Here is a 54931-nt window from a genome sequence, read left to right on the forward strand (position 1 = left end):
CAAGCTGAAGCAATTCTTCACGAGCTGCTGGCTGGCTATCGCATCGCCGGCACCGAGTGGTTCGACTTACATCCAGACGATGCAGCCGGTTTGCTACGGGGGCTCCATCGCCGGACAGCTCAAATGGGCCGACCGGAAGGCGATGCAGGAGACCCTGACTGACAAGTACGGCATCAGGGAAATCGACTGATGTTTCACCGCCTCCTGTGCTGGCTTGGCTGGCACGAGGACGAGACCGTCGCTTGGTACGATGGTCCATACACCAAGGTCTACGCCACCGGCTGCAAACACTGCGGCGGCATAAACCCGCGCTAAAGGAGAACGATTGAGAACACTGCTGATCGACGGGGATATCCTCGTCGTATCGACCGGAGCTGCCCTGGAGGTCGAGACCGACTGGGGCGACGACGAGTGGACCCTGACATGCGACGTCGCAGAGGTTAAGGCCACCGTCCTGTCCACCATCCGCCGCCTGGAAAGGGACCTCGACGCCGACGCTTCGGTGATCACCCTGTCCAAGGGCACGACCTTTCGGCACGACCTCTATGCTGGCTACAAGAAGGGCCGGCAGCGCAAGCCGGTCGGGACCAACGAGGTCAAGCGTTGGCTGATCGAGGAACACGGCGCGAAGTACAAGCCGGGGATCGAGGCGGACGACGTCATGGGCATCCTGGCGACCAACCCTCGGATCATCACGGGCGAGAAGATCATCGTCTCCCAGGACAAGGACATGATGACGATCCCCGGCCTGATCTACCGCAACGGCGAGATCATCACGGTTACGCCCGAAGAGGCCGAGATCAACTTCCTCACCCAGGCCCTGACCGGCGACACCACGGACGGCTACCCCGGCTGCCCCGGAATGGGTCCTGTGACAGCCGCCACGGCGCTCCAGAACGTGACCGGCTGGGAGAGCTACGAACACACCATCGAGCGTGGCAAGCGCAAGGGTGAGATCGAGACCCGCTGGAAGGAAATCCCGGTGCCGACCCTTTGGGACGCCGTGGTCCACCAGTACCTCCGCGCCGGCCTCACCGAGGAAGACGCCCTGCTGCAGGCCCGGCTGGCCCGCATCCTCCACAACGACGACTACGACCACGCAAAGAAGGAGCCCATTCTTTGGACACCGCGATGACGGACTGCGTCTGCAAAGGCCCAGGCTACGTCTGCACCAGACACTGCGTCCCCGAAAGCTCGGCCCCAGCGGTCAAGTCTGACGGGGGCGCTTCGTCGTACTACCTGATCCCCGAGGGGGCCAGAGAACTCATGGACCTCATCGAGCATAAGCGGATGGGGTTCAGCGTCGGGAACATCTTCAAGGCCTGCTATCGGCTCGGCTCAAAGGAAGGCACGACCCGCCGCTATGATCTGAAAAAGATCATCTACTTCGCCGAACGCGAGCTGGCCCTGCTCGGTGACTAAGGCCCCCACTAGCACTACGGAGGGGTTTATCGCTCCTCCGGCAGTCACGCGGGAGATGGTGAAGTACCTGAGACAGGTCTTCCCCGACAAGCTCCCCGACATCAAGATTTCCGACCGTGAGCTTGGGGCTTTGATCGGACAGCAGAAGGTCATCACGCACCTTGCTGCACTCCTCCAAAATCAGGAAGACGACCTCCTCGCAAATGTGCTCAAAGCCAAAGATTGAGAAGGCCGATCCGGTAGCTCCACCGCCACCGCCGGCCAACGACAAGCCTCTCGCGCCTGTCCTGAACGAAGCCTCCCGCCTCTCCAGCCAGGAAGGCGCGAACGCCAATGCCGCCCGCAGAGGCCGCAAGGCGTTGACCATTCCGCTCGCTCGGACTGGCAGCTCTGGTATCAACATTCCGCAGTAACCCTTGGCCGACGCACTGACGACTGTCACGGCGAAGGCTCTCTATGCGCAGCTCGCAACAGCCCGAGACCCTTATCTCAAAAGGGCTCGGCGCGCGGCTGAACTGACGGTCCCGTACCTGTTCCCCAAAGAGGGCACATCGGGATCGTCGGACTTTGTAGAGCCCAACCAAGGTCTAGGCGCCCGTGGCGTCAGGTTCCTCGCTTCCAAGCTGAGCCAGAGCCTGTTCCCCATCAACGCGCCTTTCTTCAAGTACGAAATCGACGACATCGCCCTGCAGGACCTGACCAAGGCCGACGACAAGCGTGGTGAGATCGAGAAGGCCCTCAGCGCCCGAGAACGTGCCGTCCTCTCTGAGATGAACGGTTCCATGTTCCGGCCCGTATCGTTCGAGGCCTGCCGCCAGCTCGTCATTGCTGGCAACTACCTGATCTTCATCCCGAAGAAGGGCAAGCCTCGCGGCTTCCGCCTCAGCTCCTACGTGGTCAACCGCGACCCGTCCGGCAATCTGCTCGACATGGTCATCAAAGAGGAAGTCGCTCGCGCGGCCCTCAACGAGGACATCAAGTCCAAGATCAACGCGGCGACCCAGGAAGGCCCCCGCGATGCCAAGGTCGACGTCTACACCAAGATCACCCTGAACGACGAGACGAGCCAGTACGACGTCACCCAAGAGATCGACGATGTCGAGATCGATGGCGAGTACGCTGGCTCCTACCCGGCTGATAAGCTGCCCTGGCTGCCCCTGCGCTTCACCTATGTGGAGGGCGAGGACTACGGGCGCGGCTTCGTGGACGAGTACATCGGCGACCTCAACTCCCTCGACGTTCTCACCGAAGCTCTCCGCGACGGCACCGTCCAGGGCGCAAAGGTGGTCTGGATCGTCAACCCCAACTCGACCATCTCCGTCCGCAAGCTTTCCGAGGCTGAGAACGGTGCATTCGTCCAGGGCGACATCAACTCCGTCATGCCCCTGCGGCTCGACAAGCAGGCCGACTTCGCAGTCGCCGAGCGGTTCATCGAGCAGCTTACCGAACGTCTCTCCTTCGCCTTCCTCCTCAACACCTCCGTCCAGCGGAAGGGTGAGCGGGTCACGGCAGAGGAAATCCGGTTCATGGCCGGCGAACTCGACCAGGGTCTCGGCGGCGTCTACTCGCTGCTGGCCGAAGAGTTCCAGTTGCCCGTCGCCAAGCTCTACGAAATCCGCATGGAGTTCGTGCGCAAGGTGCCTCCACTCCCCAAGGAGATCACCTCGACGACCATCGTCACGGGCCTCGACGCGCTCGGTCGCGGCAACGATCTGCAGAACCTCGACAGCTTCATCGCTGGTGCCGCCCAGATTGGTGGCCCTGAAGCGATTGGTCGCTACGTCAATCTCGGCGAGTACTTCAAGCGCCGTGGTGCTGCCCTCGGCATCGACATGGGTGGTCTCATTCGCACCGACGAACAGATCGCACAATCCGACCAACAGGCGCAGCAGATGGCGATGATCCAGCAGCTCGGCCCCCAGGCCATCGCCCAGATGGGTGGAATGGCCAAGGAAGGCATGAAGCAGCAACCCCCACAAGCCACGACAGGAGAACAGAATGGCTGACGAAACTGAAACCAAGACGGAGACCCTTGAGGTCCCCGCCGAGGTAGCCCCGAAGGCTGCCCCGAAGAAGGCCAAAGAGGCCAAGCTCCCGGCGAACCACGAGCTGCTACTGAGCGGCAACATTCTGGTGAGCCATTGACCGTCCAGACCATTCAGGTCCAGGCGACCCAGCCGTCTGCTGAGGAATCGGCGGCGGCTCTCGCGGCTGCGGCTGCGGCTGCCCCGACCAACGAGGCTGAAGCTCGCGCGAAGATCGAGGCCGACAAGGCTGCTGCTGAAGCGGCAAAGTCGACACCTGAGCGCCCGTCCTGGCTGAACGAGAAGTTCGCCACGCCGGAAGACATGGCCAAGGCCTACGAAGAGCTGGAGAAGAAGCTCGGTGCGCCGAAAGAAGAGCCCAAGCCCGAAGGCGAGAAGACCGCTGAGGAGCTGGCAAAGGAAGCGGCTGACAAAGCCAAAGCCGAAGAAGCTCCCAAGACGGCGGCTGAGGTTGTCTCTGATCTGAACTCCAAGTGGGAGGCTCAGGGCCAGAAGCTCACCGACGCCGACTACGAGGCTGCAGCCAAGGCCGGCTACGACAAGGCTACGGTCGACAGCTACATCGCTGGTCAGCAGGCTCTCGCCGAACTGGCAACGCAGCGGATCACCAACGCTGCCGGTGGCAAGGAAAGCATGGACCGCATGTTCGCATGGGCGTCCACCTCGATCCCCGCCGCCGAGATCGCGACCTTCAACAAGGCATTCGAAGGCGCAGACGTGAACGCTGCCGTGGTCGCCATGGAACAGCTCAAGACGAAGTATGAGGCCGCGAACGGGAGAGACCCGAAGCTGGTCGGCGGCAAGCCGGCTGGTGCTGCCACTGACGTCTTCACGAGCTGGGCTCAGGTGTCCCAGGCGATGTCCGACAAGCGCTACAACACGGACCATGCCTACCGTCTCTCGGTCGAGCAGAAGCTTGGTCGCTCGGACAACATCCGGTAACCAATGAACCGCTCGGCTTTCTATGCCGGCGTTCGTCAAGCATATGGAGCCCTGCAGCCCTCACAGGTTGCGGGGTTCGAACTCATTCTCGACGAAGCCGAGAGACGCAGGACACCCCTTGATCGTCTCGCATACATCCTCGCGACGCCCTACTGGGAAACCGGTCGGACGATGCAGCCGGTCAAAGAGGCGAACTGGATCAAGAACGCCGAGGCGTGGCGCAAAGCCAACCTCCGCTACTGGCCCTTCTACGGTCGCGGCTATGTCCAGCTCACCTGGGACTACAACTACAAGAAGGCCTCTGCCGTGTTCGGTGTGGACTTCCTGAAGAACCCTGACCTCGTCATGGACCCGAAATACGCCGTGCCGATCCTGTTCACCGGGATGGAGCAAGGCTGGTTCACGGGCAAGAAACTCACCGACTACATGGATGGCATTGACGAGGCTGACGTGGAAGACCTCCGCGAGTTCACCGCAGCGCGGCGCATCATCAACGGCACCGACAAGGCAGCCGTGATCGGCCAGATCGCTCTGAACTTCGAGAAGGCTCTTCGGGCGGCGGCCTACAAGTGACCATCACCAAGTCGAGCAGGCGCACCTCCAAGATGTTCCTGCTCGGCAACACCGGGCTGGCCTGGGGGCTCGCCTTCTACAGCCTCTACACCAACCAAGGGACCGCCGCCGTGGCATCTTCACTGGCGCTCATTGGCTCTCTCTACGGGGCCTATGTAGGTGTCGGCCACATGGACTATCGGCGCTTCCTGAACTTCTTCAACGGACAGGAGACCGGACCATCATACCCCGCATATACGGGTGGATCGCCGGACTGCTCGCCGTCCTCACCCTCGTCGGGGTGATCTACGGCAAGGGTCGCCTGGACAGCAAACATGCTGCCGAGATGGCCCTCCTCCAGGGAAACCTGAGGGTCGCCGAAATGAACCTCAAGAACGAGCAGGACGCGCGCCAGCAGGACGCCATCCTCGCCACCGAAGCGGCCAAACGACAGGTCGCCCTCACCACCAAAATCGACGAGCTGAACCAGTATGTGGACACGCTTCAAGATCGCGACAGCGTCTGCCTTAGTGGCACTGACACTGAGCGGTTGCGCGACCTCTGGAAATAGGATCGTCGCGCCTTCCTACCCGGAGCTGCCCGCTGACTTGCGGGTGTGCTTCAGCACTCAGGTTGCCCCGCCCTCTGCCGGCGTGATGACCAAGAAGCGCGTGATGAACCTCATCGCCGCTCTGAAGAAATCGGAGAGCGAGAAGACCGACTGCGGCAAGCGCCTCATCGCCTTCTACGACAGCCTCTCCCACTGATATGGGAAGGGGCGCGTCATCCTCGACACGCCCCCTCACCCTAGCTAAGAAGAACAACTACAAACATCAGGATCGTCGCCAAGTCTGCGATTACCTGAATGCCGTGCGTGATGGTTTCCACCACTTTCGACCTCCGTGCCTTGCCAGCCCGGAGAGCATCCACAAAATAGAAAGCGCAACATCAGCTCCTTGCTGGTGTTAGCGTAGGCGCGGGCCTGATGTAGGGCTACGGTTCCTACCTCCCGTCAAGCTCTGATGTTTCAGATGCCGACCTCAAGCCACCCAACAACTTTAGCACAACACAATATGCGGTGCAAATGGCCGCTTCCCGACGCCCTGTTCTGACAGATCACACCCCTCTTTAGGCGGTGATCAAGGAACCAAGGAAGTCTCACCAGAAGACAACTTGGAGACCCGCCAACCGCACCTGAGGGTGTGGAAGCCGGACAATCCCAATGAAGCTTCCAGTGCTGCTCCGAGGTCCGCGCAAACCTCAGAACAACCACGGGAATACACACATGGCCAATCCTGGCATCGTTTCTCCTCTCGGTCAGGCCAACGGCGTCGGCGACGTCTCCGCCAACTTCGTCAAGGTCGCGACCGGCGAAATCCTCACGGCATTCGCTCGCACGGTCGAGTTCGCCGACAAGCACATGGTCCGCAACATCTCGGAAGGCAAGTCCGCTTCCTTCCCGGTCACGGGCCGCACCTCGGGTGCCCGCTACCACACCCCTGGCGATCAGGTCCTCGGTACGGTCGCCAAGTTCAACGAGCGCGTCATCACCATCGACGATCTGCTCCTGACCGACTACTTCACCGCTAACATCTACGAGGCGATGAACCACTTCGACAGCCGCTCGGAAATGACCAAGCAGCTCGGCGAAGAGCTGGCTCAGGCCTACGACCGCAACGTCGCTCGCACCATCATCCTCGCCTCGCGCGGCACGAACGTTGTCGACGGCCTGCCGGGTGGTGGCAAGATCGTGAACGCCGCTCTGCTCACGGACTCGGACAAGATGGCTGCGGCCTTCTTCGACGCTGCCGCGACCCTGGACGGCAAGTACATTCCGGCTGAGCGCTGGGGTGCCCTGAAGCCGGTGCAGTACTACGCCCTGGCGCAGAACACCAAGGTGATCAACAAGGACTGGGACGGCAAGGGCTCCTACTCGGATGGCTCGGTCGTCAAGATCGCGGACATCCCGATCTTCAAGTCCCTGAACCTCCCGAACGGCACCAACGTGAACACCGGCCCGGCCAAGTACCAGGGCGACTTCACGACCACTGCCGGCGTGATCTTCAACAAGGGCGCTGCGGGCACCGTCAAGCTGCTCGATGTCGCTATCGAGAGCGAATACATGGTCTCGCGTCAGGGCACCCTGATCGTCGCCAAGTACGCTGTCGGTCACGACAAGCTCCGTCCGGAGTGCGCTCTGGAGCTGGCTACGGCCTAATCCAACCACACCATCACGAACCGGGGCCTCCTAACGGGGGCCTCGGTTTTTTTCGTTCAACTCTCCCACTGGAGGCACGATGGCCAACGGCCTGACCCCACTGACAGAGCTTGAGGCGATCAACGAAATCCTCGCGACCAGTGCTGAGAGCCCTGTGTCGACCCTTGAGGAGAACCAAGTGATCGACGCCTCGCTCGCCATGAATACCCTTCGGGCTACCTCGGTCGAGGTCCAGACGATTGGCTGGAACTTCAACAGGGAAGACGGCGTCCCGCTGACCCCTGACCAGAACGGAGAGGTAATTCTTCCCCCGAACGTCCTGAAGGTCGACACCTCAGGCGAAAGCGCCAGCACCAACGCCGTGCAGCGCGGCCAGCGTCTCTACGACAGAGGCAACCGCACCTACCAATTCACCGGCACCGTGACGGTCGATTGGGTCCTCGGGCTCGACTACGAGGAACTCCCGTCCACTGCCCGCCTCTTCATCATGATCCGCGCCGCCCGCAAGTACCAAGACCGGTACTTCGGTGACCAAGCGACCCACTCCTACAGCGCCCAGGACGAGCTTAACGCCCGCGCCGCGATGATGCAGGAGGAGATCGACAGCGCCGATCCGAACATGCTGGCCGACAGCCAGTTCATGACCAAGCTCCGGGGCCGCAGCTAAGTGGCTAAGGTCTCGGGCTCCATCGCCAACTTCGCCAACGGTGTCAGTCAGCAGGCTATGGCCTTGCGGCTCGCGACCCAGGGCGAACTCCAGACGAACGCCTACTCAACCATCGTTGATGGCCTGAAGAAGCGCCCGCCGACGCAGCTCAGAGCTAACCTCGGGGACGCCGTCACCGGCAACGTCTACACCCACACCATCAACCGTGACGCCTTCGAGCGCTACGAGGTTCTGGTCAGCCCCTCCTCGATCCGCGTCTTCACCCTCGACGGCGAGGAACGCATCGTCACTGCGCCGGCTGGCCTCGGCTATCTGGCCTACGACAGTGCCGTCTACAAGCGCCCCCCGTATCGCGCCCTGACCGTTGGCGACTTCACCTTCATCACCAACCAGACCCGCACCATCGCGATGGACCCTGCGGTGGTCGAACAGGTCTCCCCGAGCGAGGCGATCCTCAACGTCCTGGCCGGCAACTACGGCAAGACCTACACGATCACCATCAACAACGTGAAGGTCGCCGAGTACCGGACGCCGGATGGCCAGAGCGCCGCGCAGAGCCCTGCTGTGGATGTCTCCTACATCGCCCGCCGCCTTGCTACTGGCGAGACGGTCGCGCTGGAGGAAGACGTCAACGGCCACGCTAACGGCAACTGGACATGGAAGGCCACCGACATGGCGCTCTCGGCCAACGGCATCATTGCCGCCAACGGATGGACCGTGAAGGTCTTCAAGTCGACGATCTACGTCAAGAAGGACGACGGCGCAGAGTTCAGCATCGCCTGTGACGACGGCTACAACGGCAACGCCATGAAGGCCATGCGCAAGACGGTGCAGGACTTCGCCGATCTGCCAGCCTACTGCGAGGACGATGTTGCCATTGAGGTGACCGGCTCAGTCGGAACCGAGTTCGACAACTACTACGTCCGGTTCGACCGGCAGGACGCCAACAGCTCCATCGGCGTGTGGCGGGAAATCCCCAAGCCGGGGATCATGAAGGCGCTCAAGGCAGACACGATGCCCCACGTCCTCGTCCGCGAGGCTGACGGCACGTTCACCTTCCGGGCTGCCGATTGGGACCTACGGAAATGCGGTGACGACAAGATCGCGCCGGGACCATCCTTCGTGGGCAACACGATCAACGAGCTGCTGTTCTTCAAGAACCGCCTCGGGTTCCTGTCCGACGAGAACGTGATCCTCTCTCGAGCCGGGTCCTTCTACGACTACTGGCGCTCGACCGCGACGGCGCTCCTCGACGATGATCCAATCGACGTGGCGGCGACGGACAACGGCGTCTCGGTGCTTCGCAGTGCCGTGGCAGCGTCCGACCGGCTGGTGCTGTTCGCGGACCAGACGCAGTTCACCCTCATGGGCAACGAGCTGCTGACCCCGAAGACGGCCTCGATCCGCCCCTCGACGTCCTTCCAGGCGTCCCGTGTGGCTCGCCCCGTGCGCGCCGGCAACTCGATCTTCTTCCCGGTCGACCGTGGCCAGTTCACCATGATCCGCGACTACAGGATCGACGTGAACACCGGCCTAGCGGACGCCACAGACACGACCGGCCACGTCCCTCAGTATCTCCCAGGCACCGCCCTGAAGATCGCTGGATCGACCCATGAGGACATCCTTGTGGTGCAGTGTGAGGATGACCCAACGGCGCTCTACGTCTACAAATATTACTGGTCGAATGATCAGCAGCTCCAGGCGAGCTGGTCCAGGTGGACGTTCCCCGGCGTGACGGCAATCCTCGACATCGACTTCATCGACAGCCAGCTCATCATGATCATCAATCGCGGCGCTACGGCGCACATTGAGGTCATGGAAATCCAGCCCGGTGGTGTCGACCCCAACATGCGCTTCGTGGTCAACCTCGACCAACGCTTCAGGATCGACGCGAGCGTGGGCCGAGCCTACGACCCCTACTCAGATCAGACCACCATCTCGATGACGGAGGACATCACGACGGACGCATACGTGTGCGTCACTGCCGGCGATGCGGTCAAGGTCATGGAGCCGGGTCTGGAGATCAAGATCGTGTCCAGCACTCCCACGCTGGTGGTCCTCCAGGGCGACCTGAGGGGCGTCTCGCTCTACTTCGGGACGAACTACGAGATGCGCTACAGGCTCTCGACGATCTTCATCCGCCAGGAGAGCCGTTCGGGTGGCGTCTCGGTCATCACCGAGGGTCGGCTGCAGCTCTTGCAGCTCCTGATCCAGTTCTCCAAGTCGGCCTACTTCCGCGTCGAGGTCACACCGATGGCGCGAGAGACCAGGGCCTACTTCTCGATGGGCAGGCTCATGGGGGACCCGAACAACATGGTCGACGTGGTCAACCTCAATGACGGGGCCTTCAGGGTTCCGCTGTTGTCGAAGAACGACCGTGTCGCCGTCGAGATCGTGAACGACAGCTACCTCCCGGCCTGCCTGCTCTCCGCAGAGTGGATCGGCAACTACGTCCAGAAATCGCAAAGGATTTGATGATCACCATTCGCAGGGCCAAGGAGGCCGACGCAGTCTTCCTGGCCCCGCGTTTGAGGGCCGCAGATCGAGACGAAATACAAGCCGCCTTGGGTATGACGCCTGAGGCGGCTCTGCCGCTGTTCACCAACGGCAACTATGTGTGGGCCGGCGTGGAGCCGAACGGGGAACCCTTTGGGCTCTTCGGCATCGACCCAGTCAACGGCAATCCCCACCTCGGGATCGTCTGGATGGTCTCTACACCCGCCATCCTGAAATACCGCCGAGACCTCCTCACGATGACCCCGAAGTGGCTGAAGAGGCTGCACCGGGTTCGCCCCCTGCTCGGCAACCACATCGACGCGCGCAACACGCTCCACATCCGCTGGCTCAGGCGCATGGGTTTCTCGTTCCTGAGGACCCACGAAGAGTTCGGCGTCGAGAAGCGTCCCTTCCACGAATTTGCAAGATTGAGGTCATAACGATGTGCATTGGCGCAGTCGGAATGGCTGTCGCTCAGTTCGCCCTGTCCGCTGCCAGCACCGTCGCTGGCTTCGCCGCACAGTCGCAGCAGGCTGAGGCGCAGCAGCAGTACTACAAGAACAATCGCGAGGCGGCGAACAAGGCTGCCGTCAACAGCTACTCGAGCAACCAGAACCGCGCCCTACAGGAACGCAAGGCTGCCTCCCAGGAGACCCAGAACCTCCAGACGGAAGCTATGCGCGGCAGGGCCACGGCAGAGGTTGCAGCCGGCGAGGCTGGCGTGACTGGCCTGTCTGTCAACGCCCTGATCGGCGACTACTACGGGCAGCAGGGTCGCTACGAGCGCACCCTCGACAACAACTACCAGATGAACGCGGACTATCTCCGAGGCGAGATGGACGCCACCCAGGCTCAGGCCGAGGGTCGCATCAATTCGGTCCAGCAGGGCCAGAAGCCGTCGTTCGCTGACGCTGCCATCCGCATCCTCGGTGGCGGTCTCGATGCCTACGGTGGCTACCAGAGAGCCAAGGCACAGGGGTACGCATAATGGCACAAGGAAGAGTTCAGGCACCGGACCTGCAGGCCAACATTCGGCTGCAGCCCGCGCCCATGCAGTCCGACACCTACGCCCCACCGCCGCAGCCGGCCAAGAACGAGAACCTGTTCCGTCTGGCTGACGCTCTTGGGGCCTTCTCGAACAGCGCCGGCAACCTCATTGGGCTGACCGGCAAGTCGTCCAAGGAACAGCGCGCGAAAGACGACGCTGCCTTCCAGATGCACATCGCCGGCCAGACCTTGGCGCAGACCCGCAAGGACATCGCCGAGGGCCGTATGATGGTCACCGACGACAAGATCGCCAACGCGGCCCGCCAGTCGGTCTATGGTGGCAAGTGGGCTGAGAGCCTCGCGGCCGATACGGATGCAGAGCTGCAGACCAACTTCGATTGGGACAAGGGGAACCCTGAGGAGTTCCTCGCCAAGACGTTCCAAGAGAACATCGAGAAGAGCGGCCTGACCGACCCGAACGCCCTCGCGGCTGCCGGCAAGGCCTGGGACGGCTACAAATCCGCGGTGCTGGCCAAGCAGCAGAAATATCGCAACGACAGGACCGTCCAGTCCACCGTCGACACGGCCTTCACCGTCATCAGCGACAAGGCCAACCAGTGGATCAGCGCCGGCATGGACCCGGCCAAGTTCGCCTCGAACCTCAACGCCATGCGCGGCGAGCTGGGCGTCAAGGGCTCCCTGGGTGCCAACGAAGAGACGCTCGACAACGAGTACCTCAATGCCGCCTCAAGGATCGCCACCACGAACCCTGAGTACGCCGTGGCTATGCTGGACGCCGAGTACACCGGACGCTCTGGAAAGACGTCCCTGTCCTCGCAGCGGGCCTACCGCGACAAGGTCCTGCAGATCAAGGCCGAGGCGGCGAAGGCCGTTGGAGTCCGCTACGACAAGAGCCAGACTGACGACATCGACCATCAGGCCGACACCCTCCTGGCCGAGGGCAAGCTCGATAGGGTCACCGACACGACTTGGTTCGACCATAACCACGAGCAGAAGACGGTCCCCGCCGAGACGATCAAGAAGGAAGCGCTCAACCGCTACCTCGGTCGCTCGCAGGAGATCGCCCAGACCAGCAAGGAGACCCCTGAGCAGACCATGGCTCGGGAGCTTCGCGTGTCGCAGCAGTCCGGCCTCGACCATCCAGGCTTGAAGTCTGTCGTCTCTGGCATCGCCAAGGCAGCCTCGGTCGACATGACCCAGAACCCCGACGCGATGGGTCTGGTGATGGACAAGGTCAAGATGGCGAGGTGGCTCTACAACACCTCCAAGAACACCTACATGTCCTACCTCGACGAGCCCGACCGCGACTTCATGGAAAGCTTCATGGTCGCGAAGGACGACCTCACCGGTAAGGACGGTCGCCAGATGTCGGATCAGGCTGCCCTGGAGTTCGCTGTGCGGACCTCGCAGCCGGTACAGGTCGATGGCCTGAACTTCACCCGCGAGCAGAACGACAAGATCGACCGCTCGGTGAAGACCATCACGTCGCAGGGCGGCATCATGAGCTGGTTCAGCAACCTCACCCCCTGGAACTCGGCTGCTGCCCAGCAGCGCGTGTCGTCCATCGCTAAGCGCCTCGTGCGCGGCGGCGTGGATCAGGACAAGGCGGTCACGGTCGCCATCGACAGCGTCAAGCGCAACTCGATCACTTACAACGGGACGCTGCTGGAGATGAACAGCAAGGCCCTGCCGGACAACTATCAGGCAGCCCTCGACGGCATCATTGGGGACTTCGTCACGGAGAACCCTGGGGTGCTGACCGACCACGACATCAGCAAGAGCGACATCACGATCATGCCGATCCAAGACCTCAACCGGTCTGGTGGCCGCTTCATGCTCACCGACAAGAACACCGGGCAGCCGCTCATGGACGACAAGAAGGGTGAGCCTTTCTTCGTCTCCCTCGCGACGATCCGGCAGCGCGGCAACAACATGCAGGCCACGGCTGACGCTCAGGCCGCTCACGACATCTCGGTCCACGGCGCTGCGAAGCTCCACGGCCTCGTGCGCGCCAAGGCTGATGACGGCAACGGCCACGTCTGGGTCAACCCCAAGACTCGCGAGACGTTCGACGTCACGGTCCCTGAGGCTGGCGGCAAGCCGGTCATCAAGAAGCTCGGCAAGCGCGTCCGCAAGGATGGGCCGGTCTACGACGACAACGGCTTCATGCCACCGCAGAGCCCCCGCGCCAGCAACTAACCCTCAGGCCCTCGGCACACCACCGGGGGCCTTTCCATTTCAACCACAAGGACGCCTCTCTGAATGAAGGTTACAGAAGCACAAGTCATCGCGGGCCTTACACGGCGCGGGGTGCCAACGCACGTCGCCCAGGGCGTTGCGATGAACTGGCGCGACGAGAGCGGCTTCAACACTGACATTGTTGGTGACAACGGCAACGCGGTCGGGCTCGCTCAGTGGAACGGCCCGCGTAAGGCCAATCTCGAAGCCTACGCCCGCGACAACGGCAAGTCGGTAACGGACCTCGACACGCAGCTCGACTTCTTCATGAAGGAGAACACCTCCTCCGAGGCATCCGCCTGGAACCACGTCCTGGCTGCAGGATCGTCCTCTGACGCCGCTGCTCGCTTCGTGGAGTTCTGGGAACGTCCCCGTGCTGACCACCTTGCTCGTCGCAAGGGCGCATATCTGAATGGCCCCTCAACGCCCGGCGAACCGTCGACCGGCTCGGCTGACATTGGCGTGACCTCCGTTGAGGTCCCTGAGTGGCGCACCAACACCCCGCGCTCTGAGGTTGAGACCGCCGAGCCCGGCTGGTGGCAGCTCCAGAAGGACGCCTACAACACGCAGCAGACGCTGCCCTGGCTGGCTGTGCAGAACAAGCAGCTCGCCCCCGACGAGAACTGGTCCCTGGACGAGAAGCGTCTTGGTCCCGATCTGGAGGCGCGTGGCGTCCCGGCGTCCGAGATCGAGCGCTATGCTCCTCGCCTCGCCAGCGTCTCTGAGGCCGACTATCAGGACAACCTGGGCCGCGTGAAGGCCGACTGGGATGCCAACGTCAGGCTGGCCAACGCCGGCTTCTCTGGTGGCTTCCTCAAGATCGCCAACTCGATCCTCGATCCGGTGGCCCTTGGTGCCGACGTAATGGCATCCACGGTCGCCCCTGAGCTGGTCATTGGCAATCGCGCTAGGCGTCTCGGCAGGGTCCTTGAGGGGGCCATGGCTGGTGCCGCTGGTGGCGCTGCCTCCGTGGCGCTCAACGCTGCGGTCAACCCGAACGTCTCCCAATCAGATCTTCTTGCCGCGACCGTCTTCGGCGCTGGCGTGGGTGGAGCTGTGGGTCACCTCTTCGGTCGCCCCGACACCGTGTTCGAAGGAGCCCAGCTCCAGCGCGCCGGACGCAACGCCGCAGAGGCCCATGAGGGTGTCCTGCAGCCGGGCTCCGTGGGTGCGGCTAAGGCTTCGGTCGACCAGCCGTTCCTAGACGAGAAAGGCCTCGGCCTGCTCGATGAGCGTGACTTCGACAAGACCGCCTTCGGCTCGATCCGACCCGACCTCTCGGCCCGCCTCCAGCAGGACAGCAACGTCCTCGTGAAGGCTGGCGCTGGTCTCGTGCAGGACGGCACCGGCAAGGCCAACGGAGCGGTCAACGCTATCGCTGCTTCGGAGGATATGGCGCGGCTCTTCGACGAGCATCGCATCACCGAGGCGCAGACCTACAACCCGCAGCTCACTGACTACGCCAAGCGTCAGAAGGGCCTGAACAAGGCTCAGATCGAGCGCAACTTCAACGACGAAATCCACGCCTACATCACTGACCGTCGCCCTGGCCGGGCAGAACGCTACGACCCTGCGGTGGTCAAGGTTGGCAACAAGCATGCCGAGCTGTACGCCGAAGCGCTCAAGCTTCAGCAGAACCCGTTCACCCGCGAGGGTATCGAGGGCCGCGCGGTCCTGGGCACCGACAGCATACCGTCTGACCCCCACTACTCCCCGCGCTACTGGAACAGCGAGGCGATCATCGCAGCCGTCAATGAGTTCGGCGTCGAGCCTATCGTCACCCTGATCGGCAGGGCCATGAAGTCGGCTGACACCGGCCTCAAGGACGAGCTGATCGAACGCACGGCGAAGGCCTTCACCAACGCCATCGTCGACCGCGCCCACGGCCTGGAAGACGTCACCTCGCACATCCTCAGCGCCGACCAGCTCGACAATCTCGTCGACATGCTGGAGGGCCACTATGGGCTCGACCCCAAGGATGCCGAGGCGCTGCGCTTCGAGTTCGCCAAGAAGTCGGCCGAGGACGCCGGCAGGGACGGCCACAACAAGGCCCGCCTGCTGCTGGACGAACAGATGTCCATGCCGAACGTCATGAACAAGCAAGGCGTGATGAACGAGCGTGGTCTCGGCATCTCTGACCTCGTGGTCACGGACGCCCGGCAGAACTTCACCCGCTACATGCGCAACAGCATGGGCCGCGTGGCGCTCGCCCGGTATCGCTTCAAGGACCCCCAGACTGGCGAGCTGCTGATCAACGGCTTCACCAGCGACAAGGAGTTCGCCTCCTACATGACCAAGGTCAAGCAGAAGAACGCTGACCTCATCTCCGCTGGCAAGATCACCAAGGCCCAAGCGGCTGCCGGCGTGAAGCGCCTGGAGTACGCCTACGCCTCGATCCTCGGTCGCCCCACAAGCGACATGGAGGCCACCAGCACTGGCTGGTTCCTGCGGATGGTCAGGAAGTACAACTTCTCGCGCATCATGAACCAAGTCGGCTTCGCTCAGATTTCGGAGATTGGCTCGCCCATCGCGTCCCTCGGCTGGAAGGCTGCGCTCTCGCAGGCCCCTGCCCTCAGGCGCGTGATCACGGACGACGGGGAATCGCTCCTGAAGTCCGGCCTCGGCAACGATGTTGAGGCGATCATGGGCGTTGGCGCTGACCGGCTGCTGCACACCTCTGACTACCGGATCGACGAGTTCTCCAATGGCTTCCATGGGGAACCCCAGGCGAGCTGGAAGCAGTTCATCGAGAACAAGCTGAACAAGGCCAACAGGATCACCTCCGAAGTCTCGGGGCTGACCCAGGCCAACGTCATGCTGGAGCGGTGGACGGCCAAGGCCATCGTGCAGAAGTTCTCGGACATGGCGCACAACGGTGGCAAGGGCATGTCAGCCAAGCGGCTGGCCGACCTGGGCCTGAGCAAGGACATGACCGACAGGGTCATGAAGATGTTCACGACCGAGGGCAACTTCGAGCATGAGGTTGGCTTCATCACAGGCCGCAAGGTGACCCGCGCACACTTCGACAAGTGGGCTGACAAGGAGGCCCGCGAGGCTTTCATCTCGGCTGCCCACCGGTTGAGCCGTCAGGTGATCCAGAAGAACGACATCGGCAACATGACCATGTGGATGTCCCATCCGCTGGCCAAGGCCCTGATGCAGTTCCGCACCTTCATGGTCGGTTCCTATGGCAAGCAGACCCTCAAGTCGCTCGCCTTCAGGGACGTCATGGCTGCCCACCAGCTCGTCATGACCACGGCCTTCGCGGCTGCCGGCTACATCATGCAGATGAAGGCACAGGCGATGATGCGCTCGGACGGGGACAAGTTCCTCGAAGAGCGGCTGAACCCCAAGAACCTCGCTGCTGCAGCCTTCGCCCGTGCCGGCGCGTCCTCGATCATCCCCATGCTCGTCGACACCGGCCTCGGCATGACCGGCCAGGACACGCTGTTCTCGTACACCCGCACGACTGGTCAGGCGAGCAACATGTGGCTGGGCAATCCGACCACTGGTGGCCTCGACGACCTCTACCAAGCAAGCCAAGCGGTGGCTGGTGCCTTCAAGGACCATGAGTGGTCGCAGGACGAGGCCCGCAAGGTCTCCCGCGTCCTCATGTTCGGCAACGCTCTGCCCATCGTCATGGGCCTCAATGGCTGGATCAACGGCATGCCTGAACGGGCTGCCCGAGACTAACCACTAAGCACCCCCTCAACGAGGCCCTCGGTTCACCACCGGGGGCCTTTTGCATTTCCACTCAAGGAAACCAATGACCTCACCAATTCTGTCCTTCGTCGTCTATGACGGCGATGGGTCGACGCGCGACTTCACGTTCGACTTCGGCTACCTCGACCGGAACCATGTCAAGGTCTACGTCGATGACGTCGCCGTGGGCTCCTTCACCTGGGTCGGCCCGTTCCAGCTCAGGTTCGACGTAGCGCCGCTCGACGGCACCAAGATCAAGATCGCCCGCGAGACCCCGAAGCCGCCGCTGGTGACCATCGCTAACGGCTCCTCGCTGCGCGCTGAAGACCTCAACCGGCAGGCCCTGCAGGCGATCTACGTCAGCCAGGAAAGCGCCGACATCGCGGTCCTGATGCAGTCCGGTACGCTCTCCGCGCCAGACAGTGACGCAGGCCGCGTCATCCTCAATTTCCCCTCGATTGAGGCCCGCAAGAACAACGTCCTGGGCTTCGACGAGAACGGCCAGTTCCGCCCCTTCACGTCCGCTGACATGCCCAAGGGCGAGCAGGGTGACAAGGGTCCCCAAGGTGATCCCGGCCCGCAAGGTCCGGTTGGTCCCGAGGGTGTCCAGGGTCCGATTGGCGAGGTCGGCCCGCGTCGTCCGATTGGCCCGCAGGGTCCCCAGGGCATCATGGGTCCGCAAGGCCCGCAGGGCATCATCGGCCCGTCCTTCAACCCCAATGCGTTCGGCACCGGCACTGACCGTGCAGCCTATGACACGCAGCCTCAAGGCTTCGCCTACCTCTCGCTCGACGAGGGGCTCATGTACTGGAAGCTCTCGAACGCTTCCGGCGATTGGTCGACTGGCGTTGCCTTTGGCGCTGGCCCTCAGGGCGTCCAGGGTCCCCAGGGCGTCCAGGGTGAGGTTGGACCTGAGGGTCCCGCTGGTCCCGTTGGTCCGGCTGGTCCGCAGGGCAACCAAGGCACCCAAGGCGCTCTTGGTCCCGTAGGCCCCGCAGGCGCTCAGGGTCCGACCGGCCCCGGCTTCGCGTGGAAGGGCGCATATTCGGCGGCGACTGCATACGTGCCGCGCGATGTCGTCAGCTATGCTGGCGGCTCCTACCAGTGCATCGTCGCGATCTCCGGCCAGCTCCCGACCAACGCGACCTACTGGTCCCCATTCGCCGTCAAGGGCGACACTGGCGCTCAGGGTCCGCAAGGCCCGGTCGGCCCGGTCGGCCCTCAGGGTGCCGCTGGTGCCACTGGTGCCAAGGGCGACACTGGCCCTCAGGGTCCCGGCATGGACCCGATTGTCCAGACCTTCACGGCCTCGGGCACTTGGAACAAGCCGGCTGGCATCTCGGCCAACGCCCTGATCATCGTCGAAGTCTTCGGCGGCGGCGGTGGTGGCGGCTCTGGCTCCCGTGGTGGAGGCGGTGGTGGTGGTGGCTACATCCGCGCCGAGCTTCGGGCAGGCCTAGTTCCTTCCTCGGTCACGGTAATCGTTGGTGCAGGCGGCGCTGTTGACACGGCTGGCGGCACGTCGAGCTTTGGCTCTCTGACGGCCTACGGCGGTGGCGGTGGAGCTTCTGGCAACTCTGGCGCTGGCTTCGCTGGTGGCGGTGGCGGTGGTTGCAACTCTGCCGGTGGCAGGGGCGGCACTGGCACCTCTGGTCAAGGTGGCGCGGCAGGCGACGGTGGCCTCGGCGGCGGTGGCGGTGGCGCTTTCTCCTCCAGGGGCGGCAACGGCGGTGGCGGCGGCGGTCCTTCTGGGGCTCCTGGCGTGGCCTCGACTGGCTCTGCTGGTGGCGATGGCGGCTCTTCCGTCTTTGGCGGTGGCGGCGGCGGTGGCTCCGTGAACAGCAGCACCGGCACCAGCGGCGACGGCGGCTCTACCATCTACGGCGGTGGTGGCGGCGCAGGCAACGGCACCGGCATTGGTGGCACCAGCTACCTCGGTGGCGCTGGCGGCAATGGCGGCAATGGTGCTGCAGGCACGGCTGGTGTTGCACCGGCTGGTGGCGGCGGCAATCTCGCTGCGGGCGCTCGCGGCGAAGTCCGCGTCTCAATCTACGCATAAGGAAACACCCTATGGCACGTTACGCCGTCCTCATCGGCAACGTGGTCGAGAACATCATTGAGGCGGTCCCGGGGTTCACCATCCCGGGCCGCGCTCTGGTGCCCGCCACGGCAAACCCACAAATCGGCTTCGTCTACTCCGAAGGCACCTTCCAGGCCCCCGCTGGGCCGACCGTGGAAGAGCTTCGTGAGGCGATGCCGCAGATTACCCCAAGGCAGCTCAGGCTGACCCTGCTGACCCTCGGCATTCACGAGGCCGACGTCGACATCAAGCTGGTCAACGATCCGGCTGGAATGGTCGAGTGGAAATACGCGACCTACTTCAAGCGGACGCACCCGCTGGTCGACAGCCTTGGTGCCCTCTTCTCCATCAACGCAGAGCAGATCGACAGCCTCTGGGCATGGGCGACTGAGCTGTGACCCTCGCTCTAATCACAGGAACCACCTCCGTGGAAACCACCACTGCTGCGGTAGCCGTCTCCGCAGTATCGAGCCCTGTCTGGCTCCCGTGGCTTCACGCGGCCTCTGACGGCGCAGCCCTGATCGCTCCGATCCTGGGCACGATCTGGCTTGTTGTTCAGATCACCTCCAAGGCCCGCGAGATGCTCCGAAAGGACAAGGAATGAAGACCGATATCAACGCCCTGAGCGACCTCTTCGACACGTTCGCTGAGCAGCTCAAGACGATCCTCACGGATGGCCGAACGGTCATCGACAAGGAGACCGGAGACGCGGTCAAGGTGACGCCCGACGCGGCGTCCCTGAACGTCATCCTGAACTTCCTCAAGCACACCGGCACGACGGTCGCCCCCGGCACCAACAGGGTCGTGAACGACATCGCTGCCAACTTGCCGTTTGACGGCTCAGAACATCAGGAACGCTACAACTAATGTCGACCGCCATCACGGCTCAGAACACCTTCACGAACCCTGTGCTGATCCAGCCGGGCAACTCCTTCGACATCTCGATCAGCGGCACCTTCGTGGCGACCGTGGTCCTGCAGCGGTCCAAGGACGGCTCGACCAACTGGCTGGACGTCGCAAGCTTCACCGCGCCGGCTGAGCAGACCGGCTCTGCGGGCTCGGCCTGGTACTTCCGTATCGGCGTCAAGACGGGCGGCTTCACGTCCGGCACTGTCGTGGTCGACCTGTTCGACTAATGGCACACATCAAGGCGGTTTCGCGGGTCGACCTTCGGGCCGTCCTGCGGAACGTCCTGCTTAGTTCCACGGTCGCGCTCGCCCCTGTCGTCGACCCCATGACGTCGTTCCAGTACGCACTGGACTTCGTCGCCAACACCTACAAGGGCGGCACCCAGCCCTACGGCAGCAACACCAACGACGGTCGGTTCTTCCGCGACAGCGGCGTCGTCCAGGCCTGCTTCATCCCGAAGGCTGACGGCACCCTCCAGTCGACTTCGGCTCAAGGCATGCGGCGCTCCGACAGGGGTGCGATCATGTACGCCAACATCGGGACGCTGGGGCTCTGGAACCGCGACCTCTCCAATGCGGTCTGGACCAAGGACGTCGGGGCCTCGGCGCTCAAGAACCAGACGGGCGCAGACGGCACGGCTAACGCTGCCTCCTCGATCACCTTCACGGCTGACGATGCGCGCATCTATCAGGCCACCACTGCGGCGGTCGCTAACCGCGTCCTTGAGGTCTACATCAAGCGCCTCACGGGGCCCGGCCCGCTCAACCTCTCGATTGACGGCACGACCTACACCGACGTCACCGCGCAGATCGGCACGACCGGCTACAAGCGCGTCCTCATCGCCACGGCCAATGTCACCAATCCGGTCCTGACCTTCAAGGGCAAGGCCGGTGACAGCTATGCGGTCGACCTTGTGTCCTGCCATGGCCAGATCGGCGGGCTCGACATCCCAGCCGAGCATTACGCCATCCAGCTCGGAACCTCCTTCGGCACGATCTTCCACGAGACGCCGTGGGCGCTGAACACCGACGCTGGTCCCCTCTGGTCGATCATTCAGGGTGCCTATGCCTTCTTCTGGCAAGGCTCCAGCGCCACGTCACAGTCCGGCAACGGTCTGTTCGTCTCGGACGGCGTGACCAACTGTCAGGTCGGCACCGGCAACACCGTGACCTTCGGTGCCTCTGTGAGCCTCATATCGGGACCGGACTGGAAGCCGGGCCTCGGTGTCACCAACAAGGTTGCCGGCTGGCTAGACGCCTCTGGCAACATGAAGCTCTGCGTCAACGGCCAGACCCCGGTCAGTCGGACGGGAGGCATCCTGTCCCCCGCCGCGACGCACTTCGTCCTCGGGTCGAACGGCTCTGGAGCAAAGGCCCTCAACGGCATCGTCGAGAAGTTCTCGATCCAGGCGAACAAGACGTTCACCGACGCTGAACTCATCGCGATGACCACCTAAGCATACCCACAGGGACGCCCACCAGCGCTCGTTAGGTCCATCGCGACCCACCGATGCCCCAAGCTCGCAGCGCGCGCTGGTGGCCCTCCCCGCCCCCTTTCCTGAAGGATTGAATGACCAAGCAGACCCTCTCTGCGTCGACCTCGCTGTCGTCGCGGAACGACCCCCTACGCGACTTCAGAAACTTCCTCTACGTCGTGTGGAAACACCTCAATCTGCCGGACCCCACGAAGGTCCAGTACGACATTGCCTCTTTCCTCCAGCACGGCCCGAAGCGCCTCATCATCGAAGCCTTCCGTGGCGTCGGCAAATCCTGGGTCACCTCGGCGTTCGTCTGCTGGCTGCTCTATTGCGACCCCCAGACCAAAGTGCTGGTCATCTCGGCCTCGAAGCAGCGCTCCGATGACTTCTCAACCTTCACCATGCGCCTCATCTTCGAGATGGAGCTGCTGGCCTTCCTGAGGCCCACGGCTGATCAGCGCCAGTCTAAGGTCGCCTTCGACGTCGGCCCTGCCCGCGCCTCGCACAGCCCCTCGGTCAAGTCCCTGGGCATCACCTCGCAGATCGCCGGCTCGCGCGCCAACGTCATCATCGCGGACGATATCGAGGTCCCGAACAACTCCGACACCCACCTCAAGCGCGAGAAGCTCTCCGAGCAGATCAAGGAGTTCGACGCGGTGCTGTCGCCGGGTGGCCGCATCATCTACTTGGGCACCCCTCAGACCGAGCAGTCGATCTACAACCTCCTGCCCGACCGTGGCTATGTCTGCCGCATCTGGCCGGCTCGCTATCCCGACGAGGAGCGCCGCGCCAAGTACGGCTCCAAGCTGGCCCCGATGATTGGCCGTGAGCTGGACCTCAGGCCCGACCTTGTGGGTGGCCCGAGCGATCCCCAGCGGTTCACCGACATCGACCTGAACGAGCGTGAGATGTCCTACGGGCGCTCAGGCTTCGCCCTCCAGTTCTACCTCGATACCAGCCTCTCGGACGAGGACAGGTTCCCCCTGAAGCTGTCCGACCTGATCATCATGGGGCTTAACCCTCGCAAGGCCCCAAGAGAGGTCGTGTGGGGCTCTGGGCCGGAACAGGTCATCGAGAAGCTGCCCATGATTGGGCTGCCCGGCGACCGGCTGCACCGCCCGATCTTCACCGACAAGGACTTCATCGACTACGACGGCTCGGCCATGTTCGTCGACCCCTCGGGCCGAGGCAAGGACGAGACGGCCTGGGCTGTGGTCAAGATGCTCAACGGCATCCTCTACCTCACCTCGGTCGGTGGCGCTCGCGGCCACGGCTACGACGACAAGGTGCTGGATCAGATCTTGGATTGCGCCAAGGAACAAGGCGTCAACGTCATCAAGGTCGAGCCCAACTACGGCGACGGCATGTTCGCCCAGCTCCTTCGTGCCCGAGCCCAGCTCCGCTATCCGGTCCTGATCGAGGACGCCGAGTGGTCCAAGGCTCAGAAGGAGGCCCGCATCATCGACACCCTGGAGCCGATCATGAACCAGCACCGTCTGGTGGTCGATCCGAAGGTGATCGAGTGGGACTACGACAGCACGGCTGCCCTGCCGACCGACGAGGTCAACAAGTACCGGCTGTTCTACCAGATGACCCGGATCACCAAGAACCGGGGAGCCCTAGCTCATGACGACCGTCTCGATGCTGTGGCCGGCTGTGTCGCCTACTGGATCGAATGGATGGCTCGCAACACGAAGGTGGCTGTCGAGACGAGGAAGCAGGAGCTGCTCGACGCCGAGCTGGCCCGCTTCATGGAGAACGCCCTCGGTGGCTCTCTTCGGTCGCCCCCTCGGTTCGCTCTGTAGACCCCACAAGCCACAAAGGCCCCCACTAGGACTATCCCCGATGGTTCCCCTTAAGGTGACACCTGATAGGAACCGTAGGTAGCCCCTCAGGGTAGCCCTAAGTGACACCTGATAGCATCCCTCAGGCCCCCCAGAGTTCTCCCTGGAGGTGGCCGAGGGGGCACAGGGACTCAGGAGACCTCCTCAGGCATCAGGACCCCCTCCTCCTTAGCGGCGAGCCTGAAGGTGCGCCTAACGTCAGCCACGGAGGCTTGCCCCTCCCCGAAGGCGACCACGCATTCGACCGCTCGTCGCCAGTGCTTTCCCTTCTTGGTGAACCTCAGCAACTCAGCGCCGGCTGCCTCGACGTTCGACACGTTCAGGGTCAGCCCGACGCGGACCTTGATGGGGACCGGTGGGGAGAACCAGTGCAAGCTCATACGATATGCCCTCGGGTGATCCGTCGCTTCATGTCGGAGGCATTGAGGATGATCGCGAGGTCGGTCGCGTAGGCCAGCTCAAGGCCCACCGCAGGGCGGCCCTCAGGTTCAGCAGGCTCCCCGGTGTGCCGGTCGACCACCGACCAGCCCTTGTCGTCTCTCTTCAGCTCGAACCTCTGAGTCATCATGGGGAATAGTTAGGGGGTCGGAATATTTGGTGCAAATTTCCGAGCGACCCATCGGATAACAGGCACGCGCCTAGACCCCCCGTACCCCTCATCAATCCGCGCCCGCATGGGACGCACGATGCGCGACTAAGACCGCGCGCGATGGCTGCCATGTCACAGCCTATGCCACAACATGGGCTCAAGCCCTTGATTTCCCTAGCTTGCGTGGGGATTGTGCATCGCTTGGACCCTTGCAAGGCGCTCATTCGGTGGCGCTAGGTGCATCGAAGGCGCGGCATAAGGTGCGGCAAGGGTGGCGCTATGTTTACGCGCTTGTCTGCCAATCGGTGTATTTGCCCTAGCCACACGCTAGGGTCACCATGGGTCACGCCTTGCGTTGTCTCTAGCTCCGCGCGTAAGGGTGCGCGCATGGTTTCCTGTGGGTGGCAGCAATGGATTGGATAGCGGTGGCGTTCGGTGGTCTCGGCGGCGTCCTAGCGTTGGCAGGGTGGCAGCGGTGGCGATCTGGCGACATGGTCGGCGCAGCATGTCTCGCCTTCATGGTCGTTTCGGTGGTCGTGATCCTATTTCGGAGCCCGCAATAGGTCCCCAAAAGCCTCCTAAAAGGGACCTAAAGGCCAAATCTAGCGATTTCTTCGAATTTTGTTTCGTAGTGATTTCAAAGGGTTAGCATGAAAATGCACCCTATCTGTCGTTTTTTCGATATCTCCGCTTGCGTATCTAATCCGGATATGAGACATATTGATCACCGAAGCGAAAGCGAAGGGGCCGGGGACACCACCTCGGCGCACGGCAAGGCCTCCGGGCCTTCGACCTTACAGCGGAAACAAAGGCCAGACCGGTGCGGAACCGGGAGGCGCGCATAACCGGGACGGTTGCGAGCAAAGAGCCTAGAGCGAAAGCAGAAGAGCTAGGTGGACAGCAACTGACGCAGTGGCAAGACCGAAAGGTTGAACCGGGCGGCGCGATAAGTGTGAGCTTATCCATCCTCTAAGGGACCTAGTCCGACAACGTAGGGGATTGACAAGCTCAAACCTCAAACGGGACCGCTACCATGTTCAAGTCCAAGACCATCCGCTCCGGTGGCAACGCCAAGACCATCAAGGGCGACAAGTTGGGCAACTACGAAACGGCCATCATGTACCTAGCGCCGGCCTCCCAGTCGCTGCTTGGCAACGTCTGCCCGATGGCACAACAAGCTGGCTGTGAAATGGGCTGCCTTTCGAAGGCTGGCCGCGCCGGCATGTTCTCCTCCATCGTCAACGCTCGCATCGCCAAGACGCAACGCTATTTCAGGGACCGCGCCACGTTCATGGCCGATCTGGTCAAGGATGTTGCCGCCTTCGTTCGCTACTGTGACAAGCGCGGCGTGAAACCAGCGGTTCGCCTGAATGGCACCTCTGACATCCAATGGGAGGTTGCGCACCCTTGCTACCGCGACGGCAGCCGCTTCGGGTCCATCTTCGAAGCCTTCCCAGAGGTGCAATTCTACGATTACACCAAGGTCTACAAGCGCGCCTATCGGTCGCTGCCGGCCAACTACCGCCTGACCCTGTCCTATTCGATGGCGAATGTCGGCTATGCTGACGCCATCCTGACCACGGCCCGCGAGACCGGCGCTAACGTGGCTGTGGTCTTCCGCACCAAGGCGCAGCGCGACGAATACACCACGCGCCCTGAGACGTTCTTTGCTGCGCAGTTGGGTGGCGCGTCCATCTGCCGCCCGGTCATCGACGGCGACGAAACCGACATGCGCTTCACTGACCCTTCCGGCGTCATCGTCGGGCTCTATGCCAAGGGTCCGGCCAAGCGCGACACCTCGGGCTTTGTCATCGGCTAACACCTCCTACAAGGGACTAGTTCCCTGAGCGCATCGGTTGGCTACCTCCAGGGCCAGCCGGTGCCGCTCGGGCAAACCATCGGAGACCCTTCATGCCCACCGAAACCCTACTCGCCGCCATCCTCTGGTCGACCCTGATCGGCGGCTGCGCGTGGTTCTTCATCAAGACCCTGAGGGAGCCCTGAAATGGCCCGCACCAAGCAACCGCGCACCTACTACACGCTGCTCATTCGGGCGGTCTATCCGACTGACCCTTGGGAGATCGCCTTCGGCTCCTACGACCGCGAGGATGTCGAGAGCGAGCGCGACGAGTACCGCGACAAGGGGTGGACCAAGCGGACCACCAAAATCATCACCACCACCGACCAACAGGCCGACATCAACCGCGCGGTCTTCGAGCTGAATGAGGCCGGCCAATGACCATCCCTGTCCGCGCAGGGTCAGTCGGTCCTGCCAGTGAGCCGGTGTGCGGTCCAACCGCCCTCGCCGTCATCGCTGGTGTTCCCTTCAGGGATGCCTTCGACAGCCTCCGCAAGGCTGGCAACTACGGGCCTAACTGGCGCGGCGCTGCCTACTTCCACCATGTCGTCAAGGCCGGTCGAGCGCTCGGCATCCGGTGGGGGAAGCCGACCGTGTTCCCGACGCGCCGCACCCTCGGGTTCCTTCGCTGGCACCGCGAGAAGGCCCGGCCAGGGACCACCTACCTCGTGATGGTCTCGCGCCACTTCTGCGTCTACCGCGACGGGTTCGTGGTCGACCAAACACACCGCGAGCCGGTGCCTGCCGAAGAGGCATGGTTCCGCCGCCGATACATGAGCGATTGCTTTGAGGTGGCCGCATGACCGGCCTCTTCCTGACGCTGCTCGCCGCCTTCGCCATCCTGATCCCCCTCTATTTCATCCTGAGGTGACCCATGACGACCTTCGTTTGCCAGAAGCTGGCCGAGCCCACCGACAAGGGCAACAAGTGGCTGCTCCACAACGAGCATCCAGACGGCAGCCGGACGCTGCTCGGCTTCCACAAGTCCCGGAAGGCCTGCCTGCTGGTCGCTCGCATCTTCGGCGGTCGCCGCAAGGTCGAGGTGCGCCACAAGGCCATCCGCCTGGACGCCTGGAGGGTCGCCTGATGCTCTTCAAGTCTCGCGTGTGGTTCCGCAACCGCGACGGCGATCTGCGCGGCCACGGTGATCTGCTGGACCCTGCCTATGAGGCCATGGGGGCGGTCGACGCTGCCCACAAGGCCCTGCACCGCGCGCCGGTCTTCGTCCGCAACAATGTGGTGTCGGTCGAGGTGATCGTGTGCGTCAAGCGCGAACGCAATTACCCGCCAGGGCGCGATCCCTACGACTACGGCGGCACCAAGGATTACCCGGCGCTCGCCCTCCTGGGAGAGCCCGCGTGACCCTTTGGCAATCCCTCCAGCTCGCCCTCGCCGGCTGGACCTTCATCTGCCTGTTCACCGCTTGGTGGCTGGTCAAAACCGAACCCGATACCTGAGGCAATCCCATGCACCACATCAACGAACAGTTCCTGACCGAAGGCAAGGCCCACGCCTGGATGCGCGACTACAGCGACAAGTTCCGCCCCTCCGTCTTCGGCACCCGGCTCACCAAGCGCCGCTCCCGCTGCGGCCAATATTGGGAGGTGGTCGGCAGCCGCTTTATCCACTGATCGTACAAGCTGTCGCGACAATTCGTCCAAATTGTACGATAGGAATTGAAACCTATCGCCCATTCGTTCTACAATTGTTCCACAAATCAATCGGAGACCACATGACCAAGCTCAGCATCGCCCTCGGCTCCATCGTCAACTTCAACGGCAGCCAGCGCGGCACCGTCGTCGGCCACTACGCCACCCTCTATCTCGTCCAATGCGATGACCTGGGAGCCGGCCACAACGGCTTCGGCTACAAGAACCTCGAACTGCTCGACGGCTTCGAGCCGGGCAAGCGCACCGACTGCTGGTACTTCCCGAAGGAGCGGCTGCAGCTCGTCTCAGCGCCGGCCAAGGAGCCGACCGCGCCCATGACCAAGTCGGTCCTCGATCTGCTGCGCCGCAAGGGTGCGATCACCTCGCTCGAAGCCCAGGGCGTCCTGCGCTGCCGCCAGTTGCCGGCCCGCGTCCTCGAACTGAAGCGCCTCGGCCACAAGATCGTCACCGAGATGAAGATCGACCCGACCGGCCAGAAGTACGCGCGATATCACCTCGAAGCCGCTTAACCATGAGTTGAGACGCCAGCAACCATCAGGGGTCGACATTAGTTATTGCTAACGCTGGACCCCGAACCGGAGGATCACAGTACATGCCAACTAATACGCCAAAGGAGAGGGCCAGACGTTGTATCCTGATCGAGATGATGCTCGACATTCAGGAAGCCATAAAGAACCTAGATCATAACACCGAGGTCAGCGTGGTTCTGATGGCGGTGCGGCTTGGCGACTACCAAGGCAGGCCGATGAATATCACGTCCCTGGCCGGCGCGACGAGCCTGCCGAGGACCACCGTGCTGAGGCACCTCAAGGTGCTTGAAGCGGCGCAACGGATTTCCATCAACAGGGGTGGCCAAAAAACCACAGTGACTCTGAATGGCAAGCCAGACACGCCCAAAACCGCCCCGTTCTATCGCCGCGTCGAGCGCGCTGTCTTGGAGGCCAGCCGCTCACTGTCCAAATTGGATACCAAAGCCGTAGACACGAAATCGTGAACCGCCTAGGAGCCCCCCGAAGGGGCGTACATACAGGCAACATCTCAGGGAATTGAGTAAAAATGGAAATAAAGAAAGTCGACGCGCTCCTCGGGGTCCTCAACCGTATTGCATTAGCTCTTGAGAATACCTGCATCGCCGCGCCGGGGGTCAGCGCGGAAGTACCGAACAACCCCTATGCCAGTCCCGACGTGCCTGAAGGGTTCGACACGGTGCTTGGTTACTTCTCGAAGAACATGCCGGGTGCCTTCGAGCTTATGGACGATCCGATCACCGGCACCCTGCGCGACGGACACTGGCTTACGCATCAGGCCAGCCGGCGCGGCATTGGGATCATCAAGGTCCCCGCGCCTGCCCCGCTCGTCGAGATGGGGATCAACGAACTGAACGCCTACCCGGTAGAACTGCTCGAAGAGCGCATCCGGTAAGCTGCCGCCAGGGAGGCGGATCACAAAGGGGCTGCGTAAGGCGGGGGCACGAGGAGGTGCCTCCGCTGTTGCAGTAGATGCGGACTTGGACTAACACCACCAACGTACCTATCACTGCGGAAGGAATTATCCAATGAACGCCACTGTCTCGCGAGGGGTCGAGAACAAGACGGCTCGCAAATTCATCGCCTTCATAGACGAGTTCAGGAAGCTGAACGCTGAAATGCAGGCCCAACAGATCAGCCTGTTCCTGCACATCGTTGCGCAGCCAGAGCTGACCATCAAAGAGTACGCTCAGCGCGCCGGCCTCGGCGATGGTGGGCCGATCTCCCGCAACATCGAAGCTCTGAGCGAGCAGCGCAAGCTGGTGGTCAAGGGCAAGGCCGAGATTGTTCCCGGCCATGGTCTGATCGAGACCTACGAGGACCCTCTGGATCGTCGCTACAAGCGCGTCAAGCCGACGCCTCGGGGCATCCGGGTCTACAACACACTCATCCAACTCCTAGGGAGCTAACCATGTCCGTCAAGCCGAGAGGCCGAGGGTTTCAGGTCGACGTCAAGCTCGGCGAGACCCGCTACCGGCCGGTCTTCGACACCGAGGCCGCTGCCAAGGCCTGGGAAGAGGACGCCCGCCACGCCCACAAGATGGGCCGCGCGATCCCTGAGCCTCCCACCACGGTCACCAAGGGCGGCGGCAGGGTCGACAGTCTTGCCGATTTGCTCGACATGGTGAAGGTCGATTGGGACCTCGACAGCAGCGCCAGCGCGGCCAAGATGTACCGCAACGGCCAGATGTTCCTCGAATGGTTCGGCGGCGCGCGGCACCCGTCCGAGGTTACCGAGATCACCATCGACGACTACGTCCAGCACCTCCGGGGTGAGTTGGGCAACTCGGGTGCCACCATCAACCGCAAGATGTCGCCCGTCCGCATGATGCTGAAGAAGGCTGTCAAGCGCGGCATGATCGCCAAGGTTGTGGAGACGCCCCTGTTCGACGAGAGCAAGGGCTCGCTCAACTGGCTCGACTTTGGCCAGGAGGACCCGCTCATTGGTCATCTGAACCACCATGCTCGGGCCGACCTCGTCGACCTCGTCATGTTCCTGATCGACACCGGGGCGCGCATCACCGAGACGTTGAACGTCGAGTGGCGCACGATCCGCCCTACTGTGGTGGTCTTCGAGAACCGCAAGAACGGCAACATGATGGGTGTCCCGCTGACGAAGCGCGCCCAGGCTGCCCTCCAGCGCCGCCGCTCGGCCTGCACGAACCCCGAGGGTCCCTTCAAGGACATCAACGCGGATCAGGCTCGCCGGCTGCTCATGGAAATCTACAAGAAGCTCGGCGGCGACTACGCCAGGATAACTCAGCCGTTCCACGTCTTCCGCCACTCGTGCGCAAGCCGGATGGCGACCCGTGGTGTCGACGCCAAGCGCATCAAAGAGTGGATGGATCATGCCTCGTTCGTGACCACCGAGCGGTACATGAAGCTGGCACCCTCGGCCCTCGAACTGGCTGCCTCGGCGCTGGAACCAGAGGGGATGCATCCGACCTTGAAAGTGGTCGCTTGAACTTGTGACATGGGCTGTGACATACGGTGTCACGGTGACATGCGAGCGTGGCGAAACTGGTAAACGCACAGGACTTAAAATCCTGCGTCTTCAACGACTTGCGGGTTCGAAGCCCGCCGCTCGCACCACACCGAGGGGACTTAAAATCCCTCGATCTCTGATCGTACGGGTTCGATTCCCGTCGTCCGCACCACCCCTCGCTCTTCGAGCTTCGGGTGGCAGGCCACCGAACGCCGAAGCATCGCAGCCGAGACAGTCTCAAATCTTGATCGGATTGAGCTTCAAATGCTGGATCAGGATGATCGTCTTGGCATCGACGATGCGGCCGTCGGCGATGCCGGCCAGCGCCTCGTCCAATGGCATTTCCAGAACCTCGATGTCCTCGCCTTCCTCCGGTGAGCCGCCGCCGTCAGAAATGCGGTCGGCCGGCGAATAGCGCGCGGTGAAGAACCAGAGCCGTTCCGTCACGCTGCCCGGGCTCATGAACGGCGAAAACAGCCGCTCGACATCCTTCAGGTGGTAACCCAGCTCCTCCTCCGCTTCCCTGCGGATGGCGGTTTCGGGATCGTTTTCGTCAAGCAAGCCGGCGCAGGCCTCGATCAGCGGCTCGCGATGGCCCACGGCGTAAGCCGGGAACCGGAACTGCCGCACCAGGAGCACGGTCGAGCGTTGCGGATCGAAGGGCAGGATCACCGCGCCGTCGCCGCGATCGTAGGTCTGGCGGGTCTGTGTCTCCCATCGCCCGTCGCGGCGGCGATAGTCGAGCACTGTCTTCTTCAGCACCGCCCAGTCGTCCGAAAGGACCTCCTCGGAACGGATGCGAACGCGATCTTCCATGGCGACCTCCGTATTCGCGGCAAAGGGGTAACGATGAAAGGTGACGCACGCAATCCAGGAAACCGATTGGCCTCGAAACCGACTGGTCCAGCGGGCGTTTCACCGGCTCGTGTCTGGCGCGACGCGCCGCGACTGCCTAGATAGCGGTATCTTCCCAGGAGCCCGTTTCATGACGTCATCGCTTTTCCAGCCGATCACCCTCGGCGGCCTCACCTTCTCCAACCGCATCGCGGTCGCCCCCATGTGCCAGTATTCGGCCGAGGACGGCTCGGCCAGCGACTGGCATCTCTATCATTGGATGAACCTGGCAATGTCGGGCGCGGGCATGGTTACCGTCGAGATGACCGATGTCGAGCGGCGCGGACGCATCTCGCACGGCTGCCTCGGGCTTTATTCCGACGACAACGAGGCGGCCGCCAAGCGCACGCTCGACGCCGCCAGGCGCGTCGCCGCGCCGGGCACGAAATTCGGCGTCCAGCTTGCCCATGCCGGCCGCAAGGCCTCCAACCGCAAACCTTGGGAAGGTGGCGGTCCGCTGCAGCCTGGCGAAGACCCCTGGCAGACGGTTTCGGCCTCCGCCATCGCCTATGACACGGGCTGGAATGTGCCGCATGCGCTGGAGGATGACGAGATCCTGGAACTCATTGCCCGTTTTGCGCAGTCGGCGGTGCGCGCCGAACGCGCCGGCTTCGACTTTGCCGAACTGCACGCCGCGCATGGCTATCTGATCTTCCAGTTCCTCTCGCCGCTCTCCAATCAGCGGACGGACCGCTGGGGCGGGTCGCTGGAAAACCGCATGCGCTTCGTTCTCGAAATCGCAAGGGCGGTGAGGAAGGCCGCCCCGTCCATGATGCTGGGGGCGCGCCTTTCGGTGAAGGAATGGGTCGCAGGCGGTTTCGACGTCGAGGACGCGATCGAGGTGGCCAAGGCGCTGAAGGCCGAGGGCGTCGCCTATTTGTGCTGCTCCAGCGGCGGCAATTCGCCCCTGCAGCAGGTGCCGCCCGGCCCCGGCTACCAGGTGCATCTGGCGGAAGCCGTGCGCAAGGGCGCCGGCATCCCGACGCGCGCCGTGGGACTGATCGACGACCCGAGCCAGGCCGAGGCGATCGTTGCCGACGGTCATGCCGACATGGTGGCGCTGGCGCGTGCATTCCTCGCCGACCCGCGCTGGGGCTGGCGCGCGGCGGCGGCCTTCGGCGAGGAAATCCATCCGGCGCCGCAACTGGCGCGCTCGGTGACGACGATGCGGCATTGGATGAAGGCCGCCGGCTAGGGTGTGTTGAGATTCAGGTCAGGCCGAGCCGAGAACGCTGGTTTCCGAGAACCGGAGCGGAGCGTACCTAAAGTACGTGAGCACCGGAGCGCAGGAAACCATCATTCGCAGGCCGGCATCACCTGAATGTCAACGCAGCCTAGAGCAATTCCAAGAAAAAGTGTGACACGGTCAGGCTCGGCGGCTTCGCCGTGACCTTCCGTCCGGAATTGCGTCAAAACAAAACCGGAAATCGGCAGGGTCCTGAGACGTTTGGGCGCAGGATCCTCGTCACAACTGCAACCAATTTGGCCGCTTTACGTTGGCGGCCATGATGGACAACAAACCCTTTGAAAAGCCGGTGGTGGTCGAACTCGGCCATGTCGGCAAATACCGCCATATAAGCAGCACCCGCGAGGCCGCCGAGTGCCTGATGACCGTTTGGCCGCTCAATCGCGGCGATCGCCATCGTGATGCTCTCGACACTTGCCTCAAAGCGCTAGAAGGTTATCGTTCGACAGCGGACGCACGTCGCGCCCTCGTCGAGGCCGCCAGGGAATCGGAAGTTCTGGTTCCCGACGACAGGCTGCCCGACGGAAAGCTGCACTGAGCATGCTTCTTAACCGGAGGATTCCATGGCGAAGCTGACTTACAAGATCGTCGAGCATGATGGCGGCTGGGCCTACAAGGTCGGCTCAACGTTTTCCGAGACTTTCCGCACGCACCAGGATGCGCTGCGCGCCGCCGAGATCGCCTCGTCCGAGCAGCAGGTTGCCGGTACCACCGACGGCATCCAATATGAGGACGCCGAAGGCACGTGGCATGACGAGCTTGCCGACGGCCGCGACCGGCCGCAGACCGAAGTCTCCGACTAAGAATTGGAACCGCCCCGCGACCGGCGAAGCCGTAAGGCCTCAGACCGGCCGCCGGTGGCTATGCGGCGCTACTTTCCGCAATAATGGTCGTTGACGTTCTGTTGCGAGTTGGCATCCGGACCGGGTGTGGTGTCGGCGCATGGCCCGATAGCACCGGTACTCCCGTAGGTGGCCAGCCCGGAGCTTCCGTTGATGCTGCCTGTGGTATAGGGATCCACCTGCTCGCTCACGTCGGGACGATGGTCGCGGTGCCACCACCACCAGTCATCTGATGACTGCGCCATGGCCGCACCACCCATGGCCAGCACCAACGCCGAAGCTGCAATAAGTCTTGTAAGCATCGGATTTCTCCATTCTCTTGATCGCAAAATTCGTGGGACCGTAGCCCCACAGCGACAAAAACGAAACCCTGGGTTGGGTGGGAAGGTTCCCCTGGAAATTCCGGGTGGGACAGAATGTCCGACACTTTTGCGTGACGCCGCGTGAAGAGTTGCAAGGCTTTGCCGTAGCCGCCGGCCGAAATCAATCCACCTTGGCGAAGGCGCGCTCGGCGACACGCTGAATAAAGCCGACGACCCGTTCGGGGTCCGCAAATTGCGGCATGTGGCCGAGACCTTCGACCCGTTCGAAGTCGAGGCCCCCGATCTTGTCCAGCATCGGTTCGCCATGCACGGCCTCGGCGATCACCCGGTCGCCGGTGCCGAACAGAATGCCTGCCGGTATCGCTTGTCGCGGTAACGCTTTTCGATCTGGCCAAGGTCCCGCTCCACGGCCACGACGTCAGTGGATGTGGCGAAATAGTGGGACGGACGCAAGCCGAGCCATCCGCCGCCGCCGATCATGTAGTCCACGGGAACCGCTTGCGGCGCGAAAATGAACCGCAGCGTCGGCTGCGCGTAGCGAAGGCTGAGCGGTATCGCCACCGTATGGGCCAGGGCGCGGCGCAGCAGCCGGGACGGAATATAGAGCAGGTCAAATCCCTGACGACCCGTCGCTTCCAGATGCGTCAGCGGCGAGAGCAGCGCAATGCCGGAAATCGCTGTCGGATGCCCGGTCGCAAGCGCAAGCGCGATGGCTCCGCCGAGCGAATGGCCGACGACCAAAGGCCGCTCCAGGCGTAATTCCTCGATGAAGCACCGCACGATGTCCGCCTGCTCGGGCAGCCGGCCGGTGGCGCCGCTTGCCCGAACCGAATAGCCCGAGCCCGGCCGGTCGAGCGCGATCAGCCGGTAGCCGGCGCCGAAGCGCCCGAACAGCGTGTGGCGGAAATGGTGGAGTTGGGCGCCGAGCCCGTGCACAAAGACGATCGGCCTGCCGTCGCCCTCTTCCACATAGTGGACGCGGTTGCCGTCGATCTCGACGAATTTCCCGCAAGCCGGCACCAGTCTTTCGGCCTTTGCCGCGATCCGCCAGGTCGCAACCATCAGGGCAAGCACGATGATGGCCACCGCAACGAGCAAGCCGGCAACCAGCCACGAGACAACCGTTATCAGCATGCTTTCACCCCAGGCCGACCGACCGCACCATATCCGCAACGGCCGCCGCCACAAGCGGATATCCGGCTTTCACATTGCGGCCGACCGCCGGCCGCGTTATCTCAGGCGACCTTTTGCGCCGGAGCCCGCCATGCCTGAAATCGTCACCGCCGCCATGCTCGTCATCGGCGACGAAATCCTCTCCGGCCGGACCAAGGACAAGAACATCGGCCACCTCGCCGACATCATGACCGCGATCGGCATCGACCTGAAGGAAGTGCGCATCGTCCCCGACGAGGAGGACGAGATCGTTGCCGCGGTGAATGCCGTGCGCGCCCGCTATACCTATGTCTTTACGACCGGCGGCATCGGCCCGACGCATGACGATATCACCGCCGACTCCATCGCCAAGGCCTTCGGCGTGCCCTGCGAATACGACGCCAAGGCCTACGCGCTGCTCGAGGCAAGCTATGCCGGGCGCGGCATCGAATTCACCGAAGCGCGCAAGCGCATGGCGCGCATGCCGCGCGGTGCCGACCACATCGACAATCCGGTCTCCGTCGCGCCGGGCTTCCGCATCGGCAATGTCCATGTCATGGCCGGCGTGCCGTCGATCTTCCAGGCCATGCTCGACAATGTGGTGCCGACGCTCAAGGCCGGCACAAAAATGCTGTCGGCGACCGTGCATTGCCCGTTCGGCGAAGGCCTGATCGGCGGGCCGCTGGCCGATATCCAAAAAGCGCATCCCGACACCATCATCGGCTCGTACCCCAAATATGGCGACGGCAAGTTCTGGACCGAGCTCGTCGTCCGCGCCCGCAGCGAGGAAGCCCTCGAGGCTGCCCGCAAGGACGTCGAGGCGATGGTGGCGAGGTTCGCCGAGGCGGGCTGACCCGGCGGTTCGGCTGGAACCAGTCAACGCGCTGAGGCGTTCCTTTTGCCGCGCGGATGCGCAGGCAAGACAATTGAGGGACCGGTCATGCGCTTCAAGACAATCGTCGCCATTTTGCAGAACGAACAGGACGCCGAGCGCGTGCTCGATTGCGCCATTCCGCTTGCCGACAGGTTCGAGAGCCACCTCGTCGGCATCCATGCCGAGGCGCTTCCCGTGCCCTACACGTCGGCCACCGGCTTCCCGGATACCGAATTCCTGCAGGTCTCGGCCGAGATGAACAAGGAACGCGCCGACAAGTTGCAGGCCTATTTCCTGCAGCGGATCGAGGAATCCGGCCTGTCCTTCGAATGGCGAAGCCTGGAGAGCTTCTCCGGCGACAGCGCGCTGACCGGCATATCGAGCGTGCGCGCCGCCGATCTGATCATCGCCGCGCAGCGCGATGCCGGCGGCGACCCGAGCGCCGACGTCGACACGCTGGTCTACGACGCCGGCCGGCCGGTGCTGGTCGTGCCCCATGGCGGACCGCTGGTCACCACCTTCAGACGTGTGCTGCTTGCCTGGAACGGCAGCAAGGAAGCGGCTCGCGCTGCGTTCGATGCCCTGCCCTTCATCGCCGAGGCCGACAAGACCGACATTCTCGTCATCGATCCGCCGGAGACGCTGGATGAATCTCCGGAAGCCGCCGGCGCCGAGATCGCCGCGGCGCTGTCTCGCCACGGCGCCAATGTCAGCGTCTGCGTGCAGAAATCCGGCGGCACTTCGGTCGACGACATGATTCAGGCCAGGATTGCAGAATCCGGAGCCGATCTTCTGGTGCTAGGCGCATACAGTCACTCCTGGCTGCGCCAGCTTCTGTTCGGCGGTGTCACCCGCACGGTGCTACGCACCACGAACGTGGCGGCTTTCCTGTCGCGTTAGGGTGTATTTCCTGAGTCCACAGCCATCGCCGGCCTTGCCCTTGCCAAGCCTGGCGCTTTCCGGCTAATTCCGCCTGCATTCCAGTGTTTCTGCGCGCCACCGCGCGCCTTGCGGAGTGCGAACCATGTCCCTTCCCGAAAAAGCCTTTCCCGTCTCCTGGGACCAGTTCCACCGCGATGCCCGCGCGCTTTCCTGGCGGCTGTCCGGCGCCAACAAGGGACAGTGGAAAGCAATCGTCTGCATCACCCGCGGCGGCCTAGTGCCCGCGGCCATCATCGCGCGCGAGCTCGGCATCCGCGTCATCGAGACCGTGTGCGTCGCCTCCTATCATGACTATACCAGCCAGGGTCAGCTGCAGGTCCTCAAGGAGATTTCGCCGCCGTTGCTCGCCGATGACGGGGCCGGCGTGCTCATCATCGACGACCTGACCGATACAGGCAAGACAGCCGGTATCGTGCGCGCCATGATGCCCAAGGCGCATTTCGCCACCGTCTATGCCAAGCCGAAGGGCCGGCCGCTGGTCGACACGTTCGTCACCGAGGTCAGCCAGGACACCTGGATCTACTTTCCCTGGGACATGGGCTTCACTTATCAGAAGCCGATCGCGGACGATCACGCCGGCTGAACGGCCATCATATTTTCCAGAGAATCTGCCTCAAACGGCGTCGCGTAGTCGAGTTGACGGGCACGACTACTTTGCGAGACTGACTTTTTCTGGTGGGGTTTTCCGGTGGAGTGAAGTTTTTTACTTTTAAAGCCCACAATTCGCCCTAAGATTCGTAAGGTGGCAAAACGATTCTGGAGGCTTGGGGCAGCTTCTTACCATGTTGACGAGGCCAACGACGCACAACCAGATGGCCGAAAGAGTCCGGCGGCTCTTCGGCGTCGCGCCTTGTCGCCTGCAGGTTGCCGCCTTGCCGTGGCGCGAGGGCGAGAACGGCGTCGAGATCATGCTGATCACCAGCCGCGACACCGGGCGCTGGGTGCTGCCCAAGGGCTGGCCGGAGGCCAGGGAGCCGCTTTGCGAGGCGGCTGCCCGTGAAGCAGGCGAGGAAGCCGGGTTGCGCGGCAAGGTATCGCATCTTGAAGCCGGCCGCTATTTCTATGCCAAGGTCCTCGCCTCCGGCGAGGAAGTGCCTTGCGAGGTCCTGGTCTTTCCGCTGCATGTCGACCGTGTCGCGGATCGCTGGAAAGAGAAGCGCGCACGAACGCGCAAATGGGTTGGCCCGAACGAAGCCGTCCGCATGGTCAACGAACCCGACCTTTGCCAAATCATCGCCAGCTTCTGCGCCGCGCCGCGCAAATTCGCCTGATTCAAAGCAATTTCAGGAAAAGTGTGAAGCGGCTAGTTCCCCGACACAGGGATTTTGAAGGGCTGTCGTTGCCTTGTGCAGGATTTCAGCGCAAACGCCGGGGATTGTCGAAGCCGCCCCAACCTCGTCATTCTATGGCGGAGCAAGGAGCGAAGCGACGCGGCGCAGACCATAGAATCCATTCCGTTACGCTGACGCGCTGCTGACGGTGCAGAATTCTGCTCCGCTGCAACCTTCGGCGAAGGTAACGGCATGGATTCCAGGGTCTTCGCGACGGAGCTTCGCTCCTGCTTCGCCCTGGAATGACGATCGCGACGGGCGTTTAGGCCAATCTCCAACGCATGCCCCTGCCAAACGCAAACAGAGCCGACGGGTCAAAATCCCTCTTCTGGGGAACTAACTTCGCCGTGGCCTTCCATCCGGAATGGCGTCAGATCGGAAAAATCCATCAGACGCGGCCGAAATCATCGGAACTGAGCCGGGTCCAACGATCGCCCATCAATCCGCCGATGAAGATGTCGCCGGAGCGGACCGCTTCCGCGACCTCGGCAATGCGCGAGCGGACCATCGTTCCGCCGGCATAGCGGAAGAACACATGCTGGTGGCCGAAGAGCTGCGGCATGAATCGGCTCTGGGACTGCCCGGCAATGCCCACGCAACCCATATCCCGCGCCGCCGCGATGAGAGCATCCAGCGTCGCGCCCCAGTGGGATCCGGATGCCTGGATTTGCAGCAGGTTCGCGACGCCGCCGGCTTGGCCATAAAAAGCGTAGCAGCCCAGCATCTTGCCCGTTTCGTCGTAGGTCCCGCCGAAATGGAGTGGCCCGTCGGCTCGTTTCTCGGCCGCCAGCGCAAGCAGCCGCGGCAACTCGCCCTCCTTCCAACTCGGGCGCAGGGAGAAATCGGTCATGAGGATTGGCAGTCGCTCCGCAAATCGGACCGCATCGATCGGCTCCCGGTGGATCCGTTGGGAAGACGAGTGCTGGGCCGATGGCTCGAACCTTCTTCTTGCAAGAGCGTCGAATGCTCTCACGCAGGGATCGAGCGCAAGGCGGGGCAGCCCAGGCCATCTACGGCGCAGCGCGGCGGCGGCCATGGCGCCCGGCTGGAAAACACAGGTCCATTCCAGGCAGTGCACCGGCAGGAGCTGATACTTCATCGGACGCGCGAAGGCCAAGGACGTGCGATTGGCGGAGTCGGTCAGGTAGAGATCGAATTCGCCTTGATGCAAGGTACGCAGCAATTGCGGCCCGGCCCAACCGTGATCGGTATTTGAGTCGGTCATGAAGGGACCGATGATGGCCGCGTTCAATGCGCTTCCGTTGAGCTCGTAGCGGGCTTTCAGAACGCCCATGAAGCCACCTAGGCGGCCCTGCGGATCGATCTGGACAAGAGCCTTGCTCTCATCCCCATCAAGGTAAAGCTCCCTCATGTAGTCGGCCGTCTGCGCGATCGCGCGATCGCGCTGGAGGCGACGATGGCGGAACTTCATCAGGAATAGCGCGGCGACGTGCTCGAGATCCCCGGCGGCCAAAGGCCGAACCGAGCCATGCTGGGATTCCAGCGTCGACGGCGCGGCCACCTGTCCCGGGCCGGTCATGCTTCCCAAAGAAAATCTCCGTTCAACCGGCATTCCTACAGAAACAAAAAATCCTGGAGGCCAGCGCCTATCGCATCCGATTTGCTTTTCTGTAAATATACGACAAATGTTGCTTCAAAAAGCGCGAGACGATCAAATTTAAGAGAGCAACTACTAAAATATTCAATGTATAGAAAGAAAATTGAATAGAACATTATGCAGCCATATCCGCATAACGTGAAGGCGGTTGTAACAGTCGAGTTGGCAGGCGGATCGCTCCGAAGACGATGCTCCGGCTGCGCCCGGCCGGGGCCGGGCGCAGTCCCCTTTCCTCAGGCCACGAGGCCCTTGGTCAATTCGAGCGCCTGACGCTCGAACAGCCGCCGGTAGATGCCGCCGTTCAGCCGGATCAGGTCGTCATGCGAACCTTCCTCGGCGATACGCCCGCGATCGAAGACCAGCAGCCGGTCGAGCGCCCGCACCGTCGAGAGCCGGTGCGCGATCACCAGGGTCGTGCGCCCGATCATCAACCGCTCCATCGCCCTCTGGATCAGCACTTCCGATTCCGAATCCAGGCTCGACGTCGCCTCGTCCAGGATCAGGATGCGCGCGTCGGCCAGAAAGGCGCGGGCGATCGCCACGCGCTGACGCTCGCCGCCCGACAATTTCACGCCACGTTCGCCGACCAGGGTTCCATAGCCCTTGGGCAGGCTTGTGATGAAATCATGCGCGCTGGCGAGTTTGGCCGCATGCTCGATCTCGGCCTGGCTGGCGCCGGGCCTGGCATAGGCGATGTTCTCGGCAAGCGAGCGGTGGAACAGGATCGGCTCCTGCTGGACGATGGCGATCTGGCTGCGCAGCGACGCCTGCTCGACCTGCGAGATATCCTGGCCGTCGATCAGAATCTGCCCGGCATTCACGTCATAAAGCCGCTGGATCAGCTTGACGAAGGTCGTCTTGCCCGAGCCCGAATGCCCGACCAGTCCCACACGCTCGCCGGCCCCGATATCGACCGAGAAATCGCGATAGAGCGGCAGAAGGTGACTGCCGTAGTGGAACGTCACTTTGTCGAAGGCGATGTGCCCATCGGTGATCCGGATCGGCTGAGAACCGGGGCGGTCCTCGATGCCGAGCGGCTCGGACTGGAAGTCGACCAGTTCCTCCATGTCGTTGATCGAGCGCTGCAGGTTGCGGATATGCGTGCCGATGTCGCGCAGATAGCCCTGCAGCACGAAGAACGAGGTCAGCACGAAGGCGACGTCGCCGGCGCTTGCCTGGCCCCAGGCCCACAACATGAGAGCAAGACCGATCACCGCCGCACGCATCAGGAGCAGCAGCGCCCCTTGCGTGGTGCCGTTGGCGGTGCCGCGCATCCAGGTGCGTCCGGTGCGCAGGCGCCATTTGGCGACGACGCGCGCCAGCCGCGCTTCCTCGCGCGCCTCCGCGCCGAAGCCCTTGACGACGGCATTGCAGCTCACCGCGTCAGCCAGCGAGCCGCCCAGCCGCGTGTCCCAGCTGTTGGCGAGCCGCGCGGCAGGCGCGACATAGCCGAGTGACAGCATCGCCGTGACCGCGATGAACAGCACCGAACCGGCGGCCACCACAGCCCCCATCAGCGGCCAGAACCAGCCGAGCAGCAGCGTCGAACCGACGAGCATGACGACCGACGGCAGAAGCGCGATCAGGATCGTGTCGTTGAGCAGGTCCAGCGCCCACATGCCGCGCGTTATCTTGCGCACCGTCGATCCGGCAAAGCTGTTGGCGTGCCAATCCGTCGAGAAGCGCTGCACCCGATGGAAGGCATCGGCGGCAATGTCCGACATCATCTTCAGCGTCAGCTCGACGATCCACAGGAAGGCGGCGTTGCGCAGCACGACGCCTGCCAGCGCCAGCACCATCAGGGTCGAGAACGCCGTCATCGCCGCATTCCAGGCGACTGCGTCGGTTCCGGCGCCGCTGGCCACCGCATCGACCAGGCGGCCTGAATAAAAGGGTGTCAGCACGTCGGCGAGCGTCGAGAGCAGGAAGGCGCCCATGATGAGCGAAAGCCGCCACGGCTGGTGGCGCCAGTGACTGAACGTAAAACCAAGCACACTGCGAAAGGCGCTCGCGCGCAGATCGATCTTGAAACGAGCCATGATGTCATCCAGGCGCAAACGAGCCCGGTCCCGGTAAAATCAAATTGGAAAACCCGCGTCCGCGCGTTGCGTCTCTGAAAGCGGGAGGTTCAGTATGGTTGGCCGCCCGCCCGAAGGCGGCGACCGGCAGCGGCAAACGCCTGTTCCGCGTCTGGCTCTCCGAGAAACCCTCGGAGCGCCGGCGCCGACCTAGGCCTCGCGGCCTCGCGTAACGATGTCAAATCCTGCCATACGGTCCTCCCGGAAGGGAAGCGCGGAAACGCCCTTATAGGGAGGCATCAGCCGATCGCCAAGTCGGCCCGTCACGGAAATGACATCTGGTCCAAGCACTGAGACGAATTTGCAACAACGGCGGGTTGTGGCCAAGCCTCAGGCAGCGGGTGAGCGATCCAGTCGCATGTAGCGCCCTTCCGCCCGGAATCCGAACTTCTGGTAGAGGCTGTGAGCGTCGCTGGTCGTGAGGCTCCAATGAGAAACCGTCTTCATATCGGGATGATCTAGCAGTGCCTGCACAAGCCGTTTGCCGATGCCATGCCCACGACGCTCCGGCCAGACGATGACGTCGGCAAGATAGGCAAAGACCGTGCAGTCGGTGATCGCGCGGGCGAAGCCGACCTGCCTGCCGTCGAGATAGGCGCCGACGCAAAGCGAGTTGTCGAAGGCGCGACGGTTCGCCTCGTCGGTTCGCGACGCTCCCCAATAGCTTTGCATGAGCTGGTCGGAGGTCGCCCGGAAATCGATCCGCGACAGGTCGAAGCTGATTTCAATATCCTGCATGCGCGGCGCAATCTCGGGGACTAGCCGCGATCCCGGAACCGGTTGGTGATCGGATAGCGGCGGTCGCGGCCGAAATTCTTCCGTGTGATCTTGACGCCGGGCGCCGCCTGGCGGCGCTTGTATTCGGCGATGTAGAGCAGGTGCTCGACGCGTGCCACCGTGGCCCGGTCGTGGCCGCGCGCGACGATGTCGTCGACGCTCATCTCGTTCTCCACCAGGCATTCCAGAATGTCGTCCAGCACCGGATAGGGCGGCAGCGAATCCTGGTCGGTCTGGTTCTCGCGCAGCTCCGCCGACGGCGCCTTGTCGATGATGTTGTTCGGGATGACCTCGCCAGAGGGTCCGAGCGCGCCCGGCGGCACGTGCGAATTGCGCCAGCGCGACAGCGCATAGACCTGCATCTTGTAGAGATCCTTGATCGGATTGAAGCCGCCGTTCATGTCGCCGTAAAGCGTGGCGTAGCCGACCGACATCTCGCTCTTGTTGCCGGTGGTGACCACCATCGAGCCGAACTTATTGGAGATCGCCATCAGGATCGTGCCGCGGGCGCGGCTCTGCAGGTTCTCCTCGGTGATGCCTTCCTGGGTGCCTTCGAAGAGCTGGGTCAGCGCGTGCTTGAAGCCTTCGACCGGCTCGGAGATCGGCACGATGTCGTAGCGGCAGCCGAGCGCTCTGGCGCAGTCCTCGGCATCCTTCAGCGAATCCTTCGACGTATAGCGGTAGGGCATCATGACGGTCCGCAACCGCTCTTCGCCCAGCGCATCGACGGCCAAAGCCGCGCAGATTGCCGAGTCGATACCGCCGGAGAGACCGAGCACGACGTTCTTGAAACCGTTCTTGTTGACGTAGTCGCGCAGGCCGAGCATGCAGGCGCGATAATCGGCCTCTTCGCGCTCGGGGATCTTCGACATAGGACCTTCCGAGCAGATCCAGCTGTCTCCCTTTCTTTTCCAGGTGGTGACGTCGACCGCGTCCTCGAACTGGCTCATCTGGAAGGCGAGCGTCTTGTCGGAACCTATTGCAAACGACGCGCCGTCGAAGATCAGCTCGTCCTGTCCGCCGAGCTGATTGGCGTAGATCATCGGCAAGCCGGTTTCGATGACCTGCCTGATGACGATCTGGTGGCGGACGTCGATCTTGGCGCGGTAATAGGGCGAGCCGTTCGGCACCAGCAGGATCTCGGCGCCGCTCTCGGCCAGCGTCTCGCAGACAGCGATGTCGCCCCAGATGTCCTCGCAGATCGGAACGCCGATGCGCACGCCGCGGAAATTGACCGGCCCCTGCAGCTCCGGTCCGGCTTGGAACACGCGCTTCTCGTCGAACTCGCCATAGTTCGGCAGATCGAGCTTGTAGCGCTCGGCGATGATCTTGCCACCGTCGGCGAAGACGATGGAATTATGCGTGCCGGTCTTGCGCTTCAGCGGCGTGCCGATGATGACGCCGGGGCCGCCGTCGGCCGTGTCCTTGGCGAAATCCTGCGCCGCCTTCTCGCAAGCCTTCAGGAAGGACGGCTTCAGCACCAGGTCTTCCGGCGGATAACCGGCGAGGAAGAGCTCGGTGTAGAGCACCAGATCAGCGCCCTGGCGCGCCGCGTCCGCCCTCGCCTCGCGCGCTTTGGCCAGATTGCCGGCGACGTCGCCGACGGTCGGGTTGAGCTGGGCGACGGCGATGCGCAGGATATCGGGAGCGGCCTTGGTCATGGAACGGATTTAGCGTGGCTGAAATCGCCCCGCAATGGCGATTGCTTGTGCCAATCAAAGGTGCGCACGAATGCGCTCAGCCTAATCGCCCATGTACTCGCGCAACGCCTGTGCCGACCGGTTCTCGCCGATCGACATCGCCAGGATGCGCGAGATGTGGCGGCGCGGCAGGCCGGTCTCGGCCGACCATCGGTTGATCTGCGCCTGGATCTTGTCGAGATCCCGCTTCGAGGTCGGGTTTTCGGCGATATCGAGGCCGGCGTCGCGTAAGGCCGCCGCCATGTCGGTGGAGACGACAAACGTGTCCCATTCCATCCAGCGCAGAAAATACTGTCCGGTGTTGCCGCCGAGCCGGCTGCCATGCTTGGCCAGATAAGCGGTCAGGCCGACCTGATCGTCCGCCGGCCAGGAGGCGATGAATTTGCCGAAGCTGCCATTCTCCTTCGAGACGCGATCGACGAAAGCGGCATTGTCGCGCACCGATTTGATCTTCTGCGGATTGCGCACGATGCGGCTGTCGGACGCCAGTTCGTGCCAGAAGTCGTCCGGCTGGAACAAGAGCCGCTTCGGCTCGAAGCCGAGGAACGCTTCCTCGAACCCAGGCCATTTCTGTTCGATGACCCGCCACACGAAACCGGCGGCGAAAATGCGCTCGGCCATGGTGGAGAGAATGCGGTCGTCAGGGATTTTCGCCACCGCGGTGTTGTCGGGCGCCGGGCCGAGCAACGGCGCCAACACGGCCTCCCCGCCCCTGCGCTTTGCCGCACGCGCATGGATTTTCTGGAATTCGAGCATCGTTTTCCTCGCCTGTTCGCCGCAATCTAGCACTTCACGTCCGGCCCGGCAGCCTCTACCTCTATCGACGCCCGGCCGAAGGAGAAGGCAGATGAACAAGATCGTCGAGGACATGGCGAACCGTTTGCTCAAGCGAAAGCCGGACGGTTTCGGTCCGCTCGAGAGCCGCGTGCTCCAGTCGACGCTCGAACGCACCACCATCGCGCGCGACACCAACAAGGCCGTCGCCTTCCACGAGACCTATGGCGACCGCGTCGCCGACAGCATCGCCAGGATCGGCGGCTCCTGGTCGTTCATCCTCGGCTTCCTTGCCTTTCTCGTTATTTGGACCGTCGGCAATGTCTGGCTGCTCACGCGCGACGCCTTCGACCCCTATCCTTTCATATTCCTCAACCTTGTTCTGTCGATGCTGGCGGCGATCCAGGCGCCGGTGATCATGATGTCGCAGAACCGCCAGACCGAGCGCGACCGCATCGACGCGGCGCATGACTACGAGGTCAATCTGAAGGCCGAGATCGAGATCATGGCCCTGCATGAAAAGCTCGACGAGTTGCGCCACAGCGAGATCATCGGCATGCGTGACGAAATCCTGCGCATGGCCGAGCAGATCAGGCGTATCGACGAAAAACTGTCGGCGCGGTCCGCAATAGAATGAGCGAGACCATCCACCATTTCATCGAGCAATATGGGCTGATCGCGGTCTTCCTGGGTTGCGTCGCCGAAGGCGAAAGCGCCGCGATCCTCGGCGGCTTCTTCGCTCATCAGCATGTTTTCGTGTTGTGGCAGACTTTCCTCGCCGCCTTTGTCGGCGCCTTCGCCGGCGACACCTTCTTCTTCACCATGGGGCGCAGCTTCGCCGAACATCGCTATGTGAGACTGTTGCGCAGGCGTCCGGGCTTCAGCCGCGCCTACCGCCTGCTCAACACCCATCCCAACATTTTCGTGCTGACCAACCGCTATATCTACGGCATGCGCCTAGTCGGCGGCATCGCCGCCGGCCTGTCGACCGTGTCCATGCCGCGTTTCGTCATCCTGAATGCCATCTCGTCCGCGGTCTGGGCGGCTCTGTTCAGCGGCATCGGCTATGTCTTCGGCCTGGGCGCGGAGCACATGGTGGGCCAGGCGTTCGCGCGGCATGAGCGCCTGCTCATCGCCCTTGGCGTCGGCATCGTTATCGCCGTGGTCGCCTGGTTGGTAGGCCATCACTTCGCGAAGCGCGAACGCGCCAGGGAAAACCGGGCGGGATCGTGATCAATCCGCGAGGATCAGATCGGCGCGCCGACAAGGCGTTCGATGAGGGCGACGCCCCAGACGCCGCCGGCGATCACGATCGAAATCAGCACCGCCAGCGAGCCGCAATCCTTGGCAAGCTGGATGTCGATATGGAACTCGCGCGAGATCGCGTCGCAGGCCGCCTCGATGCCGGTGTTGAGCACTTCGACCATGATCAGCAGCAGCACCGCGCCGATCAGCAGGGCATAGCCGCGCCAGGAGACCGAGATGAACCAGCCGGCCGGCAAGGCAAGAGCAAGCAACAGCAATTCCTGCTGGAACGCCTTTTCGTGGGCGGCAAGCTTGCGGAAAGCCCGCACCGAATTGATGAAAGCGTCGATCAGCCGCTGCATGCCCAGCCCCGTTTCGAGTCACCGGCAGGGGGATATCGCAATGGCGGGATCAAGGGAATAAGGCAGCCGCCGCAAAATTCATCCGTCCGCGATCTTTATCGACGGCGTCGATTTCTCGAACTGCGGCAACCCATCCTCGATCGAATAATAATCGCCCTTGTCGCCGACGAAGATGTGGCTTTCCGCCGAGAGGCCGCTCGGCCTCTCGAAGGATCCGGCCATGATGGAGATCGTATCCAGTTCATTGTGCTTCCAAAAGAGCAGCGAGCCGCAGGTGCGGCAGAAGCCGCGTTTGGCCACATCGGAGGCGCCGTACCAGGTGAGCGCGGCGGCGCCCTCTATGACGATATCGGCGTCCTTGGAGGCGGTTGCCGCGACGAAATGGCCGGTTTGCCGACGGCACTGCGAGCAGTGGCAATAGACGACGCCGCGCAACGGCCCGCTCGTCCTGAAACGCACCGCCCCGCACAGGCACGACCCGCTATGGTTTTCGTCCATTCCGGCCTCCGTCGACATCATCTGCCCCGTTCTTTGCGGACTAGAATTTCAGTTTTGAAATGGCTGGGCACCGGCAAATGCGACACCGGAGCGACGCGTTTCAGAAGCCGCGGCTGCACCCGCTTTGCACCCTGTGGTAGCAGAGACAATGAGGAAATGCCGGCTATTAAGGAAACTTTAGCGGGACCGCATTTATGCTTCCCACAAGCAATGGTCGTGTTGGGGACGCGCCATCGCAACCGCAATTCTGATTCAAATCCCCGCGTAAGCGACTCCCGGCGGTGGCAGGTCTCCGGTCGCACTGAAGGGGAAGTGAACACAACATGCAACCGGCAGCCATTCCGACCGACAGGAATACCGACATCGCCAGCACTGTCGTGGCGACGATGCGACAGCTCGGCGTGCTCGGCCTGCCGCGCAACTATGAAATCTTCTACGAGGCGCTGAGCGGCAGCAATCGCGAGCTCAGCCTTGCCGTCGTCTCGTTGAACAACCGTCCCACCCAGGAGGACCTCGATCGCATCGGGCGGACCTTCTTCCCGCAGCACCACGGCCCCACCATTGTCGAGCACGCCCGCGAGATGGTGGCCAAGGAGCTTGAGGACATTGCCATGCTGTTGCGCAATGAGCACTCGCATATCGAGAAGTACGGCCGCATCCTCGACGAGACATCGAGCGGCCTAAGCAATCGCAGCCTGCTTTCTCAAGAGCTCCTGCAAAAGATCGCCGGCGCGATGTCGGCCGCCACCAACTCGACGATCGACCACGGCCGCCAGATCGCCAGCACGCTCAGCGAAAAGACGGCCGAGCTTGAAAGCGTCAAGTCGAAGCTCGAGGAATACAAGCGGCTGGCCGACACGGATCCGCTCACGCAGCTGTGGAACCGCCGCGCCTTCGACAAGGAGATCACCCGGATCTACAACAGCAATCGCGGCATCCTGTTCAACGCCTTGATCCTTGCCGATATCGACCATTTCAAGGATATAAACGATCGCTACGGCCATCCGGTCGGCGACAGGATTCTGCAGATCATCGCCGAGATCTTCCAGTCCAGCGTGCGTTCCGACATATTTGTCGCGCGCACCGGCGGCGAGGAGTTCGCGCTTATCGTCGAGGGCGCCAGCGAGGAAGCCACTTACGAGATCGCCGAGCGCATCCGCGCGCTCATCGAGCAGACCCCGTTCGCCAGCAGCCAGAGCGGCATCAACTACGGCACCGTTACCGTATCGCTGGGTATCTGCATGGCTTCGGAGGCGGAAAGCCCCGAAGACCTCTACACCAAGGCGGACCGGGCGCTTTATCGCTCTAAGGTCGGCGGCCGCAACCGCGTCACCAAGCATTCGACGACGGCGGGCCGCCCCGCCAAGGGCTGGCTGCTTTACAAGAAAGACTGACAAGCCCCTTTCCAGACGAATTTTTGTGGATTATATTTTCCACAGAAATGAAAAGGGTGCGCTCATGCAACGTCCAGTCGCGGCCGCGACGGCGGCCGAAAACGCCGTCATCACCAAGGCCACGCTGCGCGCGGCCGACCTGCTCGACATCACCGCCAGGACGCTCGCTTTGGTCATCGGCGTGTCGGAAGCGACGGTCTCGCGCATGCGCCGGCAGGAATTCCTGCTTGAACGCGGCACCAAGCCGTTCGAGCTGGCGGTGCTGTTCGTTCGCCTGTTCCGCTCGCTCGACGCCATCGTCGGCGGCGACGAGACCGTCGCCCGGGCGTGGCTGAAGAGCCCCAACACCACGCTCGACGGCACGCCGCTCGAGAAAATCCTGACGATTGCCGGACTTGTCGATGTCATTGCCTACCTGGACTCCCGGCGCGCTCTCGTCTGAGGCCGTCAAGCTCGAAGGCAAGTACTGGCGGATGGTCGAGGCGCAGCACCGTGTCTCGACCCTCAAGCTCGTCGACACACTCGACGAGCAGGCGCTGCTGGAGGACCTCATCGAGGACACCAAGCCGCAGATCCCGATGGAATGCCGCCATCTCCATTACCTGCTGGCGACGCCTTTTCGCTATGGCTCCGTCTACCCGTACGGCTCGCGCTTCCGCCGCGCCGGCAAGACCAAAGGCGTCTATTATGCCGCCGAGACGGTGCTGACGGCGGTGGCGGAAATGGCCTTCTACCGCTTGCTGTTCTTCGCGGAATCGCCCGCGACGCCATGGCCGAACGACGCCGCGGAATACACCGCCTTCGCCGCCGCGATAAAATGCGATCGCGCGATCGACCTGGCACGGCCGCCGCTCGATCGCGACGAGAAGGCCTGGACGCACCCCACCGACTACACCGCCTGTCAGGCGATCGCCGATGTCGCCCGCGAGGCCGAACTGCAGGCGATCCGCTATCGCTCGGTGCGCGATCCCAAGGGCGCCAACATCGCGCTGTTGACATGCAAGGGCTTTGCCAAGGCCAAGCCGCTGGAGCCGCAGACCTGGCGCATCCGGATCGGCTCTTTCGGCCTGCAGGCAATCTGCGAATTCCCGGACAGGCGGCTCGAATTCTCGCGCACCGCCTTTGCCGATCCAAGGCTTGCCGGAATGCGCTGGGAGCGCCGCTGAAGTTCCTGCGAATGCATGTCGCGCAAAAATGACCTCGGTTTTGCGACAACGACAAGCATCAAGCAACGACCTAAAGCGCGTCGCATGAATCCGTTTCGACGCGACGCGCTTTAGGCCAGGATGTTCACGGCGCGCGCGGCCACCAGCGCGATCGTCAAGAGCGAGATCATCGCCTCGGCCATCATCAGCAGCTTCGCGCGCTGCGTGAGCGGCAAGGTGTCGGTCGGCGAGAAGGCCGTGGCATTGGTGAAGGCCAGGAAGACATAGTCGACGAAACCCGGCAGCCAGCCCTGTATCTCGCGATCGGGCAGCGTCATTTGCGGGAACAGGAAATCCGCCTGCGCACGCTTGACCAGGCCACAGGTCGGCGGACCGCCGCGATCGGTGCTCCAGAACCACAGCGCAAAGACGATCACATTGGTGACCCAGATGTTGAGCGCATCGACGAGCAGCGTCGTGCCGGCGCCGGCATGCCCTTCCAGCAGCGCCCGCACCAGGTAAACCAGCGACCCGCAATTCATGATGCTGATGACGCCGGTCATCACCAATGCCGTGCGGCGGATATAGAGGCGCAATTGGCCGATCGCGTACCAATGCTCGTGGTCGACTGCCTTGCGCGTCGCCATTTGCGTCCAGGCCGTCGCGATCGACAGGGGCACCAGCAGCGCCGCTTCCACCGTCGGGGCGAGCCAGCGCGGACCGAAGGACAGGTTGTTGATGACCAGAAGCTGCAGGCAGATGATGACGAGAACCGCGGCGCGCGCCGACCAGAAATCGAGCCCGCGGTGATGAATGACGGCATGCTGGTGGCGCATGGAGGCACCTGTATTGCTGGAACGGCGGCGCCCCTGGGCCGGCACCGGCAACGATCAGCCGGCGGTCCCTGCCCGAAGCGCCAGCGACGGGTTCCATAGCAATCTTGGCTTTACAATGTTGCGGCAGCATACATTTTCGTAAGCTTTTGCTATCGGACTGTTCAGCAATCCACCGGTGTGATTTTAGGCCCGCATGTCGAGAACCAGCGAATCCGTGAATGTCTGGCCTGCCGCGGCCGCCGCTGAAGACAATCTGTCTTCGATCTGGAACAGCCTGGTCCGGCACCCATGGCGATTGCTGGCGCTTTTGTGCCTGATCCAGATCGCCTGCTGGACCGTGATGCCGGCGATCGTCAATGTTGGACCGCCGCGCGACGTCGTCGAAGGTTTCCTGTGGGGTCGCGAATGGGTGCTGCTGACCTACAAGCACCCGCAGCTCCCCTGCTGGCTGCTCGAGATCAGCCATCTCCTGACCGGCTCGTTCCGCTGGCCGCAATACATGCTGTCGCAGCTGATGGTCTCGACGACTTTCGTCCTGGTCTATCTGCTCGCGCGCGACATCATGGGCCCGACCCGTGCGCTCGCCGCCGTGTTGTTGATGCCCGCGATCTATTTCTTCGGCTGGCCCACCCCGCAATTCAACCATGACTACGCGCAGATGCCTTTCTGGGCCGCGACCTCTTGGCTGCTATGGCGCGCGGCGCGCGACGGGCGGCCGGGCTGGTGGCTCGCCCTCGGCCTCGTTGCCGGCGTTGGGCTCTACGCCAAGTTCTCGACGGCTCTGCTGCTGGCCTTCGGCGGCATCTGGATTTTGTGCGACACCCGTGCCCGAAGCCGGCTCGCCACGCCATGGCCGTGGCTCGGCCTCGCGGTTTTTCTTGGCGTCGTGGCGCCGCTGGCGGTGGCGCTCGTCCGCCTCGATTTCCTGCCGCTGACCTATGCCGAGCATCGTAACGCCTGGGTGATCGCCAACCGCGCCCGGCTCTACTATATCGGAGTTCAGCTTGCCGGGCTTGCCGCTGTTCCCGTCGTTCTGGCTATTTCCGGCCTGTTGCGACGGCAGCCCAGGCCCGTGCAAGACCCCTTGCCGGCCTACCCCGCTCCCGAGCGGCGCGCGGTTGCCTACCTGGCATGGATGGGTCTAGGGCCGGCGCTCCTGATCATGGCTGCATCGCTGTTTACCGGCACCGGCGAAGCCTGGGGCGCGACGATGTACAATCTCGTCGGCGTCCTGGCGATCGCGCTTCTGGGCCGGCGGCTGGGACCAACGGAATTGCGCCGGCTGGCGGTGCTGGCGCTGCTATGCGTGGTCGGCGTGTCGAGCGCGTATGCGGCGACCCGCTGGACCAGTTGCAACATACTCGGCCGCCTGCAGCCAATGTGCTGGCCGGCGCGGTCGATTTCGCTGACGGCCGATGCAATCTGGCACGAGGCGGTATCCGCGCCGCTGGGCATCGTCGGCGGCGACGACGGCACGGCCAGGCTTGCCGGACTGGAAGCTCCGGACCAGCCTTCGATCTTCACGACCCTCGACAGGCGTCTCGCGCCCTGGATCACGGACCAGCGGCTGCGGGATCAGGGCATGCTGCTTGTATGGCCGCGCGGCTGGAAACTTTCTCCGCAACAGGAGGCCTGGACCGCCGGCCTGCCGGTCAAGACGGTGGCATTCAACTGGTCGCTCAAGGGACCGCCCCTGGAGATCAACTTTGCCGTCATTCCGCCCGGTAGAACCAGCTTCCCGGGCAATCCTCCCGGACCACCCGATCCGGAATGAGCCGACCCCGAATAGCCGGCGGTTGAAACCTACCTGCCCAAATTGAAAAGGCGCCGGCTTCGCGCCAGCGCCTCCGATGATGATCCGGCATCAGGCCCTGTTCAGGCGATGGCGGCCTGCTTGTGCTGCACCGGGTGGCTCTTCTTGAGCAGGTCCGAGACGAGGAAGGCGAGCTCGATCGCCTGATCGGCGTTGAGGCGCGGGTCGCAATGGGTGTGATAGCGGTCCTGCAGGTCTTCCGCCGTGATGGCGCGGGCGCCGCCCGTGCATTCGGTGACGTTCTTGCCGGTCATCTCCACATGGATGCCGCCCGGATGCGTGCCTTCGGCGCGGTGCACCTCGAAAAAGGTCTGCACTTCCTTGAGGATGCGGTCGAACGGCCGCGTCTTGTAGCCCGCCGCCTCGATCGTGTTGCCGTGCATCGGATCGGACGACCACACGACGTTGCGGCCTTCCTTCTTGACCGCCCGAACCAGCTTCGGCAGGTGCTCGGCGACCTTGTCCGAGCCGAAGCGGGCGATCAGCGTCAGGCGGCCCGGCTCGTTCTCGGGATTGAGCAGGTCGATGAGTTCCATGAGACCGTCCGGCGTCAGCGACGGGCCGCATTTCAGGCCGAGCGGATTCTTGATGCCGCGGCAATATTCGATATGCGCGTGATCCGGCTGGCGGGTGCGGTCGCCGATCCAGATCATATGGCCCGAGGTCGCGTACCAGTCGCCGGAGGTCGAATCGACGCGCGTCAGCGCTTCCTCGTAGCCGAGCAGCAGCGCCTCGTGGCTGGTGTAGAAATCCGTCTCGCGCAGCGCGAAATTGGTTTCCGACGTGATGCCGACCGCGCGCATGAACTCCATCGTCTCGGTGATGCGGTTGGCGAGCGCACCGTATTTCTCGCCTTGCGGGCTGTCGGCGACGAAGCCCAGCATCCAGCGATGCACGTTCTCCAGGCTGGCATAGCCGCCCTGCGCGAAGGCGCGCAGAAGGTTGAGCGTCGCGGCCGACTGGCGGTAGGCCATCTCCTGGCGGGCAGGATCCGGGATGCGCGACTTGGCGTCGAACTCGATGCCGTTGATGATGTCGCCGCGATAGCTCGGCAGCGTCACGCCGGCCTTGGTCTCGTTGTCGGACGAGCGCGGCTTGGCGAACTGGCCGGCGACGCGGCCGACCTTCACCACCGGCTGCGCGCCGGCGAAGGTGAGCACCACCGACATCTGCAGGAAGACGCGGAAGAAGTCGCGTATGTTGTCGGCGCCATGCTCGGCGAAGCTCTCGGCGCAGTCGCCGCCCTGGAGCAGGAAGGCTTCCCCGGCGGCCACCGCCGCCAGCTGCTTCTTCAGCTTGCGAGCCTCACCGGCAAAAACCAGCGGCGGGAAGGTGGCAAGCTGTGCTTCCGTGGCCTTCAGAGCGGCAAGGTCCGGATAGGCCGGGACCTGCTTGATCGGCTTTGCTCTCCACGAATTCGGCGACCATTTCGTCATCGCTGCACCCAAACGCCCTTTCGGAGCAACCCCGGGAAAACTGTGAAATTTCCGTCGGAATTGCGTCAAAACAAACCGGCGAACGCGCTTGCCCGCCATTCCAGCCTCGATACGAGGTCGCGGCTCCTTACACGAAGCCGATTGCCTATTCTAGCCGGGTTTTTCAGCAGTGGCGAATGGTTCCACCGCCTCGCTATGCCGTGTCCGCCAGCGCGAGCAGGAACAAGCCCAACCCCAACAACAGGCAAGATGGGCTGTAAAGCAGGCTGTCATATCTGGCGAAACGCGTGTTCCTGACCCGCTTGAACAGCCCGAAATATCGCGACCAGCTCAATGCCCGCAGGGTGAATATGGCCGCCCACAGGATAAGGGCCGTCTTCAGCAGCCAGTGCGGCAGCGGCAGGCGGATCAGGCCGGCGAAACCAAGAAGGAGAAGCAGGACCAGCGCCAGGACCAGACCGACCGCCAGGGCACCGACGGCCGTCTCCTTCACCGCCGGACCGCCGTCCTCGCGTTGAGGCAGCGAAACGCCGGCGCCGATGCGGCCGCCGAAGGCCCAGTAGACATGGAATCCGGCGCCAAGCATCAGCACGGCTGAACAGGCAGCTACAACCGCCGTTTCCATGCCTATCTGCCGGCGTCCTTCAGACGGCTGAGCTGGCGGCCAAGACCGCCCGTCAAATCGAGCGCGAGCATGCGAAGCAGCGCAATGGCGCTCCACAAGGGCCGTTCCGCGAAAGGTTTGTTGCTGTTGTGCTCAAGCAGGGGATGGGTGAACAACGCCGCAAGGTAGAAGACGGGAATGATGACCAGAAAGGCCCACCACGTCACGAGGAAGGATGCCGCGACGCCGGCGATCGGCGCAAAGAAGAGGCCGAGGTAATGGATAAAGCGGGTTGAAGGTTTTGAATGGCCGGCAAGG

General features: G+C 63.0%; 65 protein-coding genes and 1 tRNA gene (2 of these 66 cut by a window edge). 50 read left to right on the top strand and 16 right to left on the bottom strand.

What is annotated here, in order from left to right; all coding sequences use genetic code 11:
• The 25 genes from FJ424_RS33960 to terL all read left to right on the top strand — a co-directional run.
• Window positions 1–190 carry the 3' portion of a hypothetical protein gene (locus FJ424_RS33960; RefSeq protein WP_246677196.1) on the top strand. It extends 11 nt beyond the left edge of the window, so 190 of the gene's 201 nt are visible here — the last part of the coding sequence; the start codon falls outside the window, past its left edge; it ends in the stop codon at window positions 188–190.
• Window positions 190–315, top strand: coding sequence for a hypothetical protein (locus FJ424_RS34305; RefSeq protein WP_281405431.1), 126 nt, complete (start codon window positions 190–192; stop codon window positions 313–315). Before FJ424_RS33960 ends, FJ424_RS34305 begins: the two co-directional genes overlap by 1 nt.
• A 10-nt stretch (window positions 316–325) precedes the next feature.
• Window positions 326–1135, top strand: a complete 810-nt coding sequence (locus FJ424_RS09875) for an exonuclease (protein WP_140651036.1) — start codon at window positions 326–328, stop codon at window positions 1133–1135.
• Between the two features lie 131 nt (window positions 1136–1266).
• Complete coding sequence (locus FJ424_RS09880) at window positions 1267–1422, top strand: hypothetical protein (protein ID WP_181181956.1); 156 nt, start codon at window positions 1267–1269, stop codon at window positions 1420–1422.
• 55 nt (window positions 1423–1477) lie between these two features.
• On the top strand, window positions 1478–1648 hold the full coding sequence (locus FJ424_RS33550; protein ID WP_181181957.1) for a hypothetical protein: 171 nt from the start codon (window positions 1478–1480) through the stop codon (window positions 1646–1648).
• A 190-nt stretch (window positions 1649–1838) separates the two neighbouring features.
• Window positions 1839–3428, top strand: a complete 1590-nt coding sequence (locus tag FJ424_RS09885) for a portal protein (protein WP_140651039.1) — start codon at window positions 1839–1841, stop codon at window positions 3426–3428.
• The gene (locus FJ424_RS33555) at window positions 3421–3567 is read left to right on the top strand and encodes a hypothetical protein (protein ID WP_181181958.1); all 147 of its coding nucleotides are present in this window, start codon (window positions 3421–3423) and stop codon (window positions 3565–3567) included. Before FJ424_RS09885 ends, FJ424_RS33555 begins: the two co-directional genes overlap by 8 nt.
• Window positions 3564–4409, top strand: coding sequence for a hypothetical protein (locus FJ424_RS09890; protein ID WP_140651042.1), 846 nt, complete (start codon window positions 3564–3566; stop codon window positions 4407–4409). The genes FJ424_RS33555 and FJ424_RS09890 overlap by 4 nt, the downstream gene beginning before the upstream one ends.
• A gap of 3 nt (window positions 4410–4412) precedes the next feature.
• The gene (locus FJ424_RS09895) at window positions 4413–4982 is read left to right on the top strand and encodes a glycoside hydrolase family 19 protein (RefSeq protein WP_210239404.1); all 570 of its coding nucleotides are present in this window, start codon (window positions 4413–4415) and stop codon (window positions 4980–4982) included.
• Complete coding sequence (locus tag FJ424_RS09900; protein ID WP_140651045.1) at window positions 4979–5266, top strand: hypothetical protein; 288 nt, start codon at window positions 4979–4981, stop codon at window positions 5264–5266. The genes FJ424_RS09895 and FJ424_RS09900 overlap by 4 nt, the downstream gene beginning before the upstream one ends.
• Before the next feature lie 77 nt (window positions 5267–5343).
• A complete protein-coding gene (locus FJ424_RS09905) occupies window positions 5344–5532 on the top strand; it encodes a hypothetical protein (protein ID WP_140651048.1) in 189 nt (62 codons plus the stop codon).
• A gap of 714 nt (window positions 5533–6246) precedes the next feature.
• Window positions 6247–7179: a capsid protein gene (locus FJ424_RS09910; protein WP_140651051.1), complete on the top strand. Its 933-nt coding sequence runs from the start codon at window positions 6247–6249 to the stop codon at window positions 7177–7179.
• A gap of 79 nt (window positions 7180–7258) precedes the next feature.
• On the top strand, window positions 7259–7846 hold the full coding sequence (locus FJ424_RS09915) for a phage tail protein (protein WP_140651054.1): 588 nt from the start codon (window positions 7259–7261) through the stop codon (window positions 7844–7846).
• Window positions 7847–10321, top strand: a complete 2475-nt coding sequence (locus FJ424_RS09920; protein ID WP_140651057.1) for a hypothetical protein — start codon at window positions 7847–7849, stop codon at window positions 10319–10321.
• Window positions 10321–10782, top strand: coding sequence for a hypothetical protein (locus tag FJ424_RS09925; protein WP_140651060.1), 462 nt, complete (start codon window positions 10321–10323; stop codon window positions 10780–10782). Before FJ424_RS09920 ends, FJ424_RS09925 begins: the two co-directional genes overlap by 1 nt.
• Before the next feature lie 23 nt (window positions 10783–10805).
• Window positions 10806–11330: a hypothetical protein gene (locus FJ424_RS09930; RefSeq protein WP_140651063.1), complete on the top strand. Its 525-nt coding sequence runs from the start codon at window positions 10806–10808 to the stop codon at window positions 11328–11330.
• Window positions 11330–13549 (top strand): hypothetical protein, encoded by a 2220-nt coding sequence (locus FJ424_RS09935; RefSeq protein ID WP_140651065.1) that lies wholly within the window; start codon window positions 11330–11332, stop codon window positions 13547–13549. Before FJ424_RS09930 ends, FJ424_RS09935 begins: the two co-directional genes overlap by 1 nt.
• A gap of 63 nt (window positions 13550–13612) precedes the next feature.
• Window positions 13613–17281 carry a phage tail tip lysozyme gene (locus tag FJ424_RS09940; protein WP_140651068.1) on the top strand — a complete coding sequence of 1223 codons (3669 nt, stop codon included), beginning with the start codon at window positions 13613–13615 and terminating at the stop codon, window positions 17279–17281.
• A 73-nt stretch (window positions 17282–17354) separates the two neighbouring features.
• Complete coding sequence (locus FJ424_RS34310) at window positions 17355–19349, top strand: phage tail fiber protein (RefSeq protein WP_181181959.1); 1995 nt, start codon at window positions 17355–17357, stop codon at window positions 19347–19349.
• An 11-nt stretch (window positions 19350–19360) separates the two neighbouring features.
• On the top strand, window positions 19361–19768 hold the full coding sequence (locus tag FJ424_RS09970; protein ID WP_140651071.1) for a hypothetical protein: 408 nt from the start codon (window positions 19361–19363) through the stop codon (window positions 19766–19768).
• A gap of 29 nt (window positions 19769–19797) precedes the next feature.
• On the top strand, window positions 19798–19974 hold the full coding sequence (locus FJ424_RS33565; RefSeq protein WP_181181960.1) for a hypothetical protein: 177 nt from the start codon (window positions 19798–19800) through the stop codon (window positions 19972–19974).
• On the top strand, window positions 19971–20237 hold the full coding sequence (locus FJ424_RS09975) for a hypothetical protein (RefSeq protein ID WP_140651073.1): 267 nt from the start codon (window positions 19971–19973) through the stop codon (window positions 20235–20237). The genes FJ424_RS33565 and FJ424_RS09975 overlap by 4 nt, the downstream gene beginning before the upstream one ends.
• Window positions 20237–20506, top strand: coding sequence for a hypothetical protein (locus FJ424_RS09980; protein WP_140651076.1), 270 nt, complete (start codon window positions 20237–20239; stop codon window positions 20504–20506). The genes FJ424_RS09975 and FJ424_RS09980 overlap by 1 nt, the downstream gene beginning before the upstream one ends.
• On the top strand, window positions 20506–21735 hold the full coding sequence (locus FJ424_RS09985; RefSeq protein ID WP_140651079.1) for a hypothetical protein: 1230 nt from the start codon (window positions 20506–20508) through the stop codon (window positions 21733–21735). The genes FJ424_RS09980 and FJ424_RS09985 overlap by 1 nt, the downstream gene beginning before the upstream one ends.
• A 113-nt stretch (window positions 21736–21848) precedes the next feature.
• A complete protein-coding gene (gene terL, locus FJ424_RS09990) occupies window positions 21849–23561 on the top strand; it encodes a phage terminase large subunit (protein ID WP_140651082.1) in 1713 nt (570 codons plus the stop codon).
• Window positions 23562–23731: 170 nt separating this feature from the next.
• Here terL and FJ424_RS09995 read toward each other — a convergent pair whose 3' ends face one another.
• Window positions 23732–23980 (bottom strand): DUF982 domain-containing protein, encoded by a 249-nt coding sequence (locus tag FJ424_RS09995; RefSeq protein WP_140651085.1) that lies wholly within the window; start codon window positions 23978–23980, stop codon window positions 23732–23734.
• Between the two features lie 1242 nt (window positions 23981–25222).
• Here FJ424_RS09995 and FJ424_RS10000 point away from each other — a divergent pair.
• From FJ424_RS10000 to FJ424_RS10050, 12 genes are all read left to right on the top strand, one after another.
• Window positions 25223–26008 (top strand): hypothetical protein, encoded by a 786-nt coding sequence (locus FJ424_RS10000; protein WP_140651088.1) that lies wholly within the window; start codon window positions 25223–25225, stop codon window positions 26006–26008.
• 186 nt (window positions 26009–26194) lie between these two features.
• On the top strand, window positions 26195–26428 hold the full coding sequence (locus FJ424_RS10005) for a hypothetical protein (RefSeq protein ID WP_140651090.1): 234 nt from the start codon (window positions 26195–26197) through the stop codon (window positions 26426–26428).
• Window positions 26425–26850, top strand: coding sequence for a hypothetical protein (locus FJ424_RS10010; protein WP_140651093.1), 426 nt, complete (start codon window positions 26425–26427; stop codon window positions 26848–26850). The genes FJ424_RS10005 and FJ424_RS10010 overlap by 4 nt, the downstream gene beginning before the upstream one ends.
• Window positions 26851–26921: 71 nt before the next feature.
• Entirely contained in the window at window positions 26922–27134 is a 213-nt protein-coding gene (locus FJ424_RS10015; protein WP_140651095.1) for a hypothetical protein, read from the top strand.
• Complete coding sequence (locus FJ424_RS10020; protein ID WP_140651098.1) at window positions 27134–27409, top strand: hypothetical protein; 276 nt, start codon at window positions 27134–27136, stop codon at window positions 27407–27409. Before FJ424_RS10015 ends, FJ424_RS10020 begins: the two co-directional genes overlap by 1 nt.
• Before the next feature lie 104 nt (window positions 27410–27513).
• Window positions 27514–27678 carry a hypothetical protein gene (locus FJ424_RS33570; RefSeq protein WP_181181961.1) on the top strand — a complete coding sequence of 55 codons (165 nt, stop codon included), beginning with the start codon at window positions 27514–27516 and terminating at the stop codon, window positions 27676–27678.
• Between the two features lie 101 nt (window positions 27679–27779).
• A complete protein-coding gene (locus FJ424_RS10025; RefSeq protein ID WP_140651100.1) occupies window positions 27780–28226 on the top strand; it encodes a helix-turn-helix domain-containing protein in 447 nt (148 codons plus the stop codon).
• An 83-nt stretch (window positions 28227–28309) separates the two neighbouring features.
• Complete coding sequence (locus FJ424_RS10030; RefSeq protein ID WP_140651103.1) at window positions 28310–28711, top strand: hypothetical protein; 402 nt, start codon at window positions 28310–28312, stop codon at window positions 28709–28711.
• 62 nt (window positions 28712–28773) lie between these two features.
• Window positions 28774–29139 (top strand): hypothetical protein, encoded by a 366-nt coding sequence (locus FJ424_RS10035; RefSeq protein WP_140651106.1) that lies wholly within the window; start codon window positions 28774–28776, stop codon window positions 29137–29139.
• A 133-nt stretch (window positions 29140–29272) separates the two neighbouring features.
• Window positions 29273–29653: a MarR family winged helix-turn-helix transcriptional regulator gene (locus tag FJ424_RS10040; protein WP_140651109.1), complete on the top strand. Its 381-nt coding sequence runs from the start codon at window positions 29273–29275 to the stop codon at window positions 29651–29653.
• A 2-nt stretch (window positions 29654–29655) separates the two neighbouring features.
• Window positions 29656–30708, top strand: coding sequence for a site-specific integrase (locus FJ424_RS10045; RefSeq protein ID WP_140651112.1), 1053 nt, complete (start codon window positions 29656–29658; stop codon window positions 30706–30708).
• A 41-nt stretch (window positions 30709–30749) separates the two neighbouring features.
• Window positions 30750–30836 (top strand) — tRNA-Leu (locus FJ424_RS10050).
• 130 nt (window positions 30837–30966) lie between these two features.
• Here the strand turns inward: FJ424_RS10050 and FJ424_RS10055 are convergent.
• The gene (locus FJ424_RS10055) at window positions 30967–31545 is read right to left on the bottom strand and encodes an NUDIX domain-containing protein (RefSeq protein WP_140651115.1); all 579 of its coding nucleotides are present in this window, start codon (window positions 31543–31545) and stop codon (window positions 30967–30969) included.
• A 169-nt stretch (window positions 31546–31714) separates the two neighbouring features.
• On the opposite strand from FJ424_RS10055, the gene FJ424_RS10060 reads away from it, so the two are divergent.
• From FJ424_RS10060 to FJ424_RS10070, 3 genes are all read left to right on the top strand, one after another.
• Window positions 31715–32818 carry an NADH:flavin oxidoreductase/NADH oxidase gene (locus tag FJ424_RS10060; RefSeq protein ID WP_140651118.1) on the top strand — a complete coding sequence of 368 codons (1104 nt, stop codon included), beginning with the start codon at window positions 31715–31717 and terminating at the stop codon, window positions 32816–32818.
• A gap of 310 nt (window positions 32819–33128) precedes the next feature.
• Window positions 33129–33407, top strand: coding sequence for a DUF982 domain-containing protein (locus FJ424_RS10065; protein ID WP_140646141.1), 279 nt, complete (start codon window positions 33129–33131; stop codon window positions 33405–33407).
• A 25-nt stretch (window positions 33408–33432) separates the two neighbouring features.
• Complete coding sequence (locus tag FJ424_RS10070) at window positions 33433–33672, top strand: DUF2188 domain-containing protein (protein WP_140651121.1); 240 nt, start codon at window positions 33433–33435, stop codon at window positions 33670–33672.
• Window positions 33673–33740: 68 nt separating this feature from the next.
• Here FJ424_RS10070 and FJ424_RS10075 read toward each other — a convergent pair whose 3' ends face one another.
• From FJ424_RS10075 to FJ424_RS10080, 3 genes are all read right to left on the bottom strand, one after another.
• The gene (locus tag FJ424_RS10075; protein ID WP_140651124.1) at window positions 33741–34013 is read right to left on the bottom strand and encodes a hypothetical protein; all 273 of its coding nucleotides are present in this window, start codon (window positions 34011–34013) and stop codon (window positions 33741–33743) included.
• Window positions 34014–34194: 181 nt separating this feature from the next.
• Entirely contained in the window at window positions 34195–34359 is a 165-nt protein-coding gene (locus FJ424_RS33975; RefSeq protein WP_246677197.1) for a hypothetical protein, read from the bottom strand.
• Window positions 34356–35168 carry an alpha/beta fold hydrolase gene (locus tag FJ424_RS10080; protein WP_246677198.1) on the bottom strand — a complete coding sequence of 271 codons (813 nt, stop codon included), beginning with the start codon at window positions 35166–35168 and terminating at the stop codon, window positions 34356–34358. The genes FJ424_RS33975 and FJ424_RS10080 overlap by 4 nt, the downstream gene beginning before the upstream one ends.
• Window positions 35169–35298: 130 nt before the next feature.
• On the opposite strand from FJ424_RS10080, the gene FJ424_RS10085 reads away from it, so the two are divergent.
• The 4 genes from FJ424_RS10085 (at window position 35299) to FJ424_RS10100 (ending at window position 38273) form a co-directional block, all read left to right on the top strand.
• A complete protein-coding gene (locus tag FJ424_RS10085) occupies window positions 35299–36039 on the top strand; it encodes a competence/damage-inducible protein A (protein WP_140651127.1) in 741 nt (246 codons plus the stop codon).
• An 87-nt stretch (window positions 36040–36126) separates the two neighbouring features.
• Window positions 36127–36960 carry a universal stress protein gene (locus FJ424_RS10090; protein WP_140651130.1) on the top strand — a complete coding sequence of 278 codons (834 nt, stop codon included), beginning with the start codon at window positions 36127–36129 and terminating at the stop codon, window positions 36958–36960.
• A gap of 124 nt (window positions 36961–37084) precedes the next feature.
• A complete protein-coding gene (gene gpt, locus FJ424_RS10095) occupies window positions 37085–37585 on the top strand; it encodes a xanthine phosphoribosyltransferase (RefSeq protein WP_095765134.1) in 501 nt (166 codons plus the stop codon).
• A gap of 199 nt (window positions 37586–37784) precedes the next feature.
• Window positions 37785–38273 (top strand): NUDIX hydrolase, encoded by a 489-nt coding sequence (locus FJ424_RS10100; protein WP_140646146.1) that lies wholly within the window; start codon window positions 37785–37787, stop codon window positions 38271–38273.
• A gap of 448 nt (window positions 38274–38721) precedes the next feature.
• Here the strand turns inward: FJ424_RS10100 and FJ424_RS10105 are convergent, their stop codons facing one another.
• From FJ424_RS10105 to FJ424_RS10125, 5 genes are all read right to left on the bottom strand, one after another.
• Window positions 38722–39873: a hypothetical protein gene (locus FJ424_RS10105; protein ID WP_140651290.1), complete on the bottom strand. Its 1152-nt coding sequence runs from the start codon at window positions 39871–39873 to the stop codon at window positions 38722–38724.
• A gap of 311 nt (window positions 39874–40184) precedes the next feature.
• Window positions 40185–41990: an ABC transporter ATP-binding protein gene (locus FJ424_RS10110; RefSeq protein ID WP_140651133.1), complete on the bottom strand. Its 1806-nt coding sequence runs from the start codon at window positions 41988–41990 to the stop codon at window positions 40185–40187.
• Between the two features lie 369 nt (window positions 41991–42359).
• Entirely contained in the window at window positions 42360–42767 is a 408-nt protein-coding gene (locus FJ424_RS10115) for a GNAT family N-acetyltransferase (protein ID WP_140646148.1), read from the bottom strand.
• 20 nt (window positions 42768–42787) lie between these two features.
• Window positions 42788–44467: an NAD+ synthase gene (locus FJ424_RS10120; RefSeq protein WP_140651136.1), complete on the bottom strand. Its 1680-nt coding sequence runs from the start codon at window positions 44465–44467 to the stop codon at window positions 42788–42790.
• 81 nt (window positions 44468–44548) lie between these two features.
• Window positions 44549–45262 carry a DNA-3-methyladenine glycosylase I gene (locus FJ424_RS10125; RefSeq protein ID WP_140651139.1) on the bottom strand — a complete coding sequence of 238 codons (714 nt, stop codon included), beginning with the start codon at window positions 45260–45262 and terminating at the stop codon, window positions 44549–44551.
• A gap of 91 nt (window positions 45263–45353) precedes the next feature.
• Between FJ424_RS10125 and FJ424_RS10130 the strand changes: the two genes are divergently transcribed.
• A complete protein-coding gene (locus FJ424_RS10130) occupies window positions 45354–45917 on the top strand; it encodes a DUF1003 domain-containing protein (RefSeq protein WP_140651142.1) in 564 nt (187 codons plus the stop codon).
• On the top strand, window positions 45914–46513 hold the full coding sequence (locus FJ424_RS10135) for a DedA family protein (RefSeq protein ID WP_140651143.1): 600 nt from the start codon (window positions 45914–45916) through the stop codon (window positions 46511–46513). Before FJ424_RS10130 ends, FJ424_RS10135 begins: the two co-directional genes overlap by 4 nt.
• 14 nt (window positions 46514–46527) lie before the next feature.
• Here the strand turns inward: FJ424_RS10135 and FJ424_RS10140 are convergent, their stop codons facing one another.
• Entirely contained in the window at window positions 46528–46887 is a 360-nt protein-coding gene (locus tag FJ424_RS10140) for a diacylglycerol kinase (protein ID WP_140627450.1), read from the bottom strand.
• Between the two features lie 78 nt (window positions 46888–46965).
• Window positions 46966–47385: a GFA family protein gene (locus FJ424_RS10145; RefSeq protein WP_140651145.1), complete on the bottom strand. Its 420-nt coding sequence runs from the start codon at window positions 47383–47385 to the stop codon at window positions 46966–46968.
• 323 nt (window positions 47386–47708) lie between these two features.
• Between FJ424_RS10145 and FJ424_RS10150 the strand changes: the two genes are divergently transcribed.
• From FJ424_RS10150 to FJ424_RS10160, 3 genes are all read left to right on the top strand, one after another.
• Complete coding sequence (locus FJ424_RS10150; RefSeq protein ID WP_140651147.1) at window positions 47709–48779, top strand: diguanylate cyclase; 1071 nt, start codon at window positions 47709–47711, stop codon at window positions 48777–48779.
• Window positions 48780–48843: 64 nt separating this feature from the next.
• Window positions 48844–49221: an MbcA/ParS/Xre antitoxin family protein gene (locus FJ424_RS10155; protein ID WP_140646156.1), complete on the top strand. Its 378-nt coding sequence runs from the start codon at window positions 48844–48846 to the stop codon at window positions 49219–49221.
• On the top strand, window positions 49181–49945 hold the full coding sequence (locus FJ424_RS10160) for an RES family NAD+ phosphorylase (RefSeq protein WP_140651148.1): 765 nt from the start codon (window positions 49181–49183) through the stop codon (window positions 49943–49945). Before FJ424_RS10155 ends, FJ424_RS10160 begins: the two co-directional genes overlap by 41 nt.
• A 110-nt stretch (window positions 49946–50055) precedes the next feature.
• Here the strand turns inward: FJ424_RS10160 and FJ424_RS10165 are convergent, their stop codons facing one another.
• Complete coding sequence (locus FJ424_RS10165) at window positions 50056–50760, bottom strand: hypothetical protein (RefSeq protein ID WP_140646158.1); 705 nt, start codon at window positions 50758–50760, stop codon at window positions 50056–50058.
• 193 nt (window positions 50761–50953) lie between these two features.
• Between FJ424_RS10165 and FJ424_RS10170 the strand changes: the two genes are divergently transcribed.
• A complete protein-coding gene (locus tag FJ424_RS10170; protein WP_140651150.1) occupies window positions 50954–52534 on the top strand; it encodes a glycosyltransferase family 39 protein in 1581 nt (526 codons plus the stop codon).
• 101 nt (window positions 52535–52635) lie between these two features.
• Here FJ424_RS10170 and FJ424_RS10175 read toward each other — a convergent pair whose 3' ends face one another.
• The 3 genes from FJ424_RS10175 to FJ424_RS10185 all read right to left on the bottom strand — a co-directional run.
• Window positions 52636–54009 (bottom strand): 3-deoxy-7-phosphoheptulonate synthase class II, encoded by a 1374-nt coding sequence (locus FJ424_RS10175; protein ID WP_140651152.1) that lies wholly within the window; start codon window positions 54007–54009, stop codon window positions 52636–52638.
• A gap of 193 nt (window positions 54010–54202) precedes the next feature.
• Window positions 54203–54634: a DUF3995 domain-containing protein gene (locus FJ424_RS10180; protein ID WP_140651153.1), complete on the bottom strand. Its 432-nt coding sequence runs from the start codon at window positions 54632–54634 to the stop codon at window positions 54203–54205.
• 2 nt (window positions 54635–54636) lie between these two features.
• A protein-coding gene (locus FJ424_RS10185) for an Mpo1-like protein (protein ID WP_140651155.1) crosses the window boundary here: on the bottom strand, window positions 54637–54931 show its 3' portion. The gene runs 38 nt beyond the window's last position; the window shows 295 of its 333 coding nt (coding positions 39–333); its start codon lies beyond the right edge, outside the window; it ends in the stop codon at window positions 54637–54639.

The sequence above is a fragment of the Mesorhizobium sp. B3-1-8 genome, assembly GCF_006439495.1.
In the GTDB taxonomy this organism is placed as follows: domain Bacteria; phylum Pseudomonadota; class Alphaproteobacteria; order Rhizobiales; family Rhizobiaceae; genus Mesorhizobium.

Excerpts from the sequence above, each read along its gene's own strand:
- FJ424_RS34305 (WP_281405431.1), top strand. The coding sequence starts at position 190 with ATGTTTCACCGCCTCCTGTGCTGGCTTGGCTGGCACGAGGACGAGACC.
- FJ424_RS09880 (WP_181181956.1), top strand. The coding sequence starts at position 1,267 with ATGGACCTCATCGAGCATAAGCGGATGGGGTTCAGCGTCGGGAACATC.
- FJ424_RS33550 (WP_181181957.1), top strand. The coding sequence starts at position 1,478 with ATGGTGAAGTACCTGAGACAGGTCTTCCCCGACAAGCTCCCCGACATC.
- FJ424_RS33555 (WP_181181958.1), top strand. The coding sequence starts at position 3,421 with ATGGCTGACGAAACTGAAACCAAGACGGAGACCCTTGAGGTCCCCGCC.
- FJ424_RS09895 (WP_210239404.1), top strand. The coding sequence starts at position 4,413 with ATGAACCGCTCGGCTTTCTATGCCGGCGTTCGTCAAGCATATGGAGCC.
- FJ424_RS09905 (WP_140651048.1), top strand. The coding sequence starts at position 5,344 with ATGAACCTCAAGAACGAGCAGGACGCGCGCCAGCAGGACGCCATCCTC.
- FJ424_RS09910 (WP_140651051.1), top strand. The coding sequence starts at position 6,247 with ATGGCCAATCCTGGCATCGTTTCTCCTCTCGGTCAGGCCAACGGCGTC.
- FJ424_RS09915 (WP_140651054.1), top strand. The coding sequence starts at position 7,259 with ATGGCCAACGGCCTGACCCCACTGACAGAGCTTGAGGCGATCAACGAA.
- FJ424_RS09925 (WP_140651060.1), top strand. The coding sequence starts at position 10,321 with ATGATCACCATTCGCAGGGCCAAGGAGGCCGACGCAGTCTTCCTGGCC.
- FJ424_RS09930 (WP_140651063.1), top strand. The coding sequence starts at position 10,806 with ATGGCTGTCGCTCAGTTCGCCCTGTCCGCTGCCAGCACCGTCGCTGGC.
- FJ424_RS09935 (WP_140651065.1), top strand. The coding sequence starts at position 11,330 with ATGGCACAAGGAAGAGTTCAGGCACCGGACCTGCAGGCCAACATTCGG.
- FJ424_RS09940 (WP_140651068.1), top strand. The coding sequence starts at position 13,613 with ATGAAGGTTACAGAAGCACAAGTCATCGCGGGCCTTACACGGCGCGGG.
- FJ424_RS34310 (WP_181181959.1), top strand. The coding sequence starts at position 17,355 with ATGACCTCACCAATTCTGTCCTTCGTCGTCTATGACGGCGATGGGTCG.
- FJ424_RS09970 (WP_140651071.1), top strand. The coding sequence starts at position 19,361 with ATGGCACGTTACGCCGTCCTCATCGGCAACGTGGTCGAGAACATCATT.
- FJ424_RS09975 (WP_140651073.1), top strand. The coding sequence starts at position 19,971 with ATGAAGACCGATATCAACGCCCTGAGCGACCTCTTCGACACGTTCGCT.
- FJ424_RS09980 (WP_140651076.1), top strand. The coding sequence starts at position 20,237 with ATGTCGACCGCCATCACGGCTCAGAACACCTTCACGAACCCTGTGCTG.
- FJ424_RS09985 (WP_140651079.1), top strand. The coding sequence starts at position 20,506 with ATGGCACACATCAAGGCGGTTTCGCGGGTCGACCTTCGGGCCGTCCTG.
- terL (WP_140651082.1), top strand. The coding sequence starts at position 21,849 with ATGACCAAGCAGACCCTCTCTGCGTCGACCTCGCTGTCGTCGCGGAAC.
- FJ424_RS09995 (WP_140651085.1), bottom strand. The coding sequence starts at position 23,980 with ATGAGCTTGCACTGGTTCTCCCCACCGGTCCCCATCAAGGTCCGCGTC.
- FJ424_RS10000 (WP_140651088.1), top strand. The coding sequence starts at position 25,223 with ATGTTCAAGTCCAAGACCATCCGCTCCGGTGGCAACGCCAAGACCATC.
- FJ424_RS10005 (WP_140651090.1), top strand. The coding sequence starts at position 26,195 with ATGGCCCGCACCAAGCAACCGCGCACCTACTACACGCTGCTCATTCGG.
- FJ424_RS10010 (WP_140651093.1), top strand. The coding sequence starts at position 26,425 with ATGACCATCCCTGTCCGCGCAGGGTCAGTCGGTCCTGCCAGTGAGCCG.
- FJ424_RS10015 (WP_140651095.1), top strand. The coding sequence starts at position 26,922 with ATGACGACCTTCGTTTGCCAGAAGCTGGCCGAGCCCACCGACAAGGGC.
- FJ424_RS10020 (WP_140651098.1), top strand. The coding sequence starts at position 27,134 with ATGCTCTTCAAGTCTCGCGTGTGGTTCCGCAACCGCGACGGCGATCTG.
- FJ424_RS33570 (WP_181181961.1), top strand. The coding sequence starts at position 27,514 with ATGCACCACATCAACGAACAGTTCCTGACCGAAGGCAAGGCCCACGCC.
- FJ424_RS10025 (WP_140651100.1), top strand. The coding sequence starts at position 27,780 with ATGACCAAGCTCAGCATCGCCCTCGGCTCCATCGTCAACTTCAACGGC.
- FJ424_RS10030 (WP_140651103.1), top strand. The coding sequence starts at position 28,310 with ATGCCAACTAATACGCCAAAGGAGAGGGCCAGACGTTGTATCCTGATC.
- FJ424_RS10035 (WP_140651106.1), top strand. The coding sequence starts at position 28,774 with ATGGAAATAAAGAAAGTCGACGCGCTCCTCGGGGTCCTCAACCGTATT.
- FJ424_RS10040 (WP_140651109.1), top strand. The coding sequence starts at position 29,273 with ATGAACGCCACTGTCTCGCGAGGGGTCGAGAACAAGACGGCTCGCAAA.
- FJ424_RS10045 (WP_140651112.1), top strand. The coding sequence starts at position 29,656 with ATGTCCGTCAAGCCGAGAGGCCGAGGGTTTCAGGTCGACGTCAAGCTC.
- FJ424_RS10055 (WP_140651115.1), bottom strand. The coding sequence starts at position 31,545 with ATGGAAGATCGCGTTCGCATCCGTTCCGAGGAGGTCCTTTCGGACGAC.
- FJ424_RS10060 (WP_140651118.1), top strand. The coding sequence starts at position 31,715 with ATGACGTCATCGCTTTTCCAGCCGATCACCCTCGGCGGCCTCACCTTC.
- FJ424_RS10065 (WP_140646141.1), top strand. The coding sequence starts at position 33,129 with ATGATGGACAACAAACCCTTTGAAAAGCCGGTGGTGGTCGAACTCGGC.
- FJ424_RS10070 (WP_140651121.1), top strand. The coding sequence starts at position 33,433 with ATGGCGAAGCTGACTTACAAGATCGTCGAGCATGATGGCGGCTGGGCC.
- FJ424_RS10075 (WP_140651124.1), bottom strand. The coding sequence starts at position 34,013 with ATGCTTACAAGACTTATTGCAGCTTCGGCGTTGGTGCTGGCCATGGGT.
- FJ424_RS10080 (WP_246677198.1), bottom strand. The coding sequence starts at position 35,168 with ATGCTGATAACGGTTGTCTCGTGGCTGGTTGCCGGCTTGCTCGTTGCG.
- FJ424_RS10085 (WP_140651127.1), top strand. The coding sequence starts at position 35,299 with ATGCCTGAAATCGTCACCGCCGCCATGCTCGTCATCGGCGACGAAATC.
- FJ424_RS10090 (WP_140651130.1), top strand. The coding sequence starts at position 36,127 with ATGCGCTTCAAGACAATCGTCGCCATTTTGCAGAACGAACAGGACGCC.
- gpt (WP_095765134.1), top strand. The coding sequence starts at position 37,085 with ATGTCCCTTCCCGAAAAAGCCTTTCCCGTCTCCTGGGACCAGTTCCAC.
- FJ424_RS10100 (WP_140646146.1), top strand. The coding sequence starts at position 37,785 with ATGTTGACGAGGCCAACGACGCACAACCAGATGGCCGAAAGAGTCCGG.
- FJ424_RS10105 (WP_140651290.1), bottom strand. The coding sequence starts at position 39,873 with ATGACCGGCCCGGGACAGGTGGCCGCGCCGTCGACGCTGGAATCCCAG.
- FJ424_RS10110 (WP_140651133.1), bottom strand. The coding sequence starts at position 41,990 with ATGGCTCGTTTCAAGATCGATCTGCGCGCGAGCGCCTTTCGCAGTGTG.
- FJ424_RS10115 (WP_140646148.1), bottom strand. The coding sequence starts at position 42,767 with ATGCAGGATATTGAAATCAGCTTCGACCTGTCGCGGATCGATTTCCGG.
- FJ424_RS10120 (WP_140651136.1), bottom strand. The coding sequence starts at position 44,467 with ATGACCAAGGCCGCTCCCGATATCCTGCGCATCGCCGTCGCCCAGCTC.
- FJ424_RS10125 (WP_140651139.1), bottom strand. The coding sequence starts at position 45,262 with ATGCTCGAATTCCAGAAAATCCATGCGCGTGCGGCAAAGCGCAGGGGC.
- FJ424_RS10130 (WP_140651142.1), top strand. The coding sequence starts at position 45,354 with ATGAACAAGATCGTCGAGGACATGGCGAACCGTTTGCTCAAGCGAAAG.
- FJ424_RS10135 (WP_140651143.1), top strand. The coding sequence starts at position 45,914 with ATGAGCGAGACCATCCACCATTTCATCGAGCAATATGGGCTGATCGCG.
- FJ424_RS10140 (WP_140627450.1), bottom strand. The coding sequence starts at position 46,887 with ATGCAGCGGCTGATCGACGCTTTCATCAATTCGGTGCGGGCTTTCCGC.
- FJ424_RS10145 (WP_140651145.1), bottom strand. The coding sequence starts at position 47,385 with ATGGACGAAAACCATAGCGGGTCGTGCCTGTGCGGGGCGGTGCGTTTC.
- FJ424_RS10150 (WP_140651147.1), top strand. The coding sequence starts at position 47,709 with ATGCAACCGGCAGCCATTCCGACCGACAGGAATACCGACATCGCCAGC.
- FJ424_RS10155 (WP_140646156.1), top strand. The coding sequence starts at position 48,844 with ATGCAACGTCCAGTCGCGGCCGCGACGGCGGCCGAAAACGCCGTCATC.
- FJ424_RS10160 (WP_140651148.1), top strand. The coding sequence starts at position 49,181 with ATGTCATTGCCTACCTGGACTCCCGGCGCGCTCTCGTCTGAGGCCGTC.
- FJ424_RS10165 (WP_140646158.1), bottom strand. The coding sequence starts at position 50,760 with ATGCGCCACCAGCATGCCGTCATTCATCACCGCGGGCTCGATTTCTGG.
- FJ424_RS10170 (WP_140651150.1), top strand. The coding sequence starts at position 50,954 with ATGTCGAGAACCAGCGAATCCGTGAATGTCTGGCCTGCCGCGGCCGCC.
- FJ424_RS10175 (WP_140651152.1), bottom strand. The coding sequence starts at position 54,009 with ATGACGAAATGGTCGCCGAATTCGTGGAGAGCAAAGCCGATCAAGCAG.
- FJ424_RS10180 (WP_140651153.1), bottom strand. The coding sequence starts at position 54,634 with ATGGAAACGGCGGTTGTAGCTGCCTGTTCAGCCGTGCTGATGCTTGGC.